63 protein-coding genes, 1 pseudogene and 2 riboswitches (2 of these 66 cut by a window edge) are annotated in these 57,671 nt (G+C 38.7%); of the genes and pseudogenes, 48 read left to right on the forward strand and 16 right to left on the reverse strand.

Translation table 11 applies throughout. From position 1 onward, the window contains the following. From JNUCC52_RS22775 to JNUCC52_RS22795, 5 genes are all read right to left on the reverse strand, one after another. On the reverse strand, positions 1-990 hold the beginning of the coding sequence (locus tag JNUCC52_RS22775) for a S8 family peptidase (protein WP_337980908.1). Its footprint begins 2,529 nt before the window's first position; the window shows 990 of its 3,519 coding nt (coding positions 1-990); it begins with the start codon at positions 988-990; the stop codon falls past the left edge of the window. An 87-nt stretch (positions 991-1,077) separates the two neighbouring features. Next, positions 1,078-1,950 (reverse strand): energy-coupling factor ABC transporter ATP-binding protein, encoded by an 873-nt coding sequence (locus JNUCC52_RS22780; protein ID WP_337980909.1) that lies wholly within the window; start codon positions 1,948-1,950, stop codon positions 1,078-1,080. Then, positions 1,947-2,720, reverse strand: a complete 774-nt coding sequence (cbiQ, locus tag JNUCC52_RS22785) for a cobalt ECF transporter T component CbiQ (protein ID WP_173478983.1) — start codon at positions 2,718-2,720, stop codon at positions 1,947-1,949. The genes JNUCC52_RS22780 and cbiQ overlap by 4 nt, the downstream gene beginning before the upstream one ends. A 3-nt stretch (positions 2,721-2,723) precedes the next feature. Beyond that, the gene (locus tag JNUCC52_RS22790; protein ID WP_173478982.1) at positions 2,724-2,996 is read right to left on the reverse strand and encodes an energy-coupling factor ABC transporter substrate-binding protein; all 273 of its coding nucleotides are present in this window, start codon (positions 2,994-2,996) and stop codon (positions 2,724-2,726) included. A gap of 1 nt (position 2,997) precedes the next feature. Further along, positions 2,998-3,744, reverse strand: a complete 747-nt coding sequence (locus JNUCC52_RS22795) for an energy-coupling factor ABC transporter permease (RefSeq protein WP_173478981.1) — start codon at positions 3,742-3,744, stop codon at positions 2,998-3,000. A gap of 142 nt (positions 3,745-3,886) precedes the next feature. Beyond that, a riboswitch (cobalamin riboswitch) is annotated at positions 3,887-4,070 on the reverse strand. 256 nt (positions 4,071-4,326) lie between these two features. Then, positions 4,327-4,506, forward strand: a riboswitch (cobalamin riboswitch). A gap of 137 nt (positions 4,507-4,643) precedes the next feature. Here JNUCC52_RS22795 and JNUCC52_RS22800 point away from each other — a divergent pair. The 24 genes from JNUCC52_RS22800 to JNUCC52_RS22915 all read left to right on the forward strand — a co-directional run bounded on the left by JNUCC52_RS22800 (position 4,644) and on the right by JNUCC52_RS22915 (position 25,795). Further along, entirely contained in the window at positions 4,644-5,015 is a 372-nt protein-coding gene (locus tag JNUCC52_RS22800) for a (2Fe-2S) ferredoxin domain-containing protein (protein WP_337980910.1), read from the forward strand. Between the two features lie 3 nt (positions 5,016-5,018). Continuing rightward, positions 5,019-6,695, forward strand: coding sequence for a precorrin-3B C(17)-methyltransferase (cobJ, locus tag JNUCC52_RS22805; RefSeq protein WP_173478979.1), 1,677 nt, complete (start codon positions 5,019-5,021; stop codon positions 6,693-6,695). A 15-nt stretch (positions 6,696-6,710) separates the two neighbouring features. Continuing rightward, the gene (locus JNUCC52_RS22810) at positions 6,711-7,625 is read left to right on the forward strand and encodes a sirohydrochlorin chelatase (protein ID WP_337980911.1); all 915 of its coding nucleotides are present in this window, start codon (positions 6,711-6,713) and stop codon (positions 7,623-7,625) included. Continuing rightward, complete coding sequence (cobK, locus tag JNUCC52_RS22815; RefSeq protein ID WP_173478977.1) at positions 7,622-8,383, forward strand: precorrin-6A reductase; 762 nt, start codon at positions 7,622-7,624, stop codon at positions 8,381-8,383. Before JNUCC52_RS22810 ends, cobK begins: the two co-directional genes overlap by 4 nt. Before the next feature lie 12 nt (positions 8,384-8,395). Beyond that, positions 8,396-9,055: a precorrin-8X methylmutase gene (locus JNUCC52_RS22820; protein WP_173478976.1), complete on the forward strand. Its 660-nt coding sequence runs from the start codon at positions 8,396-8,398 to the stop codon at positions 9,053-9,055. Continuing rightward, a complete protein-coding gene (locus JNUCC52_RS22825) occupies positions 9,055-10,188 on the forward strand; it encodes a cobalt-precorrin-5B (C(1))-methyltransferase (RefSeq protein WP_337980912.1) in 1,134 nt (377 codons plus the stop codon). Before JNUCC52_RS22820 ends, JNUCC52_RS22825 begins: the two co-directional genes overlap by 1 nt. After that, entirely contained in the window at positions 10,145-11,365 is a 1,221-nt protein-coding gene (cbiE, locus tag JNUCC52_RS22830) for a precorrin-6y C5,15-methyltransferase (decarboxylating) subunit CbiE (RefSeq protein WP_337980913.1), read from the forward strand. The genes JNUCC52_RS22825 and cbiE overlap by 44 nt, the downstream gene beginning before the upstream one ends. Further along, the gene (cobI, locus tag JNUCC52_RS22835) at positions 11,358-12,065 is read left to right on the forward strand and encodes a precorrin-2 C(20)-methyltransferase (RefSeq protein ID WP_173478973.1); all 708 of its coding nucleotides are present in this window, start codon (positions 11,358-11,360) and stop codon (positions 12,063-12,065) included. Before cbiE ends, cobI begins: the two co-directional genes overlap by 8 nt. Then, positions 12,065-12,850, forward strand: coding sequence for a precorrin-4 C(11)-methyltransferase (gene cobM / locus JNUCC52_RS22840; protein WP_173478972.1), 786 nt, complete (start codon positions 12,065-12,067; stop codon positions 12,848-12,850). Before cobI ends, cobM begins: the two co-directional genes overlap by 1 nt. After that, the gene (locus JNUCC52_RS22845; RefSeq protein WP_173478971.1) at positions 12,843-13,964 is read left to right on the forward strand and encodes a cobalt-precorrin 5A hydrolase; all 1,122 of its coding nucleotides are present in this window, start codon (positions 12,843-12,845) and stop codon (positions 13,962-13,964) included. Before cobM ends, JNUCC52_RS22845 begins: the two co-directional genes overlap by 8 nt. A gap of 11 nt (positions 13,965-13,975) precedes the next feature. Continuing rightward, the gene (locus JNUCC52_RS22850) at positions 13,976-15,343 is read left to right on the forward strand and encodes a cobyrinic acid a,c-diamide synthase CobB (RefSeq protein ID WP_337980914.1); all 1,368 of its coding nucleotides are present in this window, start codon (positions 13,976-13,978) and stop codon (positions 15,341-15,343) included. Then, positions 15,336-15,974, forward strand: coding sequence for a precorrin-2 dehydrogenase/sirohydrochlorin ferrochelatase family protein (locus JNUCC52_RS22855; protein ID WP_337980915.1), 639 nt, complete (start codon positions 15,336-15,338; stop codon positions 15,972-15,974). The genes JNUCC52_RS22850 and JNUCC52_RS22855 overlap by 8 nt, the downstream gene beginning before the upstream one ends. Continuing rightward, on the forward strand, positions 15,971-16,738 hold the full coding sequence (cobA, locus tag JNUCC52_RS22860; protein WP_173478968.1) for a uroporphyrinogen-III C-methyltransferase: 768 nt from the start codon (positions 15,971-15,973) through the stop codon (positions 16,736-16,738). Before JNUCC52_RS22855 ends, cobA begins: the two co-directional genes overlap by 4 nt. A 70-nt stretch (positions 16,739-16,808) precedes the next feature. Next, positions 16,809-17,369, forward strand: a complete 561-nt coding sequence (locus JNUCC52_RS22865; protein WP_337980916.1) for a nitroreductase family protein — start codon at positions 16,809-16,811, stop codon at positions 17,367-17,369. Positions 17,370-17,383: 14 nt separating this feature from the next. After that, entirely contained in the window at positions 17,384-17,920 is a 537-nt protein-coding gene (locus JNUCC52_RS22870) for a cob(I)yrinic acid a,c-diamide adenosyltransferase (protein ID WP_173478966.1), read from the forward strand. A 107-nt stretch (positions 17,921-18,027) separates the two neighbouring features. Then, on the forward strand, positions 18,028-19,527 hold the full coding sequence (locus JNUCC52_RS22875; protein WP_337980917.1) for a cobyric acid synthase: 1,500 nt from the start codon (positions 18,028-18,030) through the stop codon (positions 19,525-19,527). Beyond that, positions 19,524-20,360 (forward strand): class I SAM-dependent methyltransferase, encoded by an 837-nt coding sequence (locus JNUCC52_RS22880; RefSeq protein WP_337980918.1) that lies wholly within the window; start codon positions 19,524-19,526, stop codon positions 20,358-20,360. Before JNUCC52_RS22875 ends, JNUCC52_RS22880 begins: the two co-directional genes overlap by 4 nt. Before the next feature lie 96 nt (positions 20,361-20,456). Further along, entirely contained in the window at positions 20,457-21,389 is a 933-nt protein-coding gene (gene rnz, locus JNUCC52_RS22885; protein ID WP_337980919.1) for a ribonuclease Z, read from the forward strand. A gap of 204 nt (positions 21,390-21,593) precedes the next feature. After that, complete coding sequence (locus tag JNUCC52_RS22890) at positions 21,594-21,824, forward strand: acyl-phosphate glycerol 3-phosphate acyltransferase (RefSeq protein WP_337980920.1); 231 nt, start codon at positions 21,594-21,596, stop codon at positions 21,822-21,824. A 155-nt stretch (positions 21,825-21,979) separates the two neighbouring features. Then, positions 21,980-22,600 (forward strand): sporulation-specific diadenylate cyclase CdaS, encoded by a 621-nt coding sequence (gene cdaS / locus JNUCC52_RS22895; protein WP_173478961.1) that lies wholly within the window; start codon positions 21,980-21,982, stop codon positions 22,598-22,600. Between the two features lie 108 nt (positions 22,601-22,708). Then, positions 22,709-23,146, forward strand: coding sequence for a MarR family winged helix-turn-helix transcriptional regulator (locus JNUCC52_RS22900; RefSeq protein WP_173478960.1), 438 nt, complete (start codon positions 22,709-22,711; stop codon positions 23,144-23,146). A 59-nt stretch (positions 23,147-23,205) separates the two neighbouring features. After that, positions 23,206-24,147, forward strand: coding sequence for a ring-cleaving dioxygenase (locus tag JNUCC52_RS22905; protein ID WP_337980921.1), 942 nt, complete (start codon positions 23,206-23,208; stop codon positions 24,145-24,147). Between the two features lie 14 nt (positions 24,148-24,161). Beyond that, positions 24,162-25,217, forward strand: coding sequence for an LLM class flavin-dependent oxidoreductase (locus tag JNUCC52_RS22910; RefSeq protein ID WP_173478958.1), 1,056 nt, complete (start codon positions 24,162-24,164; stop codon positions 25,215-25,217). A gap of 11 nt (positions 25,218-25,228) precedes the next feature. Further along, positions 25,229-25,795, forward strand: coding sequence for an NADPH-dependent FMN reductase (locus JNUCC52_RS22915; protein ID WP_173478957.1), 567 nt, complete (start codon positions 25,229-25,231; stop codon positions 25,793-25,795). 470 nt (positions 25,796-26,265) lie between these two features. On the opposite strand, the gene JNUCC52_RS22920 is transcribed toward JNUCC52_RS22915, so the two are convergent. Together JNUCC52_RS22920 and JNUCC52_RS22925 are read right to left on the reverse strand one after the other, a co-directional pair. Beyond that, positions 26,266-26,841 carry a DUF2332 family protein gene (locus JNUCC52_RS22920; RefSeq protein ID WP_337980922.1) on the reverse strand — a complete coding sequence of 192 codons (576 nt, stop codon included), beginning with the start codon at positions 26,839-26,841 and terminating at the stop codon, positions 26,266-26,268. Beyond that, the gene (locus JNUCC52_RS22925) at positions 26,825-27,292 is read right to left on the reverse strand and encodes a DUF2332 family protein (RefSeq protein WP_337980923.1); all 468 of its coding nucleotides are present in this window, start codon (positions 27,290-27,292) and stop codon (positions 26,825-26,827) included. Before JNUCC52_RS22925 ends, JNUCC52_RS22920 begins: the two co-directional genes overlap by 17 nt. 121 nt (positions 27,293-27,413) lie before the next feature. On the opposite strand from JNUCC52_RS22925, the gene JNUCC52_RS22930 reads away from it, so the two are divergent. Genes JNUCC52_RS22930 through JNUCC52_RS22940 form a run of 3 tightly spaced genes read left to right on the forward strand, consistent with a single transcriptional unit; the run spans position 27,414 to position 29,338 of the window. Continuing rightward, complete coding sequence (locus JNUCC52_RS22930; protein ID WP_337980924.1) at positions 27,414-28,295, forward strand: LysR family transcriptional regulator; 882 nt, start codon at positions 27,414-27,416, stop codon at positions 28,293-28,295. A 21-nt stretch (positions 28,296-28,316) separates the two neighbouring features. Then, positions 28,317-29,039, forward strand: coding sequence for a metallophosphoesterase family protein (locus JNUCC52_RS22935; RefSeq protein WP_337980925.1), 723 nt, complete (start codon positions 28,317-28,319; stop codon positions 29,037-29,039). A 20-nt stretch (positions 29,040-29,059) separates the two neighbouring features. Then, complete coding sequence (locus JNUCC52_RS22940) at positions 29,060-29,338, forward strand: YuzB family protein (RefSeq protein WP_337980926.1); 279 nt, start codon at positions 29,060-29,062, stop codon at positions 29,336-29,338. Between the two features lie 238 nt (positions 29,339-29,576). Here the strand turns inward: JNUCC52_RS22940 and namA are convergent, their stop codons facing one another. Beyond that, on the reverse strand, positions 29,577-30,587 hold the full coding sequence (namA, locus tag JNUCC52_RS22945; RefSeq protein WP_337980927.1) for an NADPH dehydrogenase NamA: 1,011 nt from the start codon (positions 30,585-30,587) through the stop codon (positions 29,577-29,579). Between the two features lie 46 nt (positions 30,588-30,633). Continuing rightward, positions 30,634-31,440 (reverse strand): pyrroline-5-carboxylate reductase, encoded by an 807-nt coding sequence (gene proC, locus JNUCC52_RS22950; RefSeq protein WP_173478954.1) that lies wholly within the window; start codon positions 31,438-31,440, stop codon positions 30,634-30,636. Between the two features lie 388 nt (positions 31,441-31,828). Here proC and JNUCC52_RS22955 point away from each other — a divergent pair, with 388 nt between their 5' ends. The 7 genes from JNUCC52_RS22955 to JNUCC52_RS22985 all read left to right on the forward strand — a co-directional run bounded on the left by JNUCC52_RS22955 (position 31,829) and on the right by JNUCC52_RS22985 (position 39,433). Next, a complete protein-coding gene (locus JNUCC52_RS22955; RefSeq protein ID WP_337980928.1) occupies positions 31,829-32,776 on the forward strand; it encodes an MBL fold metallo-hydrolase in 948 nt (315 codons plus the stop codon). 8 nt (positions 32,777-32,784) lie between these two features. Further along, the gene (locus tag JNUCC52_RS22960) at positions 32,785-33,540 is read left to right on the forward strand and encodes an SDR family NAD(P)-dependent oxidoreductase (protein ID WP_337980929.1); all 756 of its coding nucleotides are present in this window, start codon (positions 32,785-32,787) and stop codon (positions 33,538-33,540) included. 415 nt (positions 33,541-33,955) lie between these two features. Then, positions 33,956-35,149 carry an argininosuccinate synthase gene (locus tag JNUCC52_RS22965; protein WP_173478951.1) on the forward strand — a complete coding sequence of 398 codons (1,194 nt, stop codon included), beginning with the start codon at positions 33,956-33,958 and terminating at the stop codon, positions 35,147-35,149. A gap of 79 nt (positions 35,150-35,228) precedes the next feature. Next, positions 35,229-36,602, forward strand: a complete 1,374-nt coding sequence (argH, locus tag JNUCC52_RS22970; protein ID WP_337980930.1) for an argininosuccinate lyase — start codon at positions 35,229-35,231, stop codon at positions 36,600-36,602. Positions 36,603-36,809: 207 nt separating this feature from the next. After that, positions 36,810-37,208, forward strand: a complete 399-nt coding sequence (locus tag JNUCC52_RS22975) for a carboxymuconolactone decarboxylase family protein (RefSeq protein ID WP_173478949.1) — start codon at positions 36,810-36,812, stop codon at positions 37,206-37,208. A 522-nt stretch (positions 37,209-37,730) separates the two neighbouring features. Next, a complete protein-coding gene (locus tag JNUCC52_RS22980) occupies positions 37,731-39,020 on the forward strand; it encodes an alpha/beta hydrolase (protein WP_337980931.1) in 1,290 nt (429 codons plus the stop codon). 14 nt (positions 39,021-39,034) lie between these two features. Beyond that, positions 39,035-39,433 carry a DUF3784 domain-containing protein gene (locus JNUCC52_RS22985; protein WP_337980932.1) on the forward strand — a complete coding sequence of 133 codons (399 nt, stop codon included), beginning with the start codon at positions 39,035-39,037 and terminating at the stop codon, positions 39,431-39,433. Positions 39,434-39,515: 82 nt separating this feature from the next. Here the strand turns inward: JNUCC52_RS22985 and JNUCC52_RS22990 are convergent. Beyond that, a pseudogene (locus tag JNUCC52_RS22990) lies at positions 39,516-39,869 on the reverse strand (GNAT family N-acetyltransferase). Between the two features lie 208 nt (positions 39,870-40,077). Between JNUCC52_RS22990 and JNUCC52_RS22995 the strand changes: the two are divergent. The 4 genes from JNUCC52_RS22995 (at position 40,078) to JNUCC52_RS23010 (ending at position 43,732) form a co-directional block, all read left to right on the forward strand. After that, positions 40,078-41,745 (forward strand): sensor domain-containing diguanylate cyclase, encoded by a 1,668-nt coding sequence (locus JNUCC52_RS22995; protein WP_337980933.1) that lies wholly within the window; start codon positions 40,078-40,080, stop codon positions 41,743-41,745. Positions 41,746-41,858: 113 nt separating this feature from the next. Continuing rightward, entirely contained in the window at positions 41,859-42,011 is a 153-nt protein-coding gene (locus JNUCC52_RS23000; RefSeq protein ID WP_069513162.1) for a YpzG family protein, read from the forward strand. Positions 42,012-42,825: 814 nt separating this feature from the next. Continuing rightward, entirely contained in the window at positions 42,826-43,341 is a 516-nt protein-coding gene (locus tag JNUCC52_RS23005) for a GNAT family N-acetyltransferase (RefSeq protein WP_337980934.1), read from the forward strand. 49 nt (positions 43,342-43,390) lie between these two features. Beyond that, the gene (locus JNUCC52_RS23010; RefSeq protein ID WP_337980935.1) at positions 43,391-43,732 is read left to right on the forward strand and encodes a cupin domain-containing protein; all 342 of its coding nucleotides are present in this window, start codon (positions 43,391-43,393) and stop codon (positions 43,730-43,732) included. Between the two features lie 34 nt (positions 43,733-43,766). Here the strand turns inward: JNUCC52_RS23010 and JNUCC52_RS23015 are convergent, their stop codons facing one another. After that, a complete protein-coding gene (locus tag JNUCC52_RS23015) occupies positions 43,767-44,264 on the reverse strand; it encodes a GNAT family N-acetyltransferase (RefSeq protein WP_443136905.1) in 498 nt (165 codons plus the stop codon). Positions 44,265-44,331: 67 nt separating this feature from the next. Between JNUCC52_RS23015 and JNUCC52_RS23020 the strand changes: the two genes are divergently transcribed. Both JNUCC52_RS23020 and JNUCC52_RS23025 read left to right on the forward strand, forming a co-directional pair. Next, complete coding sequence (locus tag JNUCC52_RS23020) at positions 44,332-44,760, forward strand: NUDIX hydrolase (protein ID WP_173478942.1); 429 nt, start codon at positions 44,332-44,334, stop codon at positions 44,758-44,760. Positions 44,761-44,820: 60 nt separating this feature from the next. Further along, positions 44,821-45,606, forward strand: a complete 786-nt coding sequence (locus JNUCC52_RS23025) for an alpha/beta fold hydrolase (RefSeq protein ID WP_337980937.1) — start codon at positions 44,821-44,823, stop codon at positions 45,604-45,606. A gap of 110 nt (positions 45,607-45,716) precedes the next feature. Here JNUCC52_RS23025 and JNUCC52_RS23030 read toward each other — a convergent pair whose 3' ends face one another. From JNUCC52_RS23030 to mscL, 3 genes are all read right to left on the reverse strand, one after another. Beyond that, positions 45,717-46,877, reverse strand: a complete 1,161-nt coding sequence (locus tag JNUCC52_RS23030; protein ID WP_173478940.1) for an aminotransferase class I/II-fold pyridoxal phosphate-dependent enzyme — start codon at positions 46,875-46,877, stop codon at positions 45,717-45,719. 3 nt (positions 46,878-46,880) lie between these two features. Continuing rightward, positions 46,881-47,996, reverse strand: a complete 1,116-nt coding sequence (locus JNUCC52_RS23035) for a methionine biosynthesis PLP-dependent protein (RefSeq protein WP_337980938.1) — start codon at positions 47,994-47,996, stop codon at positions 46,881-46,883. Positions 47,997-48,276: 280 nt separating this feature from the next. After that, complete coding sequence (gene mscL / locus JNUCC52_RS23040; RefSeq protein ID WP_337980939.1) at positions 48,277-48,666, reverse strand: large conductance mechanosensitive channel protein MscL; 390 nt, start codon at positions 48,664-48,666, stop codon at positions 48,277-48,279. Between the two features lie 160 nt (positions 48,667-48,826). Here mscL and JNUCC52_RS23045 point away from each other — a divergent pair, with 160 nt between their 5' ends. The 6 genes from JNUCC52_RS23045 to JNUCC52_RS23070 all read left to right on the forward strand — a co-directional run bounded on the left by JNUCC52_RS23045 (position 48,827) and on the right by JNUCC52_RS23070 (position 54,760). After that, on the forward strand, positions 48,827-49,525 hold the full coding sequence (locus JNUCC52_RS23045) for a lytic transglycosylase domain-containing protein (protein ID WP_337980940.1): 699 nt from the start codon (positions 48,827-48,829) through the stop codon (positions 49,523-49,525). 430 nt (positions 49,526-49,955) lie between these two features. Further along, entirely contained in the window at positions 49,956-50,732 is a 777-nt protein-coding gene (locus tag JNUCC52_RS23050; protein ID WP_337980941.1) for an ABC transporter ATP-binding protein, read from the forward strand. Positions 50,733-50,748: 16 nt separating this feature from the next. Continuing rightward, entirely contained in the window at positions 50,749-51,744 is a 996-nt protein-coding gene (locus JNUCC52_RS23055) for an aliphatic sulfonate ABC transporter substrate-binding protein (protein ID WP_337980942.1), read from the forward strand. Positions 51,745-51,759: 15 nt separating this feature from the next. Further along, on the forward strand, positions 51,760-52,587 hold the full coding sequence (locus tag JNUCC52_RS23060) for an ABC transporter permease (protein ID WP_173478934.1): 828 nt from the start codon (positions 51,760-51,762) through the stop codon (positions 52,585-52,587). A gap of 4 nt (positions 52,588-52,591) precedes the next feature. Continuing rightward, the gene (locus JNUCC52_RS23065) at positions 52,592-53,404 is read left to right on the forward strand and encodes an ABC transporter permease (protein ID WP_337980943.1); all 813 of its coding nucleotides are present in this window, start codon (positions 52,592-52,594) and stop codon (positions 53,402-53,404) included. A gap of 12 nt (positions 53,405-53,416) precedes the next feature. Then, the gene (locus tag JNUCC52_RS23070) at positions 53,417-54,760 is read left to right on the forward strand and encodes an LLM class flavin-dependent oxidoreductase (RefSeq protein ID WP_337980944.1); all 1,344 of its coding nucleotides are present in this window, start codon (positions 53,417-53,419) and stop codon (positions 54,758-54,760) included. Between the two features lie 85 nt (positions 54,761-54,845). On the opposite strand, the gene JNUCC52_RS23075 is transcribed toward JNUCC52_RS23070, so the two are convergent. Together JNUCC52_RS23075 and JNUCC52_RS23080 are read right to left on the reverse strand one after the other, a co-directional pair. Continuing rightward, entirely contained in the window at positions 54,846-55,103 is a 258-nt protein-coding gene (locus JNUCC52_RS23075; RefSeq protein WP_173478931.1) for a GlsB/YeaQ/YmgE family stress response membrane protein, read from the reverse strand. Between the two features lie 104 nt (positions 55,104-55,207). Continuing rightward, positions 55,208-55,753, reverse strand: coding sequence for a cysteine hydrolase family protein (locus JNUCC52_RS23080; protein ID WP_173478930.1), 546 nt, complete (start codon positions 55,751-55,753; stop codon positions 55,208-55,210). Positions 55,754-56,247: 494 nt separating this feature from the next. Between JNUCC52_RS23080 and JNUCC52_RS23085 the strand changes: the two genes are divergently transcribed. Next, on the forward strand, positions 56,248-57,423 hold the full coding sequence (locus tag JNUCC52_RS23085) for an amino acid deaminase/aldolase (protein WP_337980945.1): 1,176 nt from the start codon (positions 56,248-56,250) through the stop codon (positions 57,421-57,423). Next, positions 57,411-57,671, forward strand: the start of a protein-coding gene (locus tag JNUCC52_RS23090) for a D-arabinono-1,4-lactone oxidase (protein WP_337980946.1). The gene runs 1,062 nt beyond the window's last position; only the first 261 of its 1,323 coding nucleotides appear in the window; its start codon is at positions 57,411-57,413; the stop codon falls past the right edge of the window. Before JNUCC52_RS23085 ends, JNUCC52_RS23090 begins: the two co-directional genes overlap by 13 nt.

Raw genomic sequence — 57,671 nt, forward strand, 5'->3', positions numbered from 1 at the left:
AACGATGTCCACTGATGGTCCATAGTTTGAATAGCTTGATAATTTATTGTGTTTATTTGTAGAACCAACGCTAATGACACCTTCGAAAGAAGCGGGGAAGGAGTAATAATCTGTTGAATCATTCCCTGCAGCAGCTACAATTGTAATGCCTTTATCGATTGCTTTTTGTACGGCTTCCTGCATAAGAGGGGACTCGCCGTAGCCACCGAGACTCATATTAATAACGTCGGCATTTTGTTCAATGGCGTGCAGTATCCCTTGTGCTATAACGAAATCATTTGCACTTTGTTTGCCGTTAAAGACATCGATTGGAAGAATCTTTGCTGCTGGGAAAACACCGTATCCACCAAACCCGTTATCTTTAGTAGCTGCAATAATGCCTGCTACATGCGTCCCGTGGGGGTCAGAAAAGGTAGTATTGGCAGGTGTTGCAGCATTATATGGTGGAAGTATTTGAGACTTCAAATCTGGATGTTTATAATCTACACCAGAATCGATAACTGCCACTTTAACCTCATGATTTCCTGCTAATGATAAAGCTCTATCAATTTGCAGTAAGTCTAAATGATACATATCTTTTTTCTTTGGATCTACAATCGTATTAAAGGAATAATACTTGTAGCTTGGAGATACACTTTTAACTCCGTTTTGCTTGCCATAATACGAAAAAGCCTCTTCTAATGTTACACCTTTTTGAAGTTGGACTACTTCGTAGCCTAATGCAGGAATCGATCGAATTACTTTTGAACCAATTTTACTATGTACGGTCTTAGCAAGGCCCGAATGTTTAACGATAATCGTATCGGGACTAATCCATTCGTTTCCTCCATTTTGATAGTTGAACTGCTTTAAAGCTTGCTTTTTTTTGCTAGCGAGCATACTTGTCACCAATTCTGGGTTCTGTGGTGCTTCAGCAAAGGCAGAAGCAGCAGGAACCATTAGTGCAGAACATGCTACGACAGCGATTGATTTCATCACCCAGTTTTTCAATTGTTTTCCCTCCTTGAGTAAAATATGACATTTCACTATTTATAACGGATGGATAAAAGAAAAGTTTCATCATTCCTCAACAAATTTTTATAAAATTGTTTGTAAATTGTTTGAGTGCCTGTCACCCAAATGCTCAATTAGATTTTGTAAGTCTTCTTTTGAACGAGGCATCTGTATATTCTTATCAAAAAGATTTTTATTTTGCAGGGCGAGAGTTATGTCAAAAACCCAAGGTCGTTCAAGATGCGCTAGTTCAAGCAACTTCTCCTGATAGAACAATTCAACAGGATCCCCATTATAAATAACTTTACCTTCCTCCATCACAATTATTTGATCTGCCCATTCATAAGCCAAAGCAATATCATGGGTCGCCAATAAAAATGTTCGTTGCCCATTTTCTAATTTAGCTAAATAATGTAAAAGCTTTGCAGCATAATAATTGTCTAGTCCAGCAGTTGGTTCATCTAATAATAAAACAGACGGTTCCATTGCGAGCACACCTGCCATCGCCACACGTTTTTTCTGTCCGACACTTAAAAAATGAATCGGTTTCTCTAGTAATGATTCGACCTCTGTTTGTGCGACAGCCCAGGCGATTTTTTCCTCGATTTTTTCTTGTGACCAGCCAAGATTTAATGGACCGAAAGCGATGTCTTGCTTTACGGTACCTGAAAAAAGTTGATTGTCAGCATCTTGAAATACGATGCCTACTTGTTGGCGTAATGCTGATAATGCTTTTCTTGAATAGCTAAGTGCTTCGTTGCAAAAGGTAATATTGCCAGCGGTCGGTTTTAAAATCCCATTTAGATGCTGAAATAATGTTGATTTACCAGCACCATTATGACCGAGTATGGCGATTTTTTTCCCCTTTGGAATTTGTAATGTAATATCTGTTAGTGCTTCAGTACCGTCTGCATAGGCATACGATAACTGTTGAAGCTCAAAATAAAGTTCAGTCATGAGAAAAAACCTCCATATAAGATGAGGAATAAAAAAATAATAACCATTCCAAACCAATTTTTCTTGCTGTATCGTACACTATCTTGCCAATAGACCGATTCGCCACCACGTGCCTGCATCGCATTATTAAGTTCGCGACTACGTTGAAACATTTCGGCAAACAATGCTGCAATGAGCATGGAAATCGACCTAAGCCATTGCATAGGTGATTGATAGCCAAGGCGTGATTGTTGCGCAAGATGGATTTTTTGCATGCTATTTAAAAAAATAAAAATAAATCGATACGTAAGCTCTACTAACTCTACAAATAAAACAGGTAGATGCCATTGTCGTAATACGTGGCAAATAGATTGGACCGATGTTGTTAATATTAAAAAGTACAAACAACTAATGCTACCTAGTACACTGAACAATAACTGCTGTGCTGTAATCAAACTTGCATTACCGATGAAAATGGTCCAATGACTAAGTGAAAATGCAAAGCGATGTGCTGGTAGTATACTTGAATTTGGTGCAATTGAAATCAAAATAGATACTAAACTAGATAGTAGAAAAAAACCTGGTAACAATAGTAATTTTACATAATATGAAAAGGGAATTTTTGCGTATAAAATGATAAAAGCACTCATTACAATAAATGTAATGAGTGAAATAAGTTCATCTTTCACGATAAGCGATAATAGCAGTAACCCTAAGGAAAACGTCATTTTTTCTAACGGATGAACAGTCGCTAGTTTATTCATATAAGCATATTTATCAATGAGTAACATTGTTTAACCTTCCTTATGCTTGCCGCGCATATAGCCTACAAAATAGCCGATAAAGCCAGCACCAATCGCAGCCTGTAATACGAATAATAAGCTTTCAATTTCACCGCTTGGTGGCTCCCATAAGCTTTCAAACCATGGTTCATACTCTGCATTAATTTCACCGATTGCAGCTTCTGCTTCTCCGTCAGCACCACCAAATTCTGCACCCTTTTGTACGAAAAGGGGGATGATTGCTAAAAGTACAACGACAGCTAGTAGCAGTAAATTTTTCTTCATCCTAATGTGCCTCCTTTGCTGAGAAAACACGAAGAGCCTTTAATTCGCTCACATTGTATTTTTTTAGGAAATTCATGACGATAACAGTTAAAATTCCTTCACTAATTGCGAGAGGAATTTGTGTTAAAGCAAAAATCCCTGCAAATTTTGTGAATGAAGCCATAAAGCCTCCTACTTCAGAAGGGAAAGCTAGTGCTAATTGAACTGAAGTGACAACGTAAGTACCTAAGTCCCCAAGCATCGCGGCAAAAAAGACAGCGATAGAAAATGAAAGACCAATTTTTTGAGAACCTTTAAAGACATAATACGCAATAATTGGACCTACAATCGCCATTGAGAAAGCATTCGCACCTAAAGTAGTAATACCACCATGCGCTAAAAGTAAAGATTGAAATAATAAAACGATTGTTCCGATTACGCTCATTGCTAATGGCCCGAAAAGAACCGTACCAAGACCAACACCAGTAGGATGTGAGCAGCTTCCTGTTACTGATGGGATTTTCAGTGCTGATAAAACGAATGCAAACGCACCTGATAAGCCTAATATCATTTTTGTTTCAGGATTTTCATCAATTGTTTTACGAATAGAACGCAATCCTAAAATAATAAATGGAATCGAAACGACCCACCAAAAAATCGCCCATTCAATCGGCAAAAACCCTTCCATGATATGCATGGCAAACGCTCGATTTGGTACTAGTAAAAAAGCTAGTAAGAAATAACTAAGTTTCCAAAATGAAAATTTCAAAACCATTCCTCCTTCACAGTCATTTTCGAATGTAGGATGCGCAATAAAAAAAGCACTTCTCCGTCTAGGAAAAAGTGCATAGCTGAAAAAGCAAATACTAATGGTCATTTGCTAAGCCGCACACCTATCCTCGTAGGTTGAAACGATCACGATTTTTTCGGCAGGTCTCCTGGCTTAAGATCAACATTTTATAGGCCTTCCCGTCCTTTGGACAGTGACATTTTCTATAAAATTCCCTCATACAGTGGCGGGACCGCGCCGGACTTAAACCGGCTTCCCTTTTAAGCGAAATGTATACACTTCGCACCGAAAAAAGATGAAATTGTGAGTTTTCACGAAGAAGTGTAACATGTTTTTCCAATCATAAGCTATTCTTTTTTTGTAAAAAGATTTTTTAATAGAATTACATTCTAGAAAATTCAGATAAATGTAAGAGAGAATCAATCAATTTTAACGGAATATTTGTTGAAATTTTATTAAAAATCTAATAAATAAAAAAGAAATGTTGAAAAGAGTAAAAATAATAGGCTATGATAGAAACAGTTTTATATTCGTTTTATTAACATTTCATTTCAAAATTTAAATATAAATCCATCATTAAGTGCTCGATAGACTTCGAGATAATAGGGAAATCGGTGTAAATCCGATACAGCCCCCGCTACTGTAATAGCTGATGAAATCGCAATGCCACTGGAAACTTGGGAAGGCGCGAAAGTAAGAGGAAGCTTAAGTCAGGAAACCTGCTTAGTTGATGATATGCAAACTTTTCGGAGGGAGAAGTGAAGCGAGAGCGGATACGTGTATATTCGTTTTTATTTTGGCTTCTATAAAACCTTTACTCTTCGATGTTGAGTAAAGGTTTTTTCTTTTTCCTAAAAGTCAATGAGGGGAGAACAGCAATGACAACTTGGAACTTAGAGGGCATGAAAACACATCTTTTTATTTGTAATGGTAGTAGTTGCATGAAAAAAGAGGCTGAGGAAATTACGTTGGCCATACGAGATGAAATAGAGAAATTAGCACTCGATAAGGAAATACATACAACAAGAACGCGTTGTAATGGCAGATGCAAAGATGCATGTGTTGTAATCGCGTATCCACAGGGAAATTGGTATCGTGTGACAACAGTAGAGCATGGTAGAACGCTTGTAAAAGATTTAAACGATGATTCTTTACATAGTGAGCATGTGTTTACTTTGACAGAAGGTACGTTGCAGCGTACCCCGCAAACAACAGCCATCAAAGGCATCGATAAGGTGAAAGAGGGGTAAAAAATGGCGCAAAAAGGAAAGATTTTTGTTGTAGGCTTTGGACCTGGGGATTTCAAGCATATTACAACCCGTGCTGTAGAGGCATTACAACAAAGTGAATTTATTATCGGTTATAAAACATATGTTGAGCTCATTCAAGATTTAGTAAGTGCAAAGTCGATTGTTAGTACTGGCATGACAGAAGAAGTGTCACGTGCACAAGAAGCAGTTCGTCAAGCCGAGGCTGGAAATATTGTTGCGGTTATTTCGAGTGGTGACTCGGGCGTATATGGAATGGCTGGACTTGTATATGAAGTCCTCATTGAGCTTGGTTGGACGGAAGCAACAGGGATTGAAGTTGAGATTGTGCCAGGAATTTCTGCTATTAATTCTTGTGCAAGTTTGCTAGGCGCACCAATTATGCATGATTCTTGCACGATTAGTTTAAGTGATCATTTAACGCCTTGGAATTTAATTGCAAAGCGTGTGGAAGCTGCGGCGATGGCGGATTTTGTCATTGCTCTATATAACCCTAAAAGTGGCCGCCGTACACGTCAAATTGTAGAAGCGCAACGAATTTTACTAGAATATCGATCACCTGATACGCCTGTAGGACTTGTGAAAAGTGCCTACCGAGATCGTCAGGAAATAACAATGACAACGTTAGCAGAGATGCTCGAGCATGATATCGGCATGTTAACTACAGTAATTATTGGCAATTCATCGACATTTTTCTATGACAATAAAATGATTACACCGCGTGGCTATCAGCGCAAATATACACTTGGAGAAGAAAAACAGCCTTTACGTCCACACCAGCGTTTAAGAGAAGAAAATGAACCGTGGGCAATGAACCAAGAAACAGGTACTGCACGCCAAGACTTTGCGGCAGATCCCAATGCAGGACGGATGAAAAGTAGTATTGCAATAGCACCTGCGCCTGTAACAGTACCAGAAAAATCATCATTGGAAATGGCAGCAACAGCACTTGCCATGGTGAAAGGAACAACTGTCACAAAGACAACAACAAAGTTAGTCCAGCAAAAAATGGAGTCGATTTTTGAACTTGCTGTTAGTCCAGGGGTAGCAAATAAATTTTTCACGCCACAACAAATGATGACGTTAGCTGAAGTTGTGGGAGATGAAGGCACGATGGAATATACACCAGACCATCAAATTCATTTGAAAATTCCGACGACAGAGCCTGAAATGATTACTGAAAAGTTAAGAGCAGTAGGCTTTTTACTTGCACCAATAGGGGATGTGCTGTCATTAAAAGCCTGTGATTTCTGTTATGGAGAGAAGGCGGATTCAATTCCATATGCAGAGGAAATTCAAGATAAGCTTGGTGGATTATCCCTGCCTAAAACTTTAAATATTGGTTTTAATGGCTGTGGCATGGCGTGCTATCGAGCAGTGTTTGACGATATCGGTATCGTCTATCGAAAAAGTAAATTTGATGTTTTTATCGGCGCTAAGCCAGTAGGGCGTACAGCCCATGCGGCACAGCCCGTTGTAGAGGGGCTAGAGCCAGAACAGCTTATTCCGCTTATTACAGACATTATTGAGGAATACAAGGCAAATGCACATCCAAATGAACGCTTGTTCAAATATTTCAAACGGGTGAAAAAAATATTGCATTTTACGTATCAAGATATGTCGTCAAAAATAAAAGTAGAGCCAGCTCCGTGCGGCGACTAGTGAGGAGATAAAAAAATGAAAGCAATTTTATTTGTTGGCCATGGTAGCCGTTTAGCAGCAGGAAACGACGAGGTGCGCACGTTTATCGAGCAAATGACACCTCGAGTTGATAAAAGTTTTTTAGTTGAAACATGTTTTTTGGAGTTTGCCTCTCCTAACATAGAAGAAGGTATTACGAATTGTATAAACAAGGGTGCTACAGAGGTCCATGTAATTCCGATTATTCTACTTCATGCAGGCCATTCAAAAATGCATATACCTGCAGAAATCGAACATGCACGTGAACATTATCCAAACATTACATTTACCTATGGGCAAACAATCGGTATTCATGATGAAATATTTGCTATTTTAGAAGACCGCTTAGCAGAAATCGGCTTTAATACTGAAGAAGAACATAAGGATACTGCCATTTTATTAATTGCACGAGGTGGTAGTGACCCAGCTGCAAATGGTGATTTTTATAAAATTACTCGTTTGTTATGGGAAAAACTGAACGTTCCTTATGTGGAAAGTGCTTTTATGGGCGTGACAGATCCTCGTGTTGAAGAAGGCATTGAACGCTGCGTTAAACTAGGGGCGAAAAAAATTATTATGCTACCGTACTTTTTATTCACAGGTATTTTAATGGAACGTATGAATGGTATGTGCGAGCAATTTAATAAGCAATATCCTGACTGTGATATTCAAATTGCTAACTATTTTGGCTACCATGAACGTTTGCAAAATGTCCTTTTAAACCGTATTGAGCAAGCAGTAAATGGTACATCAACAGGTATGCAAGATTTAGAAAATTATCGTGCTTATGCGGCGGTACATGGACATGCGCATCATCATCACCATCATGACCACGACCACGATCACGATCACGACCATCATGACCATGACCACCATCATGACCATCATCATAACGAGGAGCTAGTAAAATGATTTTCATGTTAGCAGGTACGAGTGACGCAAGGAATCTTGCACTTGAATTGCAGTCAGTGGGCTATGCTGTGACGGCGACAGTTGTGACAGATTCAGCCGCTTCAAGCCTTGCAGAGGTAGGTCTACCACATCTAGTTGGTAGACTAACGGCTGAGGAAATGGCAGCAATACTTACAGAACGCGGATATCGTCTAGTTGTCGATGCTTCACATCCATTTGCAGAGGAAGCATCTAAAAATGCGATGGCAGCAGCAAAGAGTGCTGGTGTTCCATATATTCGATATGAACGTGCGAATGAGCATTATGACCACCCGTTGATTACAGTTGTCAAAGACTATGAGGAAGCAGCACAATTAGCCGCAACAAAACGTGGTGTCATTATGCTGACAACTGGCAGTAAAACGCTTGCAACGTTTACAAAAGTATTACAAGGCCTAGAAAATACACGTGTTATCGCACGTATGCTTCCGCGCCTTGATAATATGGAAAAATGTGAGGCACTTGGTGTGGCACAAAGAGACATTGTTGCTATTCAAGGTCCTTTTTCTAAAGAATTAAACGAAGCGTTATTTCGTCAATATGACGTGACATTGATGATTACGAAAGAAAGTGGCAAGGTCGGCTCAGTCGATGAAAAGCTTGACGCAGCGCTGGCTTGTGGTATTGAAACAATATTAATCGCACGACCAAATATAAAATACGGCCAGCAATATTCCTCATTTGAGGAAGTAGTACAGGCGGTACAACACATACTTTAGGAGGCATTCCATATGGATTTCAAAACAGATTTCAAACCATTAACAGTAGACCCAGACAAAATTTATGACTATAGTTTCTCGATAATTGCAGAGGAAATGGGCGAACATGATTTTACAGAAGATGAGTGGAAGATTGTACGTCGTATTATCCATGCTTCTGCTGACTTTGAATTAGGACGTAGCGTTATTATTACACCAGGAGCGATTGAAGCAGGCATTAAGTCAATCCTTGCAGGTCGTCATGTCATTGCTGATGTACAAATGATTGAAAGTGGTTCAGGAAAAAAACGTTTCCAAAAGCATGGTGGGGATTTACACTGCTATATCGCAGATGAAGACGTTTCTATTGAAGCAAAAAAACAAAATACAACGCGTGCGATTATCTCTATGCAAAAGGCTTCAAAATTACACGAAGGTGGCATTTATGCAATCGGAAATGCACCGACAGCCTTACTAGAGTTAATTCGCTTAATTAAAGAAGGGTTAGCCAAACCAGACTTAATTATTGGTATGCCAGTAGGGTTTGTATCAGCAGCAGAGTCAAAAGAAGAGCTGTTAAAGCTAGAGGGAATTCCTTATATTACAAATGTTGGGCGTAAAGGCGGTAGTACAGTGACGGTTGCTGCTTTAAATGCCGTTTCATTATTAGCGGACGAACAGGCGAAAAAATAATGGAGCGGAAGCCAAAAAAGGATCCTAAAGACATGCGTCACGGTTATACAACAGGAGCCTGTGCAACTGCAGTTACAAAAGCAGCATTACTAGCACTCATTACAAATGAAGAGCAAGAAACGAGTACTATTCATTTGCCTATTGGACGAGACGCAACATTTACGATAGAAAAATGTACGTTTAGCAGCAATGAAGTAAGCTGTGAAACGATTAAGGATGCTGGTGATGATCCAGATGCGACACACAAAGCCCTTATTATTGGCACAGTAAGCTGGGCTAATACACCTGGGATACATTTAGATGGAGGTATTGGCGTCGGGCGCGTAACAAAGCCCGGCTTGCCTGTTGCTGTTGGGGAAGCAGCAATTAACCCTGTACCACGTAAAATGATACATAGTACCGTACAAGACGTGCTAGACGAGTTTAAAATTAATCGCGGCGTAAATGTTGTTATTTCTGTACCAGAAGGTGAGGAAATTGCAAAAAAAACATTAAATGGTCGTCTTGGCATTATTGGGGGCATTTCCATTTTAGGCACAAGGGGAACCGTCGTGCCTTTTTCGAGTTCTGCATATATGGCAAGTATTGTTCAAGCTATTAGTGTCGCAAGGGCAGCTGGTTGTGAACATGTTGTTGTCACAACAGGTGGGCGAAGTGAAAAGTTTGGGATGGCCCAATATCCTACATTACCTGAGGAAGCATTTATTGAAATGGGTGATTTTGTCGGCTTTACATTAAAGCATTGTAAACGACTTGGCATTAAGCAAGTATCGCTCGTTGGAATGATGGGGAAATTTTCGAAAGTAGCACAAGGTGTAATGATGGTGCACTCCAAAAGCGCAGCCATTGATTTTAATTTTTTAGCGCAGCTAGCCATTGATATTGGGGCAGATGAAGAAACAGTAGCGCAAGTAAGAGAGGCAAATACCGCATCACAGGTTGGTGAAATCATGGCTGAAAAAGGCTACGATGCTTTCTTTCATCACCTATGCGAGGCGTGCTGTTATTCTTCTTTACATCATATTAGAGGGGGCATGACGCTCTCCACATCGATTTATTCGATGCAGGGACAATTATTAGGAAGGGCTGATGACATTGCATCAATCGATGAAATTGATTGGGATCGGGGATAACGGGCAGGAAAGTTTGCTACCACAGTATAGACAGTGGCTTGAAGACTGCGAGGTGCTTGTAGGTGGTGAGCGTATCCTTGATTTTTTCCCAAGCTTTACAGGAGAAAAAGTAGTCATTAAAGGCGGACTTTCAACGCTTGTTGAAAAACTATCCGAAGAAACGAGACAGACAGTTATTTTAGCTTCGGGTGATCCTTTGTTTTATGGCATAGGGGGCTATTTAGCCAAAAAGCTGAATATCGAAGTATATCCGTATATGAGCTCCGTGCAGCTTGCATTTTCAAAAATGGGCGAAAGCTGGCAGGATGCCTATATAACGAGTATTCACGGGCGACCAATGAAAGGCTTAGCGCAACGTATTGATGGCAAAAAGAAAGTAGCTTTACTGACAGATGCAGACAATAATCCAAATGCACTGGCACGTTATTTAAAGCATTTTGGTATAACCGAATACCGAGCTTTTGTGGCAGAAAATTTACAAGGCATTGATGAAAAATATGGCTGGTATACTCTTGATGAATTAGAAAAAGCGGAATTTTCACCTTTAAATGTTGTTATTCTACAGCAAACATCAGCTCCTAAGCATTATACACTTGGTATTGAAGATGAAGAGTTTTCGCAACGTAAACCAGATAAAGGACTGATTACGAAAAAAGAAATTCGTGTATTAAGTTTACAAGCTATGCAAATTCAAAAGGATAGTACGATTTGGGATGTTGGTACGTGCACAGGTTCGATGGCAATTGAAGCTGGTAAACTGGCACCTGAAGGTCAAGTGTATGCAGTGGAAAAAAATGCACCTGATTTAGAAAACTGTCTACAAAATCAACAGAAATTCCGCGTGGATATTACCGCTATTCATAGTAAAGCGCCAGCTGGACTGGAACATTTTCCAGACCCAGATGCGATTTTTATCGGCGGAACAGGTGGGGAAATGGTGGAGTTATTACAACTGTGCTGTGCACGCCTAAAGCCCAATGGTCGCATTGTCTTAAATGCGGCTACAATTGAAAATTTATATAAGGCAGTTGAGGCGTTTAAAGCTTGTGGCTTTGCAGTAGAAATTTTACAGGCGCAACTTGCACGTAGTAAACCGATTTTAGATATGACTCGCTTTGTCCCATTAAACCCGATCTATATTATTTCGGCACATCGAAAGGAAGAAAATCATGAGTAATCTTGGTATTTTATATGGCTTAGGCGTAGGCCCTGGCGACCCAGAGTTAATTACAGTAAAGGCATTCCGAGTTATCCAAGAGTCACCCGTTATTGCCTACCCGAAAAAATTAAAGGGTAGTAAAAGCTATGCACATCGTATTGTGGATGTTTACATTAATCCTGAGGAAAAAGATATGCTTGGTCTTGTTTTCCCGATGACGAAGGATGAAGCAGTTTTAGAACGTGAATGGACGAAATCTGTTGAACTTGTTTATGGTAAATTGAAAGAAGGCAAGGATGTTGCCTTTGTGACAGAAGGTGATCCTCTTTTATATAGTACTTTTATTCATATGATGAAGTTAATGCAGGACACGCATCCAGATGTAGAAATTCGTACTGTACCTGGTATTTCATCATTCAATGGTTCTGCATCACGACTAGGCATAGCCCTTGCGGATGGAGATGATCGTGTCGCAATTATTCCAGCTCATGATAATTATGAGGCAATGCGTGAGGCCATTGAAAGTCATGATGCAGTCGTATTTATAAAAGTAGCAAAGGTTATTGATTTAATGTTAGAAGTGCTACGTGATTTAGACTTGCTTGATAAGGCTTCCGTTGTGACAAAGGTTACGTCCGATGAGGAAATTATTTGGGATGTGCGTGAACTAGACGGTGTAGATTTAGAATATTTAACGTTAATGGTGGTGCGTAAATAATGAAGAAAATTTATATTGTTGGTGCAGGCCCAGGAGACCCAGATTTAATTACAGTTAAAGGTTTACATATGCTACAAACAGCGGATGTTGTCATGTATACGGATTCACTAGTCAATGAAGATCTTATTGCAAAGGCAAAGCCAGGTGCGGAAGTTATTCGTACAGCTGGTATGCATTTAGAAGAAATGGTGGCGGTCATGGTTGAACGTGTCAATGCAGGGAAAGTAGTAGCACGTATGCATACGGGCGACCCTGCGATGTATGGAGCTATCATGGAACAGATTGCATTGTTGAAGAAGGAAGGGATTGGCTACGAAGTTATTCCTGGAGTTAGCTCGGTATTTGCTTCAGCGGCGGCAATTGGTGCGGAATTAACCATTCCTGATTTAACACAAACGCTTATTTTAACACGTGCAGAAGGTCGTACACCTGTACCTGAGTTTGAAAAGCTACGTGATCTTGCTAGCCATCATTGTACGATTGCGCTGTTTTTAAGTGCAACACTAACAAAGAAAATTGTCAAAGAATTGCAAAGTGCGGGATGGTCTGATGATACACCAGTTGCGGTCATTCAGCGTGCAACTTGGCCCGATCAAAAAATTGTTCGTACGACTTTAGTTGAGCTTGATGAAGCGATGCGTGTCAATGGTATTCGTAAGCATGCGATGATTTTAGCTGGTTGGGCATTAGACCCAAATATCCATGATAAAGACGAGTACCGCTCAAAACTATATGATGCGACCTTTACACATGGCTTCCGAAAAGGTGTGAAGACAAGTGATTGAATTACAAGAGGGGGTATTGCCTGCAGTTGATCAGCGCAATCCGTATGCTGTTGTGGCCATTACAAAGCATGGTGTTCAAATCGGTCGCAAGCTACAGCAAACATTTGCTGCAAGTGACCTATATTATATGAGTAAATTTGAACAGGGCGACGAAGATGAAAAGCATATTCAGCTTTTTTCTGGTACTGTTCGTTTATTACTACCGACGCTTTTTAAGCAGTATAAAGGCTTAATCTTAATTATTTCACTTGGTGCAGTGGTGCGCATGATTGCACCAATTTTACAGGATAAGAAGACTGATCCTGGTGTTGTTGTTATTGATGATCGGGGAGAGAATGTAATTAGTGTACTCTCGGGGCATTTAGGTGGAGCGAATGAGCTAACGCATGAAGTTGCAGCGGCACTTGGAGCAAACCCTATTATTACAACAGCTTCTGACGTTCAAAAAACAATTCCTGTTGACTTATTTGGTGCTCGCTTTGGCTGGGTTTGGGACAGTGCAGATAAGCTAACACCTGTTAGCGCCTCTGTTGTTAATGAAGAACACGTTGCAATTGTGCAGGAAGCTGGGGAACGTGATTGGTGGATGCGTGATACACCAATGCCTGAGCAAATAAAAATTTACCCATCAGCACACGAAGCGATTGAAGCAAATCCACACGCTACGCTGTTCATTACCGACCGTCTCATTGAACCTGAGGAAGAAGTACTTCTTGAAAATGGCGTCATTTATCGACCAAAAACGATTGTACTTGGTATGGGCTGTAATCGTGGGACGGCAGTTGAAGAGATTGAACAAGTGATTGATGAAACGCTAGCAGAGCTGAAGCTTTCGAAAAAAAGTGTCAAAGCACTTTGTACAATTGATTTGAAAAAAGATGAATCATGCTTTATTGAAATAACAAAAAAATATGATTGGGCGTTTGTAACATATACTCCCGAACAATTAAATGAAATCAATTTCCCATCGCCATCTGAGACAGTATTTAAATATACAGGGGCATATGGGGTAAGTGAACCAGCTGCTATGCGCTATGCACAGGTTGATTCCCTGCTATTACCAAAGAAAAAATCAGGCAATGCTACGATTTCTGTAGCAAGATTAGTATATTAAGGAGGAATCCTATGCAAACAAATCGCTTTGTACTTGCAGGGACAGGCAGTGGTGTTGGCAAGACAACATTTACAATTGGCCTTATGAAAGCTTTGCAAGAAAAAGGTAAAGTCGTACAAGGCTTTAAATGTGGTCCTGATTATATAGACCCTAGTTACCATACAGCCGTAACTGGACGTGTATCACGTAATATTGATAGCTGGATGTTCTCGCATGATGCGGTACGTGATATTGTTGCACGTGCAAGCATGGATGCGGACGTTTCCATTATAGAAGGTGTTATGGGCTTTTATGATGGCAAAAGTCCGTTATCTGATGAAGGCTCTGCGGCGGACATTAGTGTTGTGACCGAAAGTCCAGTTATTTTAATCGTCAATTGTGCTAGTATGGCGCGCAGCGTAGCAGCTGTAGTTAAAGGCTTTCAGCTACTTTCTGATAAACCAAACATTGTCGGCGTTATTGCGAACCAAGTAGGCAGTGTTGGTCATTATGAAATTGCCAAAGCTGCGATTGAGCAGGAATGTGGTATTCCAGTTATCGGCTATTTAAAACGTGAAACAGGCATTGATATTCCAAGTCGCCATTTAGGGCTTATTCCTGCGATTGAACGTGGTGAGCTCGATTCATTTTTTGACAAGCTAGGAGCTTTAATGGCAGAGACGATTGATTTGGATTTACTATTGTCATTAACAAAGGCACCCGTTCTACAAGAGACGGGACAACTATTTGCCACACAACCTACAAAAGATATTTGTATTGCTGTGGCAAAAGATGCTGCATTCAATTTCTATTACGAGGAAAATCTAGCACTTTTACGAGCTAAAGGTGCAACAGTGCAATTTTTCTCACCACTTGCAAATGAACCCGTACCAGCGGAAGCAGATGGTTTATATATCGGTGGGGGCTTCCCAGAGGAGTTTGCCGATACGCTAGCAAAAAATGCAATCGTAAAATCATCCATTCGTGAAGCCATCACGAAAGGTTTACCGACATTAGCGGAATGCGGTGGCTTTATGTATTTGACTGAAGCAATTACAAATAGTCAAGGGGAACGTCATGAAATGCTAGGAGTTATTCCTGGGGAAGTAGCGATGCAAACAAAGCTTGCGGCACTTGGCTATCGTGAAATTTTTGGAACAACGTCTAACTTTTTAATCGGTCAGGACGAACAAGCAAAGGGCCATGAATTCCATTATTCTTCATACAGTGGTACCCATGAAACGCCTGCCTACGAAACAAAAGGGCGTTTTGGCAATAAACAAGAAGGTTACCAAAACGGAAATTTAGTAGCAGGCTATACGCATTTTCATTTTGTTTCCAATCCAAAGCTAGTTGATAACTGGTTAACTGCATGTAAGAAGGTGAAAACACATGACTAATTACTTTCCTATCCATTTAAATATTGAATATAAAACAGTTGTTATTGTTGGTGGTGGTCATGTTGCAACGCAAAAGGTTACTTCATTGCTACCTGCTAAAGCAAATATTGTAGTAGTTAGTCCAACTTTACACAACTCATTAGTGCCACTTGCAGAATCAGGGCAAATAACTTGGCGCGAAAAAGAATTTGAGCCACGTGATTTAGATGATGCAATATTAATTATTGCCGCAACGAATCAAACGAACGTCAACAATGCGGTCCAAGAAGCGGCGCAACATTGGCAACTCTTAAATCGCGCAGATGTACAAGGAGAGAGCGACTTTATAACTCCTGCAACCATTCGTCGTGGCCCTTTAGTGTTGACAGTTTCCACATCTGGTGCAAGCCCAGCACTCGCACGCAAGATTAAAGAAGATTTAGCGGAGCAGTTTGATAACGTCTATGAGGATTACGTATGCTTTTTACAACAAGCGCGTCTAATGGTTACTGCTACATTTGATAAGGGTGACCAAAGACGTGCCGCGTTACAAGCATTACTTGAGCCAAAGTTATTAGAATGGACACGAAGTGGAGAGATTGACCGACGAGAGGCCTATTTACAACAACTATTGACGGGAGAAACGCGATGAAAGAAGGAATTGTATATTTAGTAGGGGCTGGTCCAGGCGATCCGAAGCTCATTACGGTGTATGGGTTAGAATGTATTCAAAAGGCCGATGTCATTGCGTATGATCGTCTAGTGAATCCGAAATTATTGGATTTTGCGAAAAAAGATGCAGAGCTTGTGTACTGTGGTAAATTGCCTGGTAAACATCATCTTATTCAAGATGAAATTAATGCATTGCTTGTTGAGCGGGCACAAGAAGGTAAAGTTGTAACTCGTTTAAAGGGTGGAGATCCCTTTGTGTTTGGACGTGGCGCTGAAGAGGCTGAAATATTGAAAAATCACGATATACGTTATGAAGTGGTACCAGGTATTACTGCGGGAATTGCAGCTCCTGCCTATGCAGGCATTCCTGTTACACATAGAGATTTTGCTACAAGTTTTGCACTAGTTACAGGTCATGGTCGTGAGGAAAAAGGACAAGATTTTTTAAATTGGCCAGCACTTGCAACTGGTATTGATACTGTCGCATTTTATATGAGTGTAGGGAATATTGCATATATCGCGAAAAAACTCATTGACAATGGTCGCCCAGCGACTACGCCCGTTGCGGTCATTGAATGGGGGACTACTGAGCAACAACGTACAATAACAGGACCACTAAATGACATTGCTAGTATTATTGATCGAGAGGGTTATCATAATCCTTCTATGATTGTTGTAGGGGACGTAGTTAAGGTTCGTGAAAAAATTCAATGGTTTGAAGAGCAAGGGCTCGCTTTTAGCTAATTGCTATTTTCTTATATAAATAAAAAGACGAGCAAATGACAAAAGAGATAGATCAAAGGAGGACCACTACATGACAGTAATGGAAGCATTAAAAAATCGCCGAGCAATTCGTAACTATACAAACCAGCCTATTGAAAAAGAAAAAATAGAGCAAATTTTACAAGCCGCGACGTATGCACCTAATGACCGAATGCGAGAACCTTGGCATTTTTATGTTATAGAAGGTGACGCAATGAACCGTTATGAAGCAATGGCTAGTACATATTTGCAAGAACGATTTCCAACGAAGCCTCATTTAGTGGAAAGTTCATTAAAGGTTGTCCAAACAACACCTGTGGCAATAGTGGTGACAGCCGATATTGTGGAAGATGATAAAGACGCAACAGAAGATAATATTTTTGCTGTATGCAGTGCGATTATGTCTATGTGGCTAGCTGCCGAGGAACTAGGGTTAGGATTTGTTTGGCGTACGAGAGGTGTTGGACTTGTGCATGATTCTCGCATGCATACATTCATCGGTGCAGGTGACAATCAAAAGGTCGTAGGTACTATTTTCATAGGTTATCCCGAAGAGCAAGAGCTTAAAGACAAAAAACGTACATCATTTGAAGAAAAAACAACTTGGCTCTAAAGGAGGTAGGAGAAATGGCTAGAAAAGGTTTATTTTTAGTATACACAGGTGATGGCAAAGGAAAAACGACAGCTTCCCTTGGTGTAACATTACGCGCAGTAGGGCGTGGTTTAAATGTGCGTTATATGCAGTTTATAAAATCGCCAGAGCGTACGTACGGTGAAAAAATTGCCCTATCAAAACTTGGAGTAGAAATGGAGCAAATGGGAATAGGGTTTACTTGGACAAAAACACCCGAGGAACATCGTGCCGCATTAGCAAAAGCTTGGCAAAAAACAAAGCAAGCTTTACAAGATGACAGCATTGATTTACTCGTTCTAGATGAGCTTAACAATGCGCTCGCAATTACAAAATTTCCAATCGATGACGTACTGCCATTAGCTGAAGTGCTCGAAGCCATTGCCCAACGTCCTTCCACAATGCACCTTGTCGTAACAGGACGCAGTGCGAACCCCGCCCTTGTTGCTATGGCAGACTTAGTATCAACAATAGATGCAACGAAACATTATTATGAAGAGGGAATTCCTGCAGTCAAAGGACTAGAATTCTAAATCTATCTGTTCAAATTACGATATTACATTCTATGGGGGGATATTCAGTAGTGATTTAAGTCACTGAATATAAGCGACCCTCCTAATTATCAAGGAGGGAAATCAGAATGCCAGCAAAATCAATTATGATTCAAGGAACAGCCTCTGACGTTGGGAAAAGTATGATATGTACGGCATTATGTCGTATTTTTTCAGATGATGGGCTAAAAGTGGTACCTTTTAAGTCGCAAAATATGGCGCTAAATTCATTTGTAACCGAGGATGGCGGGGAAATTGGCCGCGCACAAGGGGTACAGGCTGAAGCAGCTCGTGTTGTAGCGACAACACATATGAATCCGATTTTATTAAAGCCAAAACAGGATATGGTATCTGAGGTAATTGTTCATGGCAAGCATTTCTTAAATATGGATGCCAAGAGCTATCGCAATCAATTTGTACAGCAAGCTATGCCGATTGTTGAGGAGTCAGTACGTACGTTACAAAATACATATGATGTCATTGTGCTTGAAGGTGCGGGAAGCCCAGCTGAAATTAATTTAAAAGATCGTGATATCGCGAATATGCGCATGGCACATTTAGCAGATGCAGCAGTTGTGTTAGTGGCAGATATTGACCGCGGTGGTGTGTTTGCTTCTATTATTGGGACACTCGCTTTACTTGATGATGCAGAGCGTGCACGTGTAAAGGGGCTTATCATTAATAAATTTCGAGGTATGCGCGAGCTATTAGACGATGGCATTGAATGGGTTGAACGTGAAACAGGCATCCCTGTTCTAGGCGTTGTGCCTTATGTAGATGTCAATATCGAAGCGGAGGATTCATTAGCGTTGTCTGCACTGCGATTTAAAAAACCAAAGCCTGGAGAGTTTTCAGTTGATGTGGCGATGATTCGTTTACCTCGCATATCGAATTTTACAGATGTAGATCCATTTTTTGATGAGCCAGAGGTCGGTGTGCGATTAATCGGCAACGTTGCAGAGCTAGGGACACCAGATTTACTTATAGTACCAGGCACCAAAAGTACAATGGATGATTTAGCATGGCTTAAAGCACAAGGCTTTGCACAGGCGATTGCAAGCTTACGTGCACGTGGCACTAAAATTATTGGCATATGTGGCGGCTTTCAAATGCTAGGTGAAGTATTACTCGATCCTGAGGCAGTTGAAGGAAATGGTGATTCAGCACATGGACTTGGTCTATTACCAATAGAAACAGTATTTGTAGGAGATAAAAAAACTGTGCAAATGTCGGGAGTGCGAGGAAATGACACACTGACAGGCTATGAAATCCATCTTGGTCGCACAAACATTTTACGAGATAAAGTATCACCATTTTTACAGTTAGCAGATGGACGTGTTGATGGAGCTGTAAGTGCAGATGAACAAGTTATCGGTACATATTTCCATGGTTTATTCCATAATCGTACCTTTACACGACAGCTTGTTAACGAGATTCGCATATCAAAAGGGATAACACCATTGCCGACAGATGTCAAAAGTGATGCTGAGCGTAGGGAAGATGCCTATAATATGCTAGCATCGCATGTGCGTGCTAATTTAAATATGGAAAAAATATACGAGATGTTAAAAATTGAGGTACATGGATGACAAGAAAAGGACCGTTAGCTATTAACTATGAAGCATTATGGCAAGAAGGAATGAAGGATTGGCAAGGACAAATGCCAGAGCGAATGGTCAACGATCAATTAGAAGAACAGTTTTGGTCTCAGTCGATTGCGCGCAAAAAAATGGGTCAAACTGATCCTTATGCAGCTCAAATTTTTGAAGAAATGAAGAAACATATTCAGCCACAACATTCGGTAGTTGAGATTGGTCCAGGATGGGGCAATTATACGTTCCCTCTTGCTAATTATGTTAGCAACCTTACGTGTGTCGATAGCTCAGACAGCATACTTGCCTACTTGCAACATTGTTTGCAACATAAGAACCATGTATCCTATGTGCATGCGAAATGGGAAAGGCTTGCTGAAACTGAGTTAGCAGCACATGATATTGTAATTGGCGTGAATTGTTTTTACCGCATGTATGAAATTAAAGCAGCACTATATCACATGAACCGACTTGCTAAAAAACGTGCGATTATCGGCATGACAACAGGACCAATTCAACCGCATTACGAAATATTACATGACAAATACGGTTACGATATTAAATTTCCACGAAGAGATTATATTGAGTTTTTGAATTTACTTTATGAAATGGATATATATGCAGATTGCGACATTATTTCATTAAAGCGAACGTATGAATATGAATCATATGAACAGCTTGTGACTACACAAAGCAAAAAAATATTAAGTGCTGACTTTAATCGATCACATGTTGAAGAGTCGCTTGCCCCGTATATTGAGGAAAAAAACGGTCGTTTTTACTATCGTCATGACTTCCACGCTGCACTCGTATCATGGCAACCGAAATAATAGAAAAACCTTTGGTGATAGCTTTCACCAAAGGTTTTTCTTCTGTTTAGCAATAGGGTACAATAGAACGACAGAAAAAGAATTGAGGTGGCAGTTGTGCAACTGCATTTTTTAGGAACAGGCGCAGGCATGCCTTCAAAGGAACGCAATACGAGCGCATTAATGGTAAAGCTACTAGATGAAAACGGTGAAATGTGGCTATTTGATTGTGGAGAGGCGACACAACACCAAATTTTGCATACATCATTAAAGCCACGTAAAGTGTCAAAAATATTTATCACGCATTTACATGGGGACCATATTTTTGGTTTACCAGGATTTTTGAGCTCGCGGTCTTTTCAAGGTGGAGATGAGCCGCTGACTATTTTTGGTCCAGCAGGCTTACAGCAATGGGTAGAGCAAACATTTGCATTATCAAAAACACATTTAACGTACCCATTACAATTTGTAGAAGTACACGATGGTATTATTTACGAGGATGAAAAGTTTACAGTGCTTGCTAGTGAATTACGTCATGTTGTTCCATGCTTTGGCTACCGAATAGAGCAAAAGGACTTACCTGGTGAATTACTGATGGAGAAAGTACAAACTTTCGGTGTACCAAAAGGACCTTTACTTGGCAAGTTGAAAAGAGGACAAGACATTGAACTAGAAAATGGAACAATCATTAGAGCAAAGGATGTTGTTGCACCTCCCAAAAAAGGCTTTATACTTACAGTTTTAGGGGATACGAAATACTGCGAAGAAGCAATTTCATTGGCGGATCATGCAGATATCCTTGTACATGAGGCAACATTTGATGGGAGCACAACCGATTTAGCAGCTAGCTATGGGCATTCAACAAATGTGGAGGCAGCTATGGTAGCTAGTAGAGCAGGTGCAAAATACTTACTTCTTAATCATTTAAGTGCACGTTTTTTGCCACATGATTTGCCAGTATTTTTAGCAGAAGCTCAAGCAATCTTTCCACAAACTTTCCTCACATCAGACCAATCGGTATTTAATTGGAGTCAGGAGAAATTATTATAGTTTCCGATGAGTGTTTAATACTATGGAAGTCGATAAATATTAGTAAAGCACATAACAACTAGAATAGACGTTTTCCCAAAAGGCTAAAGCTAGAGCAAACGGCTGGTAAGTATAAAGTAAAGTTGTTAAAAGCTAGGGAAATTGTAGAAATATAGTGCGTTTAATAGATGATTTCCGTATAATTAAGTAAAGGGGAGTGGTTGTATGGATCAACAAAAGATGCCACCAGCTGTTTTACGTTTACTCGTTATCTTTCCAAACGTGTTAAGCTATTTACTATTAGGCGGACTCATTATTTATGTTACTTCAAATTATGATTTATTAAAATCAACAGATAGCTTGAAGGTATGGCTCATTTTTATCGCGGTACTTGCACCAGCAGCAGCTTTTACAACCTTTCGCATCGTCAAAAAAATCCGCGCTGGTCATATGTAATAAACTATAACGTTCAAAGCAACACGTTGTATCTTGTAAAAGATGCAACGTGTTTTTTAATAGAAAGTGAATGATAAAGCGAATAAAAAATTATCATATAGGAAAACTAAAAATACAAAGTATGAATCGTTATTATAAAGAACTGAGGTGTACTCATGAATCAACCAAATTGTGATTCTGCTCCATTAAAACAAACCATTAAAGAAGAACTTAGTGAACTGATATTGTCTTTACAGCAAAGTTTAAGCGCAATGGATACAATAGAAGAATGCCTACTAGCAGATTTAAATAACATTAAGGAACAATTTATAACGATAGAAATGCAGGCAGCTACGTTTTATTTAAATTGCTATTTGTCTCCATTTACAGAAAAATATCCCGAGCTATCGATTTGCGTGCAAAATATGTCCAAAAGACGCCATGGCGGATTAATAGTATTTGAAAGAGAGAATCCTATTGAGCATATTATAAAGCCAGGAATTCATATTGGGGCAGAATTAACACATTCTTTATTAGAGTCCATTTTTTACCCAGGCAATCCTCTGCATGATGGCGCTGTCTTAGTTAAGAGTAATCGAATTATTTCAGCAGCAAATGTACTACCACTTTCAGACATTAATACAGGCGATAAAAAACTTGGAACGAGACATCGTGCTGCGATAGGTTTAAGTGAGCGCAGTGATGCTTTAATCATGGTAATTTCAGAAGAAACGGGAAGAATTTCTTTTGCTTTTAATGGTAGCTTACATCCCATTACATCAGAAGGAATTTTATAGTGAAAATAGGCTCTTTAAATAATATCTCAAATTCGAGATATTTTCCTTGCAACTGGCTCACTTGCGTGGTAAAGTGATGATACAGTTCGAAGAAGGGAGGGCAAAGTGATGGAAAAACATACACTAGGCTCACTAACATGGTTGCGAATGATGCGCTTTACCAATCAAAGTAATCAACTATCGAATGAATTTTTAAAGCGTTTTAATTTAACAACAGCTCAGTTTGATGTACTAATTCAAATTAAGACGTATGCACCTTTAACACAGTCGCAGCTCGCGGAAAAAGTTACAGTTACGCAAGGTGGTATATCACGAATGCTTGCCCGTCTTGAAAAAGAGGGACTAATTGAGCGTAAACAAAATTGGAAAACAAAAACAATATCATTAACAAAAAAAGGTGAGCATTTAATTGATGCGGCTACACCAAGTCAGCTTCACTTTCAATCCTCGTTTTTTGAGGACGTTCTATCAGAGGAAGAAATGAAATCTTTATATACACTTATGTCGAAATTAGAAAAGCATAGCCGTGAAAAAAAATTACCTTAGGTGTAGTTTTTTTTACAACATCACTTGCTTAGTCAAGTGAAAATTAGGAGGACTCTACTTTGAATAAATTAAGCGGACATCATCATATTTCAATGTTAACAAAAAATGGAAAACGTAATAATGCGTTTTATACAAAAATCCTTGGTTTACGTCGTGTGAAAAAAACAGTCAATCAAGATTCGCCTTCGATGTACCATTTATTTTATGGTGATCGTACAGGATCAGCTGGAACAGAATTAACATTTTTTGAAATGCCTGTAGCAGGACGAACAGTACGTGGAACGAATGCTATTACGCGCATAGGGTTATTAGTGCAAAGTTATGATAGTTTAATATACTGGAAAAATCGATTTGAGCTTTTACAAGTGGAACATAGTGACATTGTGACATATGCGGGTAAAGATGCATTGTTTTTTGAAGATCATGAAGGGCTACGTCTGGTGCTTATTAATCATAATGGACAGCCGATTCCAGCCGAATGGCAAGTATGGGATGGGACTGATATTGTACCAGAACATCGGATTTTAGGGATGGGCACTGTTGAAATTACGGTTCGTTATTTACAGCGTACAGTGAATTTATTACAAGAACTTTTTGACTATACAGTTGTCACTGAAGATGACAAAGAAGTACGACTTCAATCGATTGCGGGAGAAACATTTGGTGAAATCCTTGTTAAGGAATTGGAGGGACCAAGTGAAAAACCAGGGCGAGGCAGTATCCATCACCTTGCAATACGAGTAGCAACGCTAGAAGAACTGAATAAATGGGATGAATTAATTAAAGCACGTGGTTTAGACAGCTCGGGCGTTGTGGACCGTTATTACTTCCAAAGTCTCTATTTTAGAGATCGTAACGGCATTCTCTTTGAAATGGCGACAGATGGACCTGGTTTTACTGTAGATTCCGCTATAGAAGATTTAGGGAATAAACTTGATCTGCCACCATTTTTAGAAGGAAAACGTGCAGAAATTGAAGCGATTTTAGAACCACTTGATTAAAAGGAGAGAGCACAATGGAAAACTATCGTATCGATCAATCAGCAGGCTTAGAATTTGGACTTTATTCATTGGGAGATCATATTCCAAACCCTTTAACAGGTGAGCGGTTATCTGCTCAGCAACGTATACAGGAGCTAATTGAAATGAGCCAATTAGCAGAGCAAGCAGGGATAGATGTATTTGGCGTAGGTGAAAGTCATCAATCGTATTTTACAACACAAGCACATACAGTCGTTTTAGGCGCGATTGCACAAGCAACGAAAAAAATTAAAATTTCAAGCTCTGCAACTGTATTGAGTGTCTCAGATCCTGTAAGAGTCTATGAGGATTTTGCGACAATTGATTTAATATCTGATGGACGTGCAGAAATAGTAGCAGGGCGAGGTTCACGGGTTGGGGCATATCATTTACTTGGCGTCAATTTACAGGACTACGAAGAAATTTTTGAGGAAAAATTAGAGCTATTAAAAAAAATTAATGATGAACAGCTCGTGACATGGGAAGGGAAGTATAGAGCTCCTCTTCACAATGCACAAATTTTGCCACAGCCTAAAAATGGTTCACTACCAATTTGGCGCGCTGTTGGCGGTCCGCCCGCAAGTGCGATAAAAGCTGGTTACATGGGTATTCCGATGATGTTAACAACATTAGGCGGACCTGCAATAAACTTTAAACCATCTGTCGATGCATATCGTGAGGCAGCCGAAAGAAGCGGTTTTGATGCAGAGCAGCTACCCATTGCCACAACAAGTTTATTTTATGTTGCGGATACATCGAAAGAAGCGTTGCAAAATATGTACCCACACCTAAATGGGGGCTTTCAAGCCATTCGTGGCGGTGGCTATCCAAAACAACAATTTGCTCAAGCAGTCGATCCACGTGATGCATTAATGGTCGGTAGTAAAGAACAGATTATTGAAAAGTTGCTTTATCAATATGAACTTTATGGCATGCAACGTTTTATGGCACAAATTGATTTTGGTGGAGTACCTTTCGATAAATTGATGAAAAATATCGAAATTATCGGTAATGATATCATACCAGCAATAAAAAAATATACAGCGAAATAGGGGCGAACAACATGAAAATCGTAGCACTAGCAGGTTCAATCGTAGGCTCAAAAACAAAAATAGCTATTCATAAAATCGTTGATATACTACATGAAAAATACCCAGAGCATGAAGTGACAATTCTAGACCTAGCTCAGTATAATATTGCATTCAGTGATGGTCGAAATTATGTAGATTACGAGGGTGATACGAAGTATGTAGCAGAAACTATTATGGCTGCGGATGCATTGGTAATTGGTACACCGACATTTCAAGCATCCATACCAGCAACTTTAAAAAATATTTTCGATTTGCTCCCCGTCAATGCCTTTCGAGACAAAACAGTGAGCGCAATAGTGACAGCAGGGACATCGAAACATTATTTAATGGTTGAGCAACAGCTAAAGCCAATACTTGCTTATATGAAAGCACATATTGTACCGACCTACGTTTTTATAGAAGAAAAGGATTTTTTACGTCAAGAAATTGTCAATGACGATGTCCTCTTCCGCTTAGAGCGTTTAGCCGAAGATACGATTATGGTAGCAGATGCTTTCGCTGAAATCCGTGCTAAAAAAGATGCGGAATATGATTTTTAACGCAACTTTAAGGGGAAGACTACTAATTTAAAAGAATAATAAACACCACTGTATGGTAGTCATGCAGTGGTGTTTTACATTGCGGGCGGACGCTTTTTGCGGGCACTCACGTAAGCCGCAACTCTCGAACGTACGGGTAGTTGCGTCTTACGTTCTGTGCTGTTCTCACAGGAGTCACCGCCCGTCACTCCAATTAACTAGTGTAAATACTTTAGCACCAGGCACTTCGCATAGGACCTAGCATAATATCGGCTCCTAAATCGTAAAAATCCACTTCGCTTTCCGCGGGCACTCACGTAAGCCACAACCCTCGCTACGCGCGGATTGTTGCGTCTTACATTGCGTGCGTTCCCGCAGGAGTCTACGTGGATTTTTACTTTGTCGGTCAAAAAAACATGCTTAGCATGGAAATTGTTTGAGTGCCTGGCACTGCTACAGTTACCTAGCGGAAATCAACGGCAAAAGTCTACCTATTCATTCGCCCATTTAAACCACCTTCCATGTCCATCGGGTTGATCGATTGTCCGAATGGATTTGATTTTGCCTTCATGCAGAAAGTCCTGATGTAACTGCAAATCAAATAAATTATTATAACAATGATATAGGGGTCTTTCCAAACTAATTTCTTTTAAACGGTCGATTAATGTATGCCGTAACTTAAGAGGGATTTGATTGGCTACATGCGTATGAAAAACAATTAACATCGTATTTTGATCGATTTGTCTACTAATATCTGTTAGACGTTCTATTGCATCACCTTTAATCAGTTGAACATCGAGCTGTTTTAAAATTGGAATTGCTTTATTTAATAGTGTGCGTCGATCATGATGTTCTGGCCAAATTAGCGCTTGCAGCCATGCAACGTCAGTCTCATTTGTAATGGCCAGTGGATTTAAATCAATACCAATCCGCTGTGACACAATAAACGGCTGGCTTATGGAAGATGGTAGAGCATCACCTATATTCTCTGATGCTATAACTAGTTCACTATGGGAATTTGCATCTGACAATGCTTGATTGTAGCAGTAATTATTGTTCCATAGCAAGTTGAAGGCCTGCGCTTGCTCCAATTTCAATAAATGCTAATGGCATTCGGTGTTTTTGATAAATTTCAGTCATCATCGGATAAAGATATGCACAACGTCGAATTTCATTTGTTTGCACAAGCCTTTCTTGAAGAAGTGCTTTAATTTCATTAATATGGGATAAAATAAATTTTTTAAAAAACGGATATACATCATCAATTGACTTCAATGTAGTGGTGAGAGAAGGGTAAAAGAATGCTAATTCGTCATCTTTATTCGCCATTAACAAATAGTGGACAGACGCCAAAAATAAGTTAGGTATAGGTTGACCATATGCACCATTACTTGCAATAAGCAATAATTCTTCATCATCTGCGATTCGATTGGCTAAATGTTCATAAAGTGGGCTTGAGTTTTCACATTCATTTTTTGCGAAAGTACGGAACTGGTTGCTTAATGTAGCTAACATCATGTTTCTCCCCTTTGTTTTAAAATGAACTATCTAGCCTTGAGTTTAGTATTGTTATACAATTTAGTAAATTAAATATATTTAATGAATTTAATTAGAATTTTTAATTGAAGTAGGTGATAGTGTGGATTATAAATGGATAAAAACTTTTGTTGTAGCAGCAAAGTCCTGTAATTTTCGAATGGCAGCTGAAGAACTACATGTATCACAACCAAGTATTACAGTACATATTCATCAGTTAGAGGAGTTTCTGAATGTCTCATTATTTCATCGAGAGAAAAATCGCGTGCAATTAACGGAGGCAGGGCAGTTATTTTTAATGGAAGCATTGCAAATCATACAGCAGTGGGAAAAAAGTATCGAGCGCTTTCAATTAGTAACGAAGGGTATTCAAGAAAAAATCATCATTGCGATAACTCCGTTAATGGTGGAAACGATATTACCACATGTTATTTACCAGTTTATAAACGAACATCCGACAATTGAAATTTCAATTCTTGTGGAGGAATCATCTAAAATGGAGGAATTAATTCATAGTGGTAAGGCACATATCGGTATTTCTTTATTGCCAACACGTTATCGACATTGGTGCCAAGAATTGCTTGTAGACAGTCCGTTAGAATTAGTCATTCCACTAGATGCTTTTGATGACGAAACAGGTGCTTATATTGATTATGAAGAATTATTCCAAACATATACACTATTTACTCATCATCATCCAACCATTTGGGAGGATCTTTTACACCAAATCAATAATAAGTACGTCTATACGAAACAAGTGTCGATTTCACAATCTTATGTAGTAAAACGATTAATCAAAGACGGCTTAGGTATGTCATTTTTACCTCGTATGATTGTTAGAAGAGAGCGAATGGAAGGGCGCTTTAATATTGTGCCATTTACAGAGTTTCCATTACCTAGCGTTCCTGTCTACCTTTATTACAAAGATTCCGTCCAAGTTCCACAAGAATTATTGCAACTCTTCCAGACAAGGGACTATTTATAATTTAGAAAGGAGCGACTTTTAATGAAAATTGCAGTTGTAGCTGATATTCATGGAAATCGGGACGCACTGCAAGCTGTCCTTGCTGATATTCATAAGAGGGGAATTCAAACAATTTATAATTTAGGAGATAGTTTGTATGGTCCGCTATTTCCATTAGAAACTTATGAATTGCTAGTAGAAGCGAAAGTCCAAAGTTTAATGGGTAATTGCGATAGAATGCTACTAGGAGACGCTTCAAATCCAACATTACGTTATGTACAAAATTTATTAGGTGACAAGCACCGACAATGGATAACAAATTTGCCTGCTGCTATAGAAACAGATGATTTTTATTTTTGTCACGGCACACCAGCAAGTGATGAAGTATATATGTTGGAGAACATCGGAGCAAATGGCTCAACGTTGAAAAAGACAGAAGAAATTATGAATTATGTACAAGATATACAACAACAAATTATTTTTTGTGCACATACCCATAATCCTCGAGTCGTCTACCTTCCAAATAATAAAATAATAATTAATCCGGGCAGCGTTGGTCTCCCAGCTTATGAAGAGGAGCTACCAATCTATCATAAAATGGAATCGGGTTCCCCATTTGCTCATTACACGCTTGTATCCAAAGAACAAGATAATTGGCTGATTGAGCAAGTACTTATTGGATATGATCGCCAAGAAGTCATAAATAAAAGTAAAGAAAATGGACGTTTGGATTGGACCTGTGCATTAGAAACTGGGAGAATGTAGTTAAAAGGAGTGGAGATTTTATGGTATTTTCATTGTTTAAGAAAAATAAAAAGCCTCAGCAAATGACGAATAGAGTCGAGTTTTGTATAACAAACTTATCCCTTGGTGCAGCTGATGCCTACGACGTATTAGCTGAACGCTCAGATATAGAGATAGAAGAATCTGGTTGTACTTCACACTGTGAAATTTGTGAGCAAGGTCTCTTTGCCATTGTTAATGGAGAGATTATTACGGCACCTGACGCACGGTCACTTGTACAAGCAATTGATGAAGAAATCAAGCAGAACCCACTTTTTTAAAATGATAGGTTTTTGTAGTAGGAAAATCGCCTGTAAACATGGAGAAATCGCCGATAAAATTAGTTGAATCGCCGATAAGCACAATGGAATCGCCGATAAATCTAGTTGAATCGCCGCTAGACTGCGGGAAATCGCCGCTAAAGTTTTATGAATCACCGAAATCGCGAATAAACAAAACGCTGATAGCATCAACGTTAACATGCTATCAGCGTGACTAGGTATGAATTAAGAGGTCAAGTTACCAACCTCGAACATATTGCACAGGTGGTTCAATATTTGCGCCAAGTTCTTTTGCAGCATGGAGCGGCCAATAAGGATCTCGTAATAAAACACGACCTAAGAAAATTAAATCAGCGCGATTATTTTGCAAAATTTCTTCCGCATGCTGCGCGTGTGTGATGAGACCAACCGCACCAGTAGGAATATTTGCCCCAAGCTTTATCGCTTCGGCATGTGGAACTTGGTAGCCAGGGAACGCATGAATATGTGCCTGAACGACTCCACCAGTGGAGACGTCGACTAAATCTACGCCCTGTGATTGCATCCATCGACTAAAGACGATAAAGTCTTCCATTGTTGTGCCATCTTGTGCATAGTCTTCCGCAGAAACACGAACGAGAAGAGGGCCTTCCCAAACGCTTCGAATTGCATCAATTACTTGACGTAGCAAACGATAGCGATTTTCTTGTGAACCACCGTATTGATCACTTCGTTTATTCGTTGCTGGTGATAAAAATTCACTAATTAAATAGCCATGTGCACCATGAATCTCAAGCACATCAAATCCTGCTTGACGGGCGCGAATGGCAGCTTTTTTAAAGGCTTCAATGACATAGTTAATATCGTCAAGTGTCATTTCAGATGGTGTTTTATACTCATCGCTAAAAGCAATGGCTGAGGGAGCGAAAATTTCACCATCTACTGTTGCTTTACGTCCTGCATGGGCAAGCTGAATACCTGTTTTAGCACCGTAAGCTTGCATATTTGTTACTACTTGCTGTAACCCTTCTATATGCGCATCATCCCAAATACCGAGGTCATTACTAGAGATTCGACCTTCAGGTACTACAGCAGTAGCCTCTAATACTATTAATCCAATTTGTCCAGCGGCACGCGTTGCATAATGCACAAGGTGGAAAGGTGTAACTAAACCATCCTCTTTAGCAGAATACATACACATTGGGGCCATGACAATGCGGTTTTTTAACTTAATCGATTGTAATTGGTATGGTTCAAATAATTTAATCAAAGCAGAGCCCTCCTAATTCCTAGTTAATACCTCTATTTTGCATGGGTTACTTACTTTTTGCAAGTAAGCGAGATCGAGCTTCTGCTTCTTTTATACATGCTTCAATCGCTTCATTAAACTGATATTGTTCGAGCGCTTTAATTCCAGCTTCTGTTGTACCCCCTGGACTAGTAACTTTTTTCCGCAGTACATTAGGCTCATCAACGGATTGTTTTAGCATTTCAGCTGTTCCAGCAAGTGTTTGCGTCATCAGCAATCTTACAGTGTCTTTTGACAGTCCAACTTCAATTCCTACACGTTCGAATGCTTCCATTAAATAATAAATATAAGCAGGGCCGCTGCCAGATAGCGCTGTAACGGCATGGAGCTGATCTTCCTCCACCTCAATTACCGATCCAACAGCTTCTAATAATTGTAAAAACATTGTACGCTGTGTAGCTGTTACCTGATCATTAAATGCAATACCACTTGCTGACATACCAATTGTTGCAGATGTATTTGGCATCACACGAGCTACAGGGCGTAATCCTAACTGCTCAGTTATTGTGCTAATGGCAATACCTGCTAATATGGAAAGAATTGCAGTATGCGCTGTTATTTTTGATTGCAAATCAAGCATAGCCTTTATGGCATCCTTTGGTTTCATAGCTAAAATAATAAGATCTGCTTGCTGATAAATCGATTCTTCAAAGTTACAATGAATGCCGTACGTGTCATGTAAAAATTGTAAACGATCCTTATCTGAGCGATTGGTGACATAAATTTCTTGTGCTTTAAATACATTTTGTTTAATCCAGCCTTGCATTAATGCTTCAGCCATCGAACCTGCACCAATAAAAAGTATTTTTTTCATAGGAAAAACCTCCGATTCAAAATAAAAAAGCGCTCTCGTCCTTATATTGAAGGACGAAAACGCTCTCGTTTCCGCGGTACCACCTTTGTTTGCCAATTGGCACAACTCTTAGCCCTTTTATCGCAAGGGGACGGTTATGTTGTCATAACTGCTCAGAAGTAGGTTCTGTAATGGGAGTGGGCGATGTTACTTGCAGCAAACGTAACACTCTCTTGACACCTTCACCAACTACATACTTGGCTTCCTCAACGCACATAAATAATTTGATTATTCAAAATTATATTGATAATATGTCAAGCTGTCAACTGGAGGGGTGACTTAAGAAAGAAAAACTTGTAGAATAGATGAATCGGTATTCATTAGTAGCGTAAAAAAGGGGGAGACAGCTTTGTCGATACATAAAATAGAAATTCCAACACCCTATGCAGTAGGAGACGTCAATGCATTTGTAGTCAAAGGAGATGCATTAACCATATTTGATGTTGGTCCAAAAACAATGGAAGCTTATGATGCCCTAAAATGGGGAATTCGAGCAGCTGGCTTTGATTTACGAGATATAGAACAGGTTGTATTAACCCATCACCATCCCGATCATGCAGGTTGGGTGGATGCTTTTCCTTATGCGGAAATTTTAGGCCATGCCTATAACGATAAATGGCTGCGCCATGACGAAGAGTTTTTACGTTATCATGAGATGTTTTACAGTGAGCGTTTGTTCGAACATGGTGTCCCACGAGAATATATTCAACAGAGCGTCCATGTTCGTCGAGAATTAGAGCTTGTGGGGGAACGCCCATTGACACAAATTTTACATGATGGAGATGAAGTACCAGGGCATCCTGGTTTAAAGGCAATCGAAACATTAGGACATGCACAAAGTCATTTTATTTTTTGGGATGAAAACACGCATAATGTTATCGGTGGTGATTTATTATTAGAAAAAATTACACCTAATCCATTAATCGAGCCACCTTTAGATCGCACATTAGGTCGTCCGAAATCATTATTGCAATATAATGCATCGCTTGAAATATTGCGTCAATTGCCTGTCAACATTATGTATACAGGGCATGGAGCAAATTTAGAAGATATCCCATATTTAATTGAGAAGCGTCTCGAACGGCAACATCATCAATCAATGAAGGTGTATGACTTATTTGGAAGCGATGAACTAACAGTCGTACAAATGACAAAACGTTTATATCCATCGATTTTTCAGCATCAGCTTGGCTTAACATTATCAAAAACACTTGGACATTTAGACTATTTAGAGGCAAATAACCTAGTGGTTTCTGAGAAGAATAATGAAGGTGTCTATTTGTTTAAACGAAAGTAGGTTTATACATGGAAATGAATAAAAAGACAATCTTTGTAACAGGTGCAACGAGTGGAGTAGGCTTGAAAATTACTGAATTATTAGTTGCACAAGGGCATAGCGTATATGCAACAGGGCGTAATGAAGTAGCTTTAAAAACATTACAACGTCTAGGCGCTAATGTAATACAAGCGGATTTAACTTCTCTAACTGCCATTGATAAAGTATGTGCGCAACTACCTATGCTCGATGTAGCCATTTTTTCAGCTGGTGTAGGGAAGTTTGCTATTGCACCGATGTTATCTGATGAAGATATTACTCAAATGGTAGAGCTCAATATTCGTGTTCCAATCTATTTAGCAAAGCGTATAGCGACTAAAATGATTGCGCGTGAGCAAGGTCAATTAATATTTATTGGTTCACAGGCTGGTAAGGTAGCGACACCTAAAGCAAGTGTTTATGCTGCGACAAAACACGCCATTGTAGGCTTTACTAATGGCCTGCGTATGGAGCTAGCTCCGTACAATATTAAAGTAACTGCCATTCATCCTGGACCAATTGACACACCTTTTTTAGATAAAGTCAATGATGAAAGTGGTTATCGAGAGTCGTTAGGTAGATTATTATTAACGCCAGAAGAGGTGGCACAAGCGACAGTAAAAACAATTGAACGGCCAGTACGAGAAGTGAACTTGCCTCGAATGATGGGGTGGACAAGTAAACTTTATGCATTAGCGCCCGCTACCATCGAATTTTTAGCAAAACCGTTATTCAACAAGAAATAAAGTGCCTGTCACTCAAACAATTTATAAATATTCAAGCTAATAACCCTACGAAGACCTTGCAGTAATGCACATTTATTTAGTGTCAGGCACCCAAACAATTATAAATATTCAAGTGAAAACCCACGTTGTTTCCTGAGGGAAGCGATGTGGGTTTTTGCGCATTACATGCTTACCTTTTTAATATTGTATACACTTCTATATAGGAATAAGTCGTATTTTCGAGTGAAAATAATCACTGTTCGAATACTAGCGATAGTTATTGGTATTGTAGACTTTTAACATTCTTCGCAAAAGTGCATTTTTTTATAAAAATGCACTTGTATTTATTTTTATAACATGATACTATTCGTGTATAAACTTTTAAGTGAGTGTATAAACATACATATCATATAGAGCAATTGGAGGCGCATTTCGTATGGCAAATAAAAAAGTAGTATTAGCATACTCAGGCGGTCTTGATACATCTGTAGCAATTCCGTGGTTAAAAGAACAAGGTTGGGACGTAATTGCAGTTTGTCTAGACGTTGGTGAAGGTAAAGATCTTGAATTTGTAAAAAATAAAGCTCTTCAAGTAGGTGCAATTGAATCGTATATGGTTGATGCAAAGGATGAATTCGCTGAACAATATGCACTTATTTCGTTACAGGCGCATACTTGGTACGAACAAAAATACCCATTAGTATCAGCACTATCACGTCCTTTAATTTCTAAAAAATTAGTGGAGATTGCTAACCAAGTGGGTGCAGACGCAGTAGCTCACGGTTGCACAGGTAAAGGTAATGACCAAGTTCGTTTCGAAGTTTCTATTAAAGCATTAAATCCAGATTTAGAGGTTTTAGCACCTGTACGTGAGTGGGGCTGGAGCCGAGATGAAGAAATCGAATATGCAATGCAACATAATGTACCGATTCCTGCAACATTAGATTCACCATTCTCAATTGACCAAAATTTATGGGGCCGTGCAAACGAAGCGGGTGTAATGGAAGATCCTTGGGTATCACCACCCGAAGAAGCTTATGGCTTAACAGTTTCTGTTGAAAATGCACCAAATGAAGCAGAATATGTGGAAATCGAATTCATTGCGGGTAAACCAGTTTCATTAAATGGCAAAGAAATGAAGCTTGCTGATTTAATTCAAGAACTGAACGCAATAGCTGGTGCTCACGGTGTTGGCCGTATCGACCATGTTGAAAACCGTTTAGTTGGTATTAAATCTCGTGAAGTATATGAAATTCCAGGTGCAAAAGTACTTTTAACTGCGCATAAGGAGCTAGAAGACTTAACACTAGTGAAAGAATTAGCACACTTCAAACCAGTTATTGAGAAAAAATTATCTGAACTAATTTACGATGGTTTATGGTTCTCTCCTTTACGTGATGCATTACAAGCATTCCTTGCAGAATCACAACAATACGTAAATGGTACTGTTCGTGTGAAACTTTATAAAGGTCATGCGATTGTCGAAGGACGTAAATCACCAAATTCACTATACAATGAAAAATTAGCAACTTACTCTAAAGAAGACCAATTTAACCACGCATCAGCTGTAGGCTTCATCGAACTATGGGGTCTGCCAACAGTGGTTAACTCTTCAGTTAATAAAAAATAATTATTACATTAGGGTGTAGTGTAGCATGAACGCTGTACTGCACCTTTTCGATAAGAAATGTAGAAAAAGGTGAGCTGTTATGACAAAACTTTGGGGCGGACGTTTCCAAAAATCAGCAGAAGCTTGGGTTGATGAGTTTGGTGCATCAATCGGCTTTGACCAACAACTTGTATTGGAAGACCTAGAAGGTAGTGTCGCACATGTGACGATGCTTGGTGCTACAGGAATTTTACCAGCAGCCGATGTAGAAGCGATTCTTGGCGGTCTTGCACAACTTCAGGAAAAAGCAATCGCTGGTGAACTAGAATTTACTGTTGCGAATGAAGATATACATCTAAACCTTGAAAAAATGCTTATTGATTGCATCGGGCCAGTTGGTGGTAAACTTCATACAGGACGTAGCCGTAATGACCAAGTAGCAACAGATATGCATATTTTCTTAAAGAAACGTGTAAAGGAAGCAATCGATTTAATCGAGACATTCCAAAAAACGTTATTAGAAAAAGCAGAGGAGCATGTTGAAACCATTGCGCCAGGCTATACGCATTTACAACGTGCGCAACCGATTTCTTTTGCCCATCATTTAATGGCCTATTTTTGGATGCTTGAACGCGATAAACAACGTTTGACAGAATCCATGAAACGTATTGATATTTTACCACTAGGTGCTGGAGCAATGGCTGGGACAACTTTCCCAATTGATCGTTTAAAATCAGCAGAGCTACTTGGCTTTAGTGAAGTATACGCAAATTCCATGGATGCGGTAAGTGACCGTGATTTTATCGTCGAATTTTTAAGTAATTCATCGTTATTAATGGCGCATTTATCTCGTTTTGCTGAAGAAATTATTTTATGGTCAACAGATGAATTTAAATTTATTGAATTGGATGATGCCTTCTCTACAGGCTCTTCCATCATGCCACAGAAGAAAAATCCCGATATGGCAGAGCTAATTCGAGGAAAAACTGGTCGTGTCTACGGTAACCTTATGGGCTTACTAACTGTATTAAAAGGGACACCGTTAACTTACAACAAAGATATGCAAGAAGACAAAGAAGGTATGTTCGATACCGTGCATACGATTCTAGGATCTTTAAAAATCTTTGAAGGCATGGTGCGCACGATGACAGTAAATACAGAGCGTCTGCACAAGGCAGTACACTCTGACTTCTCCAATGCAACGGAATTGGCGGATTATCTTGCAACAAAAGGGATGCCGTTCCGTGAAGCACATGAAGTAACAGGTAAATTAGTCTTTACGTGTATTCAAAAGGGCATTTATTTATTAGATTTACCAATTGAAGACATGCAAAAAGAAAGTGAGCTTATCGAAGCTGATATTTATGAAGTATTAGCACCAGAAGCTGCTGTCCGCCGTCGACATTCATTAGGCGGTACAGGTTTCGACCAAGTTACTATTCAAATCGAGAAAGCAAAAGCCTGTCTTTCTTAACTATTTTGCGTGCAAGTCCTAAGCGACATTTGCATAGATATTCATTAAAGCTGTCCAGTGAGGCACTATGAAAACCTTATTATTCCTTTTTCTGTGGAGCCAGAGGGTGAAACAAAAAAGAGCACCTGACATAAGTGAAGGACAATCCCCAATTTTCGGAGACGCGAAATTGGGGTTTTTGTATAAGATCAATGGGAGGAGTGGTATGTGATGGATCGTTTTACAAAGGGGTTAGAAACGATAAAACAATATGTCAATGAAGAAGAAGTAGCTCGTATGGTCGACTCAGATGCACTAGCTGATATAGCGCCCGATTTACGTAAAATGATAATTGAGTTCGCCTATGGAGATGTTTATTCACGGCAAGGTCTTGACGCAAAAAGTAGAGCACTTGTCGTAATCACAGCAGTTGTTACACAAGGTGCCATCCAACAAACAAAAACGCATATTACCCGCGGTTTGTATGTAGGGTTAACACCTACAGAAATTGTAGAAGCTCTTTTGCAATTAGTGCCTTATATAGGGTTTCCACGCGTGCAAAACGCATTAACGGTTGCTCAGCAAGTTTTTCAGGAAAAACAGCTAAGTGTAAAATTAGATGTGTAATTTGGTGGTGACATAGTATGACTATCCCTTTAAACATGTAGTCCAACAAAAAAATAAAAAAATTTAAAACTACATGTATAGATTTTTGGAATGTGTCCCATACTGTTAAAGGATACACTTAATCATCGAAATTGATGAGGAGGATGCAGAATGAGTAGTTCAAGTTCAACACCAGTAGACAATGAATCTCAGGAAAGTCCGCCACAGCTGAATAAGGTGAATACTTCACATATCTTATGAAGTAGGTAATGAGAGAATACTCTGTGTTACTGAATCTTAGGATGAAGTAGAAACCGCAACTGTACAATCAAATAGAAGGTATAAGTGTCCAAAAGACCCGGAATTTTTCTGGGTCTTTTTCTATTTTTAGTTGATTTTGTAAATGCAACTGTTATACTCTGAGTATGACAGTTTCACGCTATGGTTTTTTATGGAATGCGAATTTAGCAAATATATAGTGCAAAGACCTCATCTAACATATAAGCCGTTTGTAACACTTTTTATTGATAAGGAGGGACTTTTATGAAAAAGCTATTTGTTTTATGCTGTATCGCACTATTATTAGTTGCCTGTTCACAAAAAGAAGAGGAAACAAAGGCGGACAAGAAGAAGGAGGGGCAAGTGATGAATGAACAACTAATCGGGAAATGGGCAGGCGACATTGAAATTCCAAATGCATCGCTACCAATTATTGTAGATTTACAAAAAGAGGGTGGAACTTTATCTGTTCCAGCACAAGGTTTAAGCAACTACCCATTTAAAAGTGTAACGTATGATGGGAATGAAGTACAAATTATCATTAACTTAAATGGTTCGTTTATTGAAGTGAAGGGATTATTAAAAGACGACCAAATTGAAGCAACATTTAATCAAAATGGTGGGAAATTCCGCCTGCTATTAAAACCTTACGAAGAACAGCCTTCTGAGCCAGTTTCCTATGAAACATTTTCAGTTCCTGTAAAGGATGGCGATTTAACTGTCGCACTGCAAAAAAGTAATAAGGAGCCATCACCTGTCGTTCTCATTATTGCAGGCTCTGGACCGACCGATAAAGATGGAAATTCTGCAATTGCTGGGAAAAATAATAGCTTGAAAATGCTTGCTGAAGGACTGGCGCAAGAGGGCATTGCAAGTGTGCGATATGATAAAAGAGGCATCGGAGATAATACGAAATTGTTAACAAAAGAAGATGATATCTCCGTCGATTTATATGTTGATGATGCTGTTCAAGTCCTCAATGCATTGACTGCAAATAAAGCTTTCTCAAGCGTCCATATTATTGGTCACAGTGAAGGCTCGTTAATAGGCATGCTTGCTGCACAAAAAGCGAGCGTGGAATCATTTGTGTCAATAGCAGGTGCAGGCAGAGCAGCAGATGAATTGTTGCTAGAGCAAATAACTGGACAATTAACACCTACTCTAACTGCTGAAGCAACAACTATTCTTGCAGCACTCAAAAAAGGAGAGCAAGTAAAAAATATCTCTCCTGAGCTACAACCATTATTTAGGGCTTCAGTGCAGCCATATATGATTTCCTGGCTAAAATATAATCCAGCTATGGAGTTACAAAAATTAACAAGTCGCGCATTAATTGTTCAAGGTACGAATGATATTCAAGTAAAGGCTACTGATGCAGAAGCGTTAAAGCATGGAAATGAAAAAGCAGAGCTAATTTATATGGATGGCATGAATCATATTTTAAAAAACGCACCAGAAGATCGACAAGGGAATCTAGCTACATATGCAGACCCAACATTACCGTTACATCCAAACTTACTACCGACGATTCAAAAATTTATCGCAAATAACTAGTAGAAAATGCAAATTTGCAGAAGCTTAAATATGTTATTAGTCGTTACCGTTCACGCAAAAACGTCGTCGATCGCAACCGTATTGGGGGAATTTTTATAGTGGATACCATTATCTGTTTGATTATTATGATTCCATTTTTAATCTTTGCAATTGTTTTATCGCAAGGCAAAGGTGCATTTTTACTAGCAGGTTATAACACGATGAAAGAAAGTAAAAAAGAGATCTATAATGAAAAAGCACTGGCTAAATTTATGGGAAAGATTATGTATGGTTACTCTTTCTGTATACTATTATGGGCACTCGATGGGGTATTCAAAACGGAATGGCTCTTTATTGTTAGTGTCGTTCTATTTATAGGGCTCACTGTTTTTACGCTTCTATATGCGAACTCGGCGAATCGCTTTAAAAAGTAAAGCATGAGGAACGGTACAACGTAAGTCGGAACTTTTTTTACCTAATAGTTCGACTTACGTTGAGTAATGTTTTAGTATTTATTTACAACAACTGTTTCTTAAAACAAATGCATTCATGTACTCTTGCATAGCTAACTCTTATCATCTCTTTTTCCTCCCTACATAGTGCGCAAAGGCTTGAACAGGATAGAGCTCAGGTGTTTCGGATATAAATGTCTGCTCAATTTCATTTTCACCTTCTTGTAATAATTGATGGCCAACACCCATTTTTTGATAGTCAGGATGAACAGCAATATGCCCAATCATTCCTCCTAATCCTTCACCTCTCGAACAAACAGTTTGCGGTTGCAACTCGTATTCAATATCTAATAGTCCTGTGCTGAAGAACATAGTCAAAATAAGCAGTATTTAAAAAGGATAATACCCTACATCGAATCTACCCTATTTTGTCTTCTATTTGAAAATGTCTTATTTCCATAAGGTATGATCCTAAATATTTTTTGGGAATTTGTAACAAAAATATAATTATTTCTTTTAATTTACCTTTCAACTATTAAATTTCTCACTGCTACAATCATTTTCTTATGGTATTTTGGATAAGAAAAATAAAAATTTTCCATTTAATTTTTGTGGAGGGAAAGGTTTTGGACATAATTAAAAAGGTTTTATGGCAAAATACGATAAGGAACCAGCTTCGAAGAGGGCATATCGTGATTATTTTTATCATGAGTTTATGTATTTTTATTCCGACAATTTTTAATGAATATCAGCAAACGATTAACCATCAAAAAGAAGAAATGACCAATTACTTAGATGCTCAAACGTACTTTGTTGAAAGCTGGTTAATGGAGCGTTCTGAAGATATACATACAATAACAAATTTAACTTTTGTCAAAGACTATCAATATGAACAAACGCAGGCATTTTTTCAAGAATATAAAAAACAAACAGTTTTTACTGATTTAGTCTTTGTAAACAAAGAAGGAATAGTACAATTCGATACAGTGAACGAAAATCAACAGAATGGGATTGGTATCGATGTGAAAAATCGTACATATTTTCAAATAGCTAAAAAAACGAAACAGCAATATATTACAGATGTATTAATTAGTAAAGTAACAAAAGAGCCCATTATTGCTTTCGCATCTCCAATATTAGATGAGCAACAACAATTTAATGGTGTAGTTTTTGGTACTGTAAATTTTAAAACAGTTGATTTGCTCTTAAATGAATCAAGAGTGGGCTTTCAGGGTCATGCTTATATAGTCAATCAGGATGGGACATTATTGACTGAATTAGGTCCCAATAAGAAAGAAGCTACTGCAATTATTCCAAATATATTGTCGCAAAACTATAACATTGAAGAACGAATATTAACGATTGCTCAAGCCAATCAAGCTCAATCACCTATTAATTTCTATAAGGATGCAAAAGGAGAATGGGTGTTGGCAAAAAGTAAGCCAATTAATCAAGGGAAATGGTACTTTATTTCTGAAGTCAATCTGTTGGAAGCATATACACCTTTAATCAAACGCTTTGGCTTATTAGCAATTTGTATTTTATTTGGTACATTTTTAACTATTAAAGTTATGTTAATGATAACGAAAAAAATAGAAGAGCCGATCCAACAATTACTTAAAGGTGTTGATAAGGTTGAACAAGGATACTATGATTATCAAATTAATGAAAAACAGTTAGTACCGTATGCCAAAGAGTTTCAAGAGCTTTGTACATCTTTTAATGAGATGAGTGCGAAAGTGAAAGAAGATACAATATTACTTAGAGAGTTATCGGTTACTTGTCAACTAACGAAACTATATAATCGGCGTTATTTAATTGAGCAAGGTGAGCTTGTTTTTCAAGATTGTAAAAGCAAAAAGCATCATTGTTCCTGTATAGCGATTGATATCGATTTCTTCAAAAATGTTAATGATACATATGGGCATCTAGTTGGGGATGAGGTATTAAAGCATGTAGCAAAGATTATTAAAGAATCCGTACGAATAAAAGATATTACAACGAGATATGGTGGAGAGGAATTTGTAATATTATCTCCAGCAACGACATTGGATAGTGCTGTAAAAATAGCTGAACGAATAAGAAAAAATGTTGAAGAATGTCCTTTTACTTTAGGTGAGCAGTTTATTCCGATGACAGTGAGTGTGGGCATTGCAGAATTTGCAAATGATAAGGACATTTCGACTTTTTATGATTTAATTGATAAGGCAGACCAGGCGCTTTACATTGCTAAGGAAAGTGGTCGGAATATGTTAAGAGCGTATGATGGTATAAATAACTTTGTGATACGGTAACATTTTAAATCTTATTTTTTCACAATAGTGAATATGAACGTGTAGTAATTGTAAAAATGGTCATACTAACATGGATTCACTTATGAAGTCTATATTGATGAGGAGGATGTAAAATGAGTAGGCCTGAACAACTAGACCCGAAATCTCAAAAAATCCACCGTAACTGGACAAGGATTAAGCGTTCAAAATCTCAAGTAAATGGTGAAACGGAGATAACTCTTCATAACCGTATCTTGAGAAGTGAAGCGAAAGCCCGACAGTTCTAATCATGCTAGAAGCAATAAGTGTTATCAAGCTCAGATAGTATATCTGAGCTTTTAGCTTGTCGACAAAAGGGATTAAGAATAGAAATCTTAATCCCTTTTGTAAATTTTTTTGTAAAAAGGGGTTCTTACTTTCCTCTTGCCATACTCTTCGAGCATCCCTTCCCAATGAAGCTGTTCGCCTTAATTATATTAGACGGCTAGTAATACATATAAAGTTGCTTGGAGTGGAGGGCGGGCGACTCCTGCTCAGAACGCACAGAACGTAAGACGTAACAGACCGCACGTTAGCGAGGGTTGCTGCTTACGGTGTGCCCACGGAAAGCGCCCGCCTGGAGTGGAAATCAACGATCTAAAACGCAAAACCTTGTTAAAAAAGGGTTTGCGTTTTTAGTGTCAGCTATGAGCTTTCCCACTGTCGATACATTTTAGCTTTTTCCCCTTTTGAAGGTTGTAACATAAAATTTCTCTGTCAGTATGCTTGCTCAGTTGATTGGAGCGGAAGGCGGGCGACTCCTGCTCAGAACGCACAATACGTAAGACGCAACAAACCGCGCGCTAGCGAGGGTTGCGGCTTACGCTGTGCCCGCGGAAAGCGCCCGCCTGTAGCGGAAATCAACCGCAGTAGTCCTCTCCAATATTAGTTTTAAATAAAAAAAGACTGTAGACAAATTCGAAAAACTTCGAGTTTGTCTACAGTCTGCAAGCTCAGATAGTATATCTGGGCTTTTTTGCATGTTATTAATTAAAACAAATAATATGCATGTAACAATTTATAGTAAAATATAAGAAATAAGGGAATAGGAGGGAGAAGGAAATGAACAATCCAATTACCATTCGTGTGGCACATCTTGCTGATGCACAAAAAATGCTTGAAATACAACGTGAAGTTTTAGCAGAAGATTTATTTTTAATAACAACAACTGAGGAATTCCAACAAACTATTGAAGGACAGCAATCGTGGATCCAGACGAAATTAGCAAATGACCATGAAATAATTTTCGTAGCAGAACATCATAATGAGGTCATAGGGTGGCTTGCATTTCAATCACCGAATCGAAAACGTTTAGCTCATACTGGCAGTTTTGGCATGATGATACAAAAAAATCACAGAGGGCAGGGAATTGGTAAACGGCTAATAGAGGCATTACTGACATGGGCAGTTGCCAATCCAGCAATTGAAAAGGTTTGCTTAGGCGTGTTTTCAACAAATGTAGGTGCCATTGCGCTTTATCAAAAAATGGGTTTTATTGAAGAAGGTAGAAAGATTAACGAAATTAAAGTAAGGGACGGTGAGTATGTTGATGATGTGTTAATGTATAAAATGGTTTAAGTTGTAGGCGCAATTCTATAAAAAGATTAAGTAAAGAGAGGGAGTTATTATGAAAATGTATCATTTCTCAAAGGATTGTGGCAATGCAATTGTCAATTACGACTCTTTTCATTCATCTTATACTAAAATATTGAAAACTGTAGAGCCAACGAATATTGGTTTTATATACATAGAAGCGGGTGGTGAAGTTGGATTACATGAAGCACCAGTTCCACAGCTATTCATTGTTACTCAGGGAGAAGGATGGGTTTATGGTAAAAAGAGGGAAAAATTACTTGTAAAACAAGGGGATGGGGTTTATTGGAAAGAGGGGCAGGCGCATGCATCGGGAAGTGACACAGGATTAACAGCCCTCGTTATTCAATCTACACAAATTGATTTGCCTGTATAAAAGAAGAGCAAATAACGGAGTGCAAGTGACTCCGTTATTTTTTTGCTAACGCAAGCTCTAATCGTATTGTTCTTAAAATATGCCCATCAAACAAATCATCGAATTCTTCTACTTGCTGAAAGCCTTTTGCCTTGTAGAAGTGTCCTCCAATTGTATTGTCCTTCTCCACGCATACAGTCAATGAAGTGATATCCTGTATTTTTTCAATTCCACATTCTAATAGAGCTGAGCCAATACCATTGTTTTGGGCTTCAGGAAGTAAATAAATAGCGAAAAGCTCTGCTTGTCCATTGTTATTAACAGCTGAAAAGTTCGCAAAGCCAACAAGTGATTCACCGAATTCAGCAACTAAAAATAGGCTATTTTGAAGACGTGTGAATAAACGTTTTTCGCTATAGGCAGCTTCGAGAAAGCGCTCCTGAATTTGCATCGGTATGATTCCGTCATATGTTGCAAACCAACTTGTCTTGGCAATTTCTTGCACAAAAGAGATGTCATCTTCCGTCATTTGTCGTATAATGAGTGTCAACACTTATCACCTACAATTTCAATAATTTCTAATTATTGTAACATTTTAATTGATAAAAGGGGATGGATGAATGGAAGTTTTGGAAAAAGCATTTGGTTATATTACGAGGGAATGGGAGGGGCGAATCCAAGTGCTTGTATTTGAACAAAATACACTCGGAGCTGGTATCCAAATTCCAAAAGGGACAGTTGAAGACGGAGAAACGCCTTTAGAAGCAGTACTACGAGAAATGGTAGAGGAAACGGGTTTAACAAATTTGAAAGTAAAAGGCTTAATTGCTCAAGATTATGCCGAACATTATTCTGGAGCCATACATAAACGTTATTTTTACCATTTACTATCAAATGAGTCACGTCCTACATGGCAACACAACCCGACAGGATTAAATGAAGGTAACTTACGATTTACATTTTACTGGATTGAAGAAAACGATAATGTTGTATTAGCAAAAGGACATGGCGATTATTTATATCGGGTATTAAAAAATCCTTTATGTTAAATAAAGGGTGATTATCATAAAGACAAGGAAGCCTAATTTGAGAGTAAAGGAGGAAAAACTTTGCCGATTTATTATGAAGAGTTTGGAAACAAAAATGCGCCACTTATCGTGTTTTTACATGGGGGAGGTGTCAGTGGATGGATGTGGGAAAAACAAATAGAATACTTTGCACAACACTATCATTGTTTAGTCCCTGATTTACCTGGACATGGGAAAAATAGCGAAGATACATATTTTTCAATGAAACAAGCTGCAGAGCAAGTAATTGACCTAATAGAAAAGGTATCTAATAATCGAAACATAACAATTATCGGTTTTTCCTTAGGGGCGCAAATAATTGTACAATTGCTAAGTATGAGACCAAATTTAGTTGATCGTGCAGTTATATATAGTGCTTTAGTAAGGCCTATGCCTAGTTTAAAAAAATGGATTGCTCCAGCGATAAAACTCACTTCTCCTCTTATTTCAAATCGAACATTTTCAAAAATTCAAGCTAAGTCACTTTATATTCCTCAAGAAAACTTTACGCAATATTATGAAGATAGTTGCCGTATGTCTCAACAGACGTTGATATCTGTCCTAACAGAAAATATGTCATTCTCAATACCAGAAAATTTTAAATACGTAAAAACGTCCATGCTTGTGTTGGTTGGGGATAAAGAAAAATCAATGATGAAAAAATCCGCGAACGACTTAGTGAAAAGCAACGCTAACTGTAAAGGAATGGTCGTAGCCGATATTGGACATGGTATTTCCTTTGCGAATCCAGCACTGTTTAATGAAATTATTGATAATTGGCTTAGTGCCAGTCACTCAAACAATTCTGAATTTTTTTCAGGCTGTTAAATTTTGAATAACAAATTAAAAACCCACTTCATTCCTACGGCATATACTGTGGCCGCAGAAAGCGAAGTGGGTTTGTTTGAAGTGCCAGTCACCCGAACAATTCTGAATATTTATGCTTTAGCAGCAAATTCTAATGCTTGGGCAAAGTCGGCAATTAGATCATCAACATGCTCTAATCCTACTGAAAATCGTAATAGGCCATCTGTAATTCCACGTTTTGAACGTTCTTCAGGCTCCATCGCTGCATGGCTCATTTTAGCTGGGTAGGAGAGAATGGATTCTACACCACCGAGAGATACTGCAAAAACAGGGATTTTCATAGCTTCCACTAATGCTTTTGCTGCGGCATAGTTTGGTAGGCGGAAAGACAATACTGCACCTGGACTTGTACATTGGCTATGATGGATATCGTAACCAGGATGTGAAGCAAGACCTGGATAATACACTTGTTCCACAACTGGGTTCGATTCTAAAAACTGTGCAATCTTTTGTGCGGATGCCGTAGAACGACTAAAGCGCACATCCGTAGTTTTCATGTTTTGCAGTAATGTGAAGCAATCTTGCACACCTAATATATTGCCAAAAGAATTTTGGATAAAGTAAAGGTCGTTTCCTAATTGCTCATCGGCTGTAACTGTTAGACCAGCAATAATATCAGAGTGACCAGATAAAAATTTCGTAGCACTATGAATGACTACGTCTACCCCTAAATCAAGAGGACGTTGGTGTAAAGGCGTCATAAACGTATTATCTAAAAATGTTAAACATTGATATTGTTTAGCTAACGCAACTACCCCACGAATGTCAGTAATCCCGAGTGTTGGATTTGATGGTGTTTCCATATAAAGAAGCTTAGTTGCAGGTGTAATCGCTGCTTCAATCGCCGCTAAATCAGAGAAATCAACGAATGTATGAGAAATCCCAAAACGAGGTAATACTTTCGAAACAAAGCGATATGTGCCACCATAGACATCTTCAGTAATAACGATGTGGTCACCTTGAGATAATAACATTAATGCTGCGGAAACAGCCGCAATTCCTGAAGAGAAGGCGTGTGCTCGAACGCCACCTTCAAGCTCTGCAACAGCTTTTTCTAATGCATCGCGCGTCGGGTTACCAGAACGTGCATAGTCATACTCCCCGAACTCATCGATGCTCTCTTGATGAAACGTAGAGGATACATACATTGGCACATTTACTGCACCTTTTTTATTTTCATAGCCATCACGCACACCAGCGTGGATCAGCGCTGTTTCAATATGTTGCTTCATGTTTTATGCCTCTTTTCTCAGCGTATCAAAAACTTGTTTTAAATCTGCAATTAAATCTTCAACTTCTTCAATACCAACAGAGAAGCGTAATAAACGATCGCAAACGCCGCGTTCTACACGTTCTTCGTAAGGCATATCTGCGTGTGTTTGTGTCGCAGGATATGTGATAAAGCTCTCAACGCCACCAAGGCTTTCTGCAAAAATTATTAACTTTAAGTTACGAAGGAATGGATCAACCCATTCAGGCTTTTGCAGTCGGAATGACAGCATACCACCTTTGCCCGTATAAAGTACGTCTGTTACAAGTTCTTCTTCTTCTAAATAAGCAGCGATTGCTTTCGCATTTGCATCATGCTGTTTTAAGCGAAGATGCAATGTTTTTAAACCACGAATTAATAACCACGAATCCATCGCACCTAATACCATTCCGCTACCATTATGAATATAGCCGATACGTTCTGATAGCTCAGCGCCTTTAGCGACAACTAGACCAGCTAAAACGTCATTATGGCCCCCAATATACTTAGTAGCAGAATGGAATACAATATCTGCACCTAGTTCGATTGGTCGCTGGAAATATGGCGTGTAAAAAGTATTATCAACAATTAATAAGGCACCGTGTTTATGTGCAAGTTCAGCGTATACTTTGAGATCGAATTCCTGCATAAGTGGATTTGTTGGTGTTTCGATAAAGAGGGCACGAGTATTTTCGTTGATTAAGGCCTCTACTTGCTCAACAGTCTCAAATTTCGAATAGATTGGTTTAATATTGTATGTTTCTTTAAAAAAGTTAAAAAGTCGATATGTACCACCATACAAATCATCTGGTACGATTAATTCATCTCCTGGCTTGAACAGAGACATAATGAGTTGAATCGCAGCCATACCTGAACTACAGGCAAAGCCAGCGTCGCCACCTTCTAAATCAGCAATGCCTGCCTCTAAAATGGCACGTGTTGGATTTTTTGTACGTGCATAGTCAAAGCCAGTAGATTCACCAATGCCTGCATGTTTATATGCGGTCGATAAATGAATGGGAGGGCTGACAGCGCCAGTTGTTGGATCACTTAAATTTCCTAGCTGTACAAGTTTTGTTTCAATCGTTCTATTGTTTGTCATGTCGTCACTCTTTTCTTCATCATTGATATAGAAAGAGCCCCCTAAGGCCTCAATTTCTTCATAGAATAATTTGATTAGTATCTTCAAGATTCTCTATAATTGTTACCAATTTAACATGTATAGTACAGAAGGACAAGATGATTTCAGAAAATTACATAGATTATTGAAATTAAAGCATGTAGGAATAGTAGGGGATTAATTTCCGAGCGTGGAACGGTAAGCACATTCAAAAAGGCTATAGAGTATTCGTATTGAACGAATTGCTCTATAGCCTTGTCCATTATGCTTGTTGTTTTTTTAATAAATCTCGAATTTCTTTAAGAAGTTCCTCTTTTGGATCAAGCTCTGGTGTCGGCTCCTCCACAGCAGCTTCCTCTTTTTTTCTTGTGAATTTGGTCATCAGACGCAATGCTAAGAAAATAGCGAAAGCAATAATTAAAAAGTCAATGATAGACTGTAAAAATACACCTAGCTTGACTTGGGCTGTACCTGAGCCAAACATAAAGCTTTCTGTTAAATCAATGCCACCCGTTAAAACACCGACTAATGGCATAATAATATTTTCTACTAAAGAGGTAACAATTTTACCGAAAGCACCACCAATTACGACTGCAATCGCTAAATCAATTATGTTACCTTTCATCGCAAATTCCTTAAAGTCTTTCCACATAAAATAAATCCTCCTACTATTATCCAATAAAACAATCGCTTTGTATTTTACTATATTGGCCTCATTATAACAAAGTAAAAATATAAAAAGAAAAAATCTACAACATAAAACGGTAAATTTGGTAATATGGAAGTAGACAAAGAATGATTAGGTGTGACATATGGCGAAAAAAAAACAAAAGAAACCACTGCTATCACCAACTGTAAAGCTGGGGATGATAGCATTATTAATTCCCGTAGCGATTACTGTCTATGTACTCGCCTTTTTTGCGTGGAAGGAACTTCAAACATTACCTATCTTTGAAAAACTCGCACAACAACAAGAAATTGAAGAAATACAGCAAAATTTTGATATGAATATTCCCGAACAATATATCCCCGTATACGTTGCTGCTGAAGAAAAATATGGGGTGCCTTGGACATTGTTAGCTGCCCATCATCGCATTGAAACGCGATTTTCCACTATGAAATCGCTTGTATCGCCAGCTGGCGCTATAGGTCATATGCAATTTATGCCTTGCACGTTTGTTGGCTGGAAGCACCCAACTTGCTCTGGACTGGGCAAGGGCAATATTTCAAAGACAGAGTTAATGGATCCAGCTATTATAAAAAAATACGGTGGCTATGGGGTAGACGGAAACGGTGATGGAGTTGCCGATCCATATGATATAGAAGATGCAGTGTTTAGTGCAGCCAATTATTTATCAAAATATGGCGCGGCTAAAGGCGATGTAAAACGGGCAGTTTTTAATTATAATCATAGTGAAGAATACGTCAGCAATGTGTTATATTACTATAATTTATATAATGATTACCATGATGAATTAAAAACAGCAGTTCTTTTGAACGCAAAAAAATAGCGGAGTAAATTTACATACTAAAGAAAACATCTGCCATAGCGGATGTCTGAAAACGAAAGTGTTAGATTGAACGTAGTCAATCTAACACTTTTTTCTTTATTATTGCATTAAAGTTTCGATGGGATAAAGCGTAAACAGCTCAAGTAAGGAACAATGCAGCGTACGAAAAGGCATCGCATGATTTCACATGAGAATAGAACAAAACAAAAAATAAAAAACTATTGACATTTTTCTGAATAATTAATATCATCTTTATAAGTTTACTTGGTATTAAAGTAAAGATGTACTTAGTTAGTAAATCCACGTAAATTAATAAACCAATAACAATAGAACTTTTCGTTTCGAAAAGCTGACTAGTAAAAACTAGAGGCCCTTAAGTATTTATTTACTTAAGGGTTTTATTTTGTTCAAAAGTAAAGGAGGCAAGCAAGTGAGTGAACGAGCACTCGTAATTGAACATTTGAATAAAATTTTTACAACGCAGAGTGAGCAGATTGTGGCATTACAAGACGTCGATTTGCATGTGAAGCAAGGAGAATTTATGACTGTCATTGGGCCAAGTGGCTGTGGAAAAAGCACGCTGCTGAAAATTATAGCTGGGCTTGATGTAGACTACGTCGGGAAAGTTGAACTAAATGGTCAGCCTATAAAAGGACCAACTTTAGAAAAAGGCTTTATTTTTCAAGAGCCGCGATTATTTCCTTGGTTAACGCTAGAAAAAAATATTGCGGGCGACCAATCTTTAAAAGATCCTCAAGTGCGTGAACGTGTAAATAGGCTTATTCAGTTAGTAAAGCTTGAAGGATTTGAAAAAGCTTACCCTAAAGAGCTTTCAGGTGGCATGGCACAGCGTGTATCAATTGCGCGAGCATTACTACGAAACCCTGACATTTTATTACTAGATGAACCTTTTGGCGCTTTGGATGCATTTACACGTTCACATATGCAAGAAGTATTGTTAAATATTTGGGAAACAAATAAAACGACAATGATTTTTGTGACACATGATTTAGATGAAGCTGTGTTTTTAGGACAACGAGTAGTAGTGATGAATCCAAGACCAGGTCACATTAAATCTGTATTACCGATTGAGTTAGCTTTTCCAAGAAAGCGTTCATCACACGGATTCCAGGAGATGCGTCGAGCAGTGTTAAATGAATTTGAAAAGGTCGAAGAAGAATCTTACACGGTAGGTGCTGGAATTTAAAAGGGGATGAATGAAGATGAGAAAACAAGTGACAATATTGGCGTTATTTTTAGCGCTCATTGTTTTTATTATAGGTTGTGCACAGGATGATACAACTTCAAAAGATTCGCAAGCTTCAGAAGATGTAGTAGTCAAAATTGGTGTTCAAGGAAGTGGTGGCCTATTCGGTAAGGCACAAGAAGAGAAGTTATTTGAAAAGGCATTTGCAAAATACGGAGCAACAGTTGAATGGGTCGAGTTTCAAAGTGGTCCTCCTATGACTGAGGCAATTGCGTCGAATAAATTAGACTTTGCTGGGCTTGGCAATATGCCAATTATTGCTGCCCAGGCTGCTGGTATTCCATTTACTGTGATTTCACAAGTGCTAGAAGGTAAGAAAAATGTTGGTGTTGTGGTGAACTCAGCAAGTGGCATTACAAGCTTGCATGATTTAGTTGGCAAAAAGGTTGCAGTTGGCAAAGGGACGAACGCATATGACTTTTTATTACGCGGGCTCTTTAAAGAGGGGATTGATCCAGAAAAACTTGAAATAATTAATCTAAATCCAGACGAGGCACAGGCTGCGTTTGATGCAAAAAGTGTGGATGCGTGGGCAGTTTGGGAACCGTATTTAACGATCAATACTTTATCTGGGAAAGGGACAATTATCGCAGATGGGGAAAAGCTTAATCTTTTGTCACCATCCTATCAAATTGTTCGTACTTCATTTGCCGAGAAACACCCAGATTTAGTAGTTGCTTTTTTACAGACATATGATGAGCTGTTGCAATGGGAGTTAGAGCATGAAGAAGAAGCAGTGAATCGTTATGCTAAAGAACGGAATTTGCCAGTTGCATTAATGGAAGAGACGCGAAAACGTGCACGTGGCATCAGTATTCCAGTTAGTGAGGAAGTTATTGCAGAGCACCAAAGAACGGCAGATTTCCAATTTAAAATAGGAACCATTCGAAAAGAAATTAATGTCAGTGATGTATTCGATAATCAATATATTGAAAAAGCATTAAAGTTATGATTAGGGGTTGACGGGATGGAATCGATAATTGAAAAAAATATGCAAGTACGACGTAAAAAACAACGATTGAAATCGCACGTACAGCTTCGAACACTACTATTGGGATCGATTTTACCCATTGGACTTCTCATTATATGGGAAGTTGCTGGTCGTAACGCGTATTTAAATCCGTTGTTACTATCGATGCCATCTGACATTTTACTTGAATTCATCTATTTAGTGCAGCATGGGCACTTGTTAGGGCATTTACAAATTTCAACTTGGCGTGCATTAAGTGGATTTGTATTAGGAGGAGGGCTAGGGTTGCTAGCTGGAATTGTAGTAGGCTTTTCATATTTGTCCGAAAAGCTACTTAATCCATCCATTCAAATGCTACGAATGTTACCACATTTAGCGATTGCCCCATTATTTATATTGTGGTTTGGTTTTGGGGAAACATCGAAGCTGTTGTTAATAGCGAAAGGATCTTTTTTCCCGCTTTACGTAAATACGTTTCTAGGTCTTCGTTCGATGGATCGGAAGTTATTTGAAGTGGCACATGTACTGCAATTTAATAAATGGCATTTATTGACGAAGGTTATTATTCCATCAGCCCTTCCGAACATCTTTTTAGGACTTCGATTATCGCTAGGTATTGCATGGCTTGGATTGGTTGTAGCTGAGATGATGGGCTCGACGTCGGGGATTGGGTTTCTCATTAATGATGCACGTGCAATGGCGATGATTTCAACAGTGTTCGTAGGAATTATTATTTTTGCTGCACTTGGGAAAATTTCAGATTCACTTATTCTATGGATTGAACGTAAATGTTTACGTTGGCAGCAAAATTTTAAAGGAGGTTGAATGGATGGCAGTTGTAAACAATGAACAAATCTATGTAAAGAAACAGAAGCGTCCATTGAATTGGATGGATTTAATTTATCCATGGATTGTCCCTTTACTCGTCATCCTTCTATGGCAAGCCATTGGAAGTTTCGGTTTTGTCGAAGAACAAATCCTCCCAACGCCCATAAAAATTATATCAACTTTTGTAACATTACTTGGAAATGGAGAACTTTTCTATCACTTCACCATCAGTGGGCAGCGTGTGTTAGGAGGATTTATTGTTGGGGCTGGAACAGGTATTTTACTTGGTATTTTGACGGGCTTTAGTCGTTTCGCGCAAGAGGTGATTGATCCAAGTTTGCAAATGCTTCGGACAGTACCGTTACTTGCATTAATTCCATTATTTATATTGTGGTTTGGTTTGGGTGAATTTGGGAAAGTGCTAATGATTGCACTCGGGGCATTTTTTCCCGTTTATGTAAATTTCTTTTTAGGGATTCGGTCAGTCGATCAAAAGTTGATTGAGGTTTCAAAAATATTGCAGTTTTCGTTTTGGAAAACTATAACGAAGGTTGTTATGCCATCAGCACTTCCAAATATTTTACTAGGTTTACGATTAGCACTAGGCACTTCATGGTTAGTACTTGTTGTTAGCGAAATGATGGGAACAAGTGCAGGGCTTGGCTATATGATTCAAGATGCACGCGCATACGCGCAAACAGACATCGTATTTGTTGGACTTTTGATGTTTGCAATGTTAGGGAAATGTTCAGATTCACTCGTCTATGCGATAGAACGCAAATGTTTAAGATGGCGAGATACTTTTAAAGGATAAGAGGGATAAATTATGGTGAAAAGAAATGGACAATTGCGATTAGGGGCTTTTATTTATTATAGTGGCCATCATAGTGCAAGCTGGAGACACCCTGAAGCACGCAGTAGCGAAATATTTTCAGTAGATTTATATAAGGATTTAGCACAGACAGCAGAGCGTGGGAAATTTGATATGATGTTTTTAGCAGACTTATTATATGCAATCAATGTTGAGAAGGCAGCCTCTGGTATGCTTGATCCTGTTACACTTCTGTCAGCCATTTCAACTTCTACAACAAAATTGGGACTAACAGCGACTGTTTCTACGACGTATAATCAGCCTTATAATGTAGCGCGACGCTATGCAACTTTAGACCATATAAGTAAAGGTCGAGCTGCTTGGAACATTGTAACTTCTCAACTGGATATGGAAGCACATAATTACGGCAAAGAGAAGCATCCTGAACATGCGCTCCGTTATGAGATGGCTGAAGAATTTGTAGATTTAGTTACAGCGTTATGGGATAGCTGGGATGATGATGCCATTGCATTAGATAAAGAGAATGGAATATTTGCACATGCGCAGAAAGTAAAAGAAATTAATTACCAAGGTCGGTGGTATAGCTCGAAAGGACCGTTAAATGTACCCCGTCCCCCTCAAGGTTATCCAGTACTGGTAGTAGCAGGTTCATCTGAAGCGGGCAAAGAGTTTGCTGCGAAAACAGGTGAAGTAGTGTTTACTGCACAGCAGTCTCTTGAAGCAGCTAAACAATTTTATCGTAGTATTCATGAAAAATTAGCTGCACATGGACGACATGAAAATAGTATAAAAATTATGCCAGGGATTTCGCCAATTGTTGCACTAACAGAAGAAGAGGCTTGGGCAAAACATGAGAGCTTGCAAAAACTAATTACAGTAGAAGATGCGGTTACAGCGGTTGCTGGCTTTATTGGCTTTGACCTATCCAGCTACGGTCCACATGGACCTTTACCAGAAAACTTACCCGATGTAGCGGCAGCTTCGAATGGAATGAAAAGTCGTGTCCAATTATTTATTGATACTGCAAGGGCAGGGAACTTATCAATTGTAGAATTAGGTCGTAAAATGCTTGGAGCACGTGGACATTTGCAATTTGTCGGCACACCTGAGCAGTTGGCAGATTTATTGGAGCTTTGGTTTAATGAGTATGCCTGTGATGGTTTTAATATTATGCCGCCTGTACTGCCAGTTGGGTTGGATGATTTTGTAGATTTAGTCATTCCAGTGCTGCAGGAGAGGGGGCTATTTCGTAAAGAATATGAAGGGAACACGTTGCGTGAGCATTTAGGTTTAGAGCGACCATCTTATCATCATTTTAAAAAGCTCCAATCAATTTAACCATTGCTAACTTTTTCAATGGGCATAAAAAGTTGCTTATAAGTACAAAAAGAGCTATCTAAAAAGATAGCTCTTTTGTACATATTTAGGCGGCTTTACGCATACCCTTTAAAATAAGACTGACAATGAAGATAAGTACGATTGCACCTATTAATGCTGGGAATACATAAAAATCACTGACTCTCCAACCCCAATTTCCTAAAACCATACTACCTATCCAAGAACCGACGATCCCGGCAATAATATTACCAATAATGCCTCCAGGAACATCTTTTCCTAATATGACGCCAGCTAACCAGCCTAAAATTCCTCCGATGATTAAATACCAAATGAAACTGATCATAATTATTCATCTCCTCAAAGTTAAGATATAATGGCATTACTTAGTTATATCCTTTTTGAGTTTAATTAAACCTAAATCAGCTCCATTTTTTATTAATTCACAAGTTATTTCACAACGGTTGCACCTAGCGTATTTTCAAAATGACGTAAAGCCCATTGATGACCAGCTGCGTCAAAGCTAGCGACAGCATTTGCATAAATAACTGTAGAAATGCCCAAATTATAAGCATCTACAGCAGTATGCAAAATGCAAATATCTGTGCAAACACCAACTAAATGAATTTCCTCTATGCCACGTTCTTTTAGTAAGATGGCTAAATTTGTTCCTGCAAATGCACTATAGCGTGTTTTATCGAGCCAAATTACTTCTTCTTTGTGCAAGTCATAAACTTTACCAACATGACCATATAGATTGCGCCCAAGCGTGCCCCTTATATTATGAGGAGGAAAAAGCTTCGTTTCGGGATGGAACGGATCATTTTCTTCATGTAAGTCATTAGCAAAGACCACTAAATTTTTGTCAGCAAGAAATTGCTCAATTAATGTCGCAATAGGCGTATCTAGTAATTGTCCTGGTTCTCCACATGTTAGTTTGCCTTCTGTCGCTACAAAATCATTTGTATAATCAATGACGAGTAATGCTTTTTTCAAAATTTTTCTCCACTCCTTTAGGCATGATTTCACTCTTTATCATGCCATATTTGGTTTTGGTTGTCAGAAAAATAGTTATATTTTAATATTAAGAATAATTTGAAAATTGATGAATGAGCGCGTATAATGTGAAAAAAGGAGAGGTGATAGATTATGAATATGACTGCTATGAAACGTTTAGATCGCCAAGGATTCTTAATCGCTGCGTTACATTTAGTGGTGGTGTTAAACTTAGCTGCGGAGTTTTTATTTGCCTCGTAATTAAAAATACAATAGAAAGGTGAGAACAATGCTTGACCTATACTAAAACAACCGTGAAGGCAATTTCGTCGTAGTCCACGGTTGTTTTTTGTTGTCTATATTTTGTAATGCTAGAATGCAAGAACATTTTAAAGCCCCTAGTAAATTTAAATATGAAAGAGAAAAGGGATTTATCTTAAAAAGGTGAATTTTTCTTTCTACTGTCAAATATATAAAGCATATGGAGGGATTTAATGACGACAAGATTTCAACAAGCTTTCAATGGACTAGAGCGACCATTTGCCTGGCTTGACTTTGATGCACTAGATGAAAATATTAAATATGTTCAACAAGCATGTGGGCAAAAAAAAATACGCATTGCCACAAAATCAATTCGTTCGGTGGAGGTACTGCAATATGTACAGCAAAACCTTTCGAATGTAGTAGGCCTCATGACTTTTACTGCAGCAGAAACATTATTTTTACTTGAACAGCATTTTGATGATGTGCTACTTGGTTATCCCGTTATGGAAGAAATAGCAGTTCGACAGCTTTTACAGTTTGTAAAAGAAGGAAGAACGGTCACATTTATGGTTGATAGACACGAACATATAGCGTTTCTACAGAAAATTGGGTCGGAGCTAGATATTAAAGTATCCATATGTATCGATATCAATTTGTCGACCGATTTTAAAGTGCTCTATTTTGGAACAAAACGTTCTTCTCTTCATTCACTTGAGTTAATAACACCTTTCTTATTATATATAAAAGAGCAATCGCATATAGAAGTGGTAGGTGTCATGGGCTATGAGGCGCAAATTGCTGGTGTAGGCAATCGACCTGAAAATGCTATAAAAGGTAGATTAATAGATTTAATGCAATCACAAGCAAAAAAGCAAGTCACACAGTTTCGTAGATTAGCTATTGCGCATATTAAGGCATATTTTCCGAAATTACGTTTTGTTAATGGTGGTGGGACAGGCAGTATGACGTATACGGCTAAGCAAAAGGAAGTTACGGAAATCACAGTTGGTTCAGCATTTTATGCACCTGCACTGTTTGATCAGTTTTCTCATTTACAGCTTGGCAAAGCAGCAGGCTTTGCACTTCGTGTTACGCGAAAACCAGCACAGCATATTGTGGTTTGTCATGGTGGGGGCTATCCAGCATCGGGAGCGATAGCTACAGATCGATATCCAGCATTTTATGAGCCTGCTTACTATTCGTTTCTCGGTTTAGAAGGAGCAGGAGAGGTGCAAACCCCTATTAAGGTGAAGGGCAAAACAATCTCAATTGGTGACACGATTTATTTTCGTCATGCAAAAGCAGGTGAGCTGTGTGAAAGATTTCAAGCACTCCATGCAATAAGGGGAGATAAATACGTAGGTAGCTTTGCAACATATAGGGGGGACGGTCAATGTTTTCTATAGAGAAGTGGAAAAGTGGAGAAAAATGGACGAATTGGGCGGGTAATATTATTTCGTATCCAAGTGAGAAGTATTTGCCTCGTTCTATAGAAGAAGTAGTCAACGTAGTGAAGCATGCACGAGATGCTAAGAAAACGATTCGAGTAACTGGTGCGGCTCATTCTTTTAGTGCTGTTGCCATGCCTGAGCATATTGCACTTTCATTACATAATATGCGGGGGCTTATTTCAATTGATGCGGACAAACAAGAG

Origin of the sequence: Lysinibacillus sp. JNUCC-52 (genome assembly GCF_015999545.1) — a bacterium.
Lineage (GTDB): Bacteria > Bacillota > Bacilli > Bacillales_A > Planococcaceae > Lysinibacillus.

Excerpts from the sequence above, each read along its gene's own strand:
- JNUCC52_RS22875 (WP_337980917.1), top strand. The coding sequence starts at position 18,028 with ATGCCAGCAAAATCAATTATGATTCAAGGAACAGCCTCTGACGTTGGG.
- JNUCC52_RS22850 (WP_337980914.1), top strand. The coding sequence starts at position 13,976 with ATGCAAACAAATCGCTTTGTACTTGCAGGGACAGGCAGTGGTGTTGGC.
- JNUCC52_RS22940 (WP_337980926.1), top strand. The coding sequence starts at position 29,060 with ATGGTATTTTCATTGTTTAAGAAAAATAAAAAGCCTCAGCAAATGACG.
- JNUCC52_RS23005 (WP_337980934.1), top strand. The coding sequence starts at position 42,826 with ATGAACAATCCAATTACCATTCGTGTGGCACATCTTGCTGATGCACAA.
- cobA (WP_173478968.1), top strand. The coding sequence starts at position 15,971 with ATGAAAGAAGGAATTGTATATTTAGTAGGGGCTGGTCCAGGCGATCCG.
- cobJ (WP_173478979.1), top strand. The coding sequence starts at position 5,019 with ATGGCGCAAAAAGGAAAGATTTTTGTTGTAGGCTTTGGACCTGGGGAT.
- JNUCC52_RS22965 (WP_173478951.1), top strand. The coding sequence starts at position 33,956 with ATGGCAAATAAAAAAGTAGTATTAGCATACTCAGGCGGTCTTGATACA.
- JNUCC52_RS22780 (WP_337980909.1), bottom strand. The coding sequence starts at position 1,950 with ATGACTGAACTTTATTTTGAGCTTCAACAGTTATCGTATGCCTATGCA.
- JNUCC52_RS22790 (WP_173478982.1), bottom strand. The coding sequence starts at position 2,996 with ATGAAGAAAAATTTACTGCTACTAGCTGTCGTTGTACTTTTAGCAATC.
- JNUCC52_RS22880 (WP_337980918.1), top strand. The coding sequence starts at position 19,524 with ATGACAAGAAAAGGACCGTTAGCTATTAACTATGAAGCATTATGGCAA.
- JNUCC52_RS22980 (WP_337980931.1), top strand. The coding sequence starts at position 37,731 with ATGAAAAAGCTATTTGTTTTATGCTGTATCGCACTATTATTAGTTGCC.
- cobK (WP_173478977.1), top strand. The coding sequence starts at position 7,622 with ATGATTTTCATGTTAGCAGGTACGAGTGACGCAAGGAATCTTGCACTT.
- JNUCC52_RS22820 (WP_173478976.1), top strand. The coding sequence starts at position 8,396 with ATGGATTTCAAAACAGATTTCAAACCATTAACAGTAGACCCAGACAAA.
- JNUCC52_RS22900 (WP_173478960.1), top strand. The coding sequence starts at position 22,709 with ATGGAAAAACATACACTAGGCTCACTAACATGGTTGCGAATGATGCGC.
- cobI (WP_173478973.1), top strand. The coding sequence starts at position 11,358 with ATGAGTAATCTTGGTATTTTATATGGCTTAGGCGTAGGCCCTGGCGAC.
- JNUCC52_RS22800 (WP_337980910.1), top strand. The coding sequence starts at position 4,644 with ATGACAACTTGGAACTTAGAGGGCATGAAAACACATCTTTTTATTTGT.
- JNUCC52_RS22810 (WP_337980911.1), top strand. The coding sequence starts at position 6,711 with ATGAAAGCAATTTTATTTGTTGGCCATGGTAGCCGTTTAGCAGCAGGA.
- proC (WP_173478954.1), bottom strand. The coding sequence starts at position 31,440 with ATGAAAAAAATACTTTTTATTGGTGCAGGTTCGATGGCTGAAGCATTA.
- JNUCC52_RS23000 (WP_069513162.1), top strand. The coding sequence starts at position 41,859 with ATGAGTAGGCCTGAACAACTAGACCCGAAATCTCAAAAAATCCACCGT.
- cobM (WP_173478972.1), top strand. The coding sequence starts at position 12,065 with ATGAAGAAAATTTATATTGTTGGTGCAGGCCCAGGAGACCCAGATTTA.
- JNUCC52_RS23065 (WP_337980943.1), top strand. The coding sequence starts at position 52,592 with ATGGCAGTTGTAAACAATGAACAAATCTATGTAAAGAAACAGAAGCGT.
- JNUCC52_RS22935 (WP_337980925.1), top strand. The coding sequence starts at position 28,317 with ATGAAAATTGCAGTTGTAGCTGATATTCATGGAAATCGGGACGCACTG.
- JNUCC52_RS23060 (WP_173478934.1), top strand. The coding sequence starts at position 51,760 with ATGGAATCGATAATTGAAAAAAATATGCAAGTACGACGTAAAAAACAA.
- mscL (WP_337980939.1), bottom strand. The coding sequence starts at position 48,666 with ATGTGGAAAGACTTTAAGGAATTTGCGATGAAAGGTAACATAATTGAT.
- JNUCC52_RS22915 (WP_173478957.1), top strand. The coding sequence starts at position 25,229 with ATGAAAATCGTAGCACTAGCAGGTTCAATCGTAGGCTCAAAAACAAAA.
- cbiE (WP_337980913.1), top strand. The coding sequence starts at position 10,145 with ATGACATTGCATCAATCGATGAAATTGATTGGGATCGGGGATAACGGG.
- JNUCC52_RS22870 (WP_173478966.1), top strand. The coding sequence starts at position 17,384 with ATGGCTAGAAAAGGTTTATTTTTAGTATACACAGGTGATGGCAAAGGA.
- JNUCC52_RS23010 (WP_337980935.1), top strand. The coding sequence starts at position 43,391 with ATGAAAATGTATCATTTCTCAAAGGATTGTGGCAATGCAATTGTCAAT.
- JNUCC52_RS22865 (WP_337980916.1), top strand. The coding sequence starts at position 16,809 with ATGACAGTAATGGAAGCATTAAAAAATCGCCGAGCAATTCGTAACTAT.
- JNUCC52_RS22910 (WP_173478958.1), top strand. The coding sequence starts at position 24,162 with ATGGAAAACTATCGTATCGATCAATCAGCAGGCTTAGAATTTGGACTT.
- JNUCC52_RS23020 (WP_173478942.1), top strand. The coding sequence starts at position 44,332 with ATGGAAGTTTTGGAAAAAGCATTTGGTTATATTACGAGGGAATGGGAG.
- JNUCC52_RS23035 (WP_337980938.1), bottom strand. The coding sequence starts at position 47,996 with ATGACAAACAATAGAACGATTGAAACAAAACTTGTACAGCTAGGAAAT.
- JNUCC52_RS22855 (WP_337980915.1), top strand. The coding sequence starts at position 15,336 with ATGACTAATTACTTTCCTATCCATTTAAATATTGAATATAAAACAGTT.
- JNUCC52_RS23030 (WP_173478940.1), bottom strand. The coding sequence starts at position 46,877 with ATGAAGCAACATATTGAAACAGCGCTGATCCACGCTGGTGTGCGTGAT.
- JNUCC52_RS22890 (WP_337980920.1), top strand. The coding sequence starts at position 21,594 with ATGGATCAACAAAAGATGCCACCAGCTGTTTTACGTTTACTCGTTATC.
- JNUCC52_RS23045 (WP_337980940.1), top strand. The coding sequence starts at position 48,827 with ATGGCGAAAAAAAAACAAAAGAAACCACTGCTATCACCAACTGTAAAG.
- JNUCC52_RS22825 (WP_337980912.1), top strand. The coding sequence starts at position 9,055 with ATGGAGCGGAAGCCAAAAAAGGATCCTAAAGACATGCGTCACGGTTAT.
- argH (WP_337980930.1), top strand. The coding sequence starts at position 35,229 with ATGACAAAACTTTGGGGCGGACGTTTCCAAAAATCAGCAGAAGCTTGG.
- cdaS (WP_173478961.1), top strand. The coding sequence starts at position 21,980 with ATGAATCAACCAAATTGTGATTCTGCTCCATTAAAACAAACCATTAAA.
- JNUCC52_RS23055 (WP_337980942.1), top strand. The coding sequence starts at position 50,749 with ATGAGAAAACAAGTGACAATATTGGCGTTATTTTTAGCGCTCATTGTT.
- JNUCC52_RS23070 (WP_337980944.1), top strand. The coding sequence starts at position 53,417 with ATGGTGAAAAGAAATGGACAATTGCGATTAGGGGCTTTTATTTATTAT.
- JNUCC52_RS22925 (WP_337980923.1), bottom strand. The coding sequence starts at position 27,292 with ATGATGTTAGCTACATTAAGCAACCAGTTCCGTACTTTCGCAAAAAAT.
- JNUCC52_RS23075 (WP_173478931.1), bottom strand. The coding sequence starts at position 55,103 with ATGATCAGTTTCATTTGGTATTTAATCATCGGAGGAATTTTAGGCTGG.
- JNUCC52_RS23085 (WP_337980945.1), top strand. The coding sequence starts at position 56,248 with ATGACGACAAGATTTCAACAAGCTTTCAATGGACTAGAGCGACCATTT.
- JNUCC52_RS22960 (WP_337980929.1), top strand. The coding sequence starts at position 32,785 with ATGGAAATGAATAAAAAGACAATCTTTGTAACAGGTGCAACGAGTGGA.
- cbiQ (WP_173478983.1), bottom strand. The coding sequence starts at position 2,720 with ATGTTACTCATTGATAAATATGCTTATATGAATAAACTAGCGACTGTT.